Origin of the sequence: Billgrantia aerodenitrificans (assembly GCF_021404405.1) — a bacterium.
Taxonomy (GTDB): Bacteria; Pseudomonadota; Gammaproteobacteria; order Pseudomonadales; family Halomonadaceae; genus Halomonas; species Halomonas aerodenitrificans.
Window position 1 is genome coordinate 113,377 of the sequence record NZ_JABFTV010000009.1, and the last position, 57,105, is coordinate 170,481.

Consider the following 57,105-nt stretch of genomic DNA (forward strand, 5'->3'; position numbering starts at 1 on the left):
CGAGCAGCCAGGGGCCAAGGTAATCGCAAGTCAACCTGACCGGCACCGCCTCGACAGTAGGCTCAGGCTGCCACGACCAACGCCAGCCGCCGGCTGCTTCCGGATGCATGTGCAATACGCCACGTGCCTGCCCGCACCACAGCCACCAAGCCAGCGGCACCAGCCACCCCACGGCCGGCACTGTCAGCCAGCTCGGCCCGAAGTGGAGCACGACCCCCGTGACCAGTACGGCCAGCAGAAACTGACAGCACCACGCCAGCCTAGACGGGGCGATGAGGATCGTTGTCGGCGTTCTCGGCATGTTGCTGTATCAGCGTCACGATACGCTGAAACTCCGGGGCAGGCGGATCACGCCTCATCAGCCAGGCGAACAGATCCTGGTCTTCACCTTCGATCAGTGCTCGGTAGGCGGCTTGGTCGTCGTCGCCCAACTGATCGTAGCAGTGCTCGAGGAAGGGAATCAGTAGCAGGTCGAGCTCCCACATTCCGCGCCGTGAATGCCAATAGAGCCGCTTGCGCAAGGCTGCAGCATCGGGGGTGTTCGCTTCGCTCAACGTCGGCCTCGGTGGTCTGAAAGAATGGCCAACCAGTATACCGAACCCTCGAAAATACGGCAGCGCCTACCCTCACATTGTGCGATTTCCTTGACCATGGTCGTAGTGCGTTGTTTTATCACGATTTGAGCAGTATGCTGAGGGTAGAATAAGAATGCCGCCCAGTCCCACCGGACCGGGAATCGCCTGGAGAGATGACCCGATGACCAAATCCGAATTGATCGAGCAAATCGCCATGCGACAGCCCGAGCTTTCGATCAAGGAAGTCGAATCTGCGGTTCGCCTGATCCTCGATGACATCACCGACACCCTGGCCGAAGGCGGGCGTGTCGAAATAAGGGGTTTCGGCAGTTTTTCCTTGCACTATCGTGAGCCGCGGGTTGGTCGCAACCCCAAGACCGGGGATCCGGTCGCGCTGGAGGGCAAGTTCGTGCCACACTTCAAACCCGGCAAGGAGCTTCGCGAGCAGGTCAATGCCAGCCGCGCCCTCGGCTATTAATTTTTCGAACTAACAAGGGATAGACACATGCGTTGGCTCAAAGGCCTGATCGTTGCCATCATTCTGCTGGCGGTCCTGCTTGTCGGCATCCTCTTTGCCGTCAACAACCAGCAGACGGTACCGCTGAACCTGATCTGGCTGGAGCTGCCGGCAGTATCGCTCTCCGTCTGGCTCCTGGCCGCCCTGGTGAGTGGCGTCATGCTGGGAATGCTGGCGATGACGGGAGTCTGGCTGCGGCTGCGCACTGCACTCTCCCGCGCCCAGCGGCTGAACCGCCAGCAGCGCAAGGAACTCGACCGGCTTCGCGTTCAGGAGCTCAAGGAACTGCCCTAAATGCCCGATGCCCTGCTGCTTGCCCTGCTGGTGGCTGCCGTTGCCATTGGCTGGTGGCTAGGCCGACGCGAGCGCCAGGGTAATCGCAATCCCGCGCCGCCGAACACGCTGTCGCGGGATTACTTCGTCGGCTTGAACTATCTGCTAAACGAGCAGCCCGACCGCGCCATCGAGACTTTCGTCAGCGCACTCGAGGTCAACAGCGAAACCGTCGACACTCATATCACTCTGGGCAATCTCTTTCGTACCCGAGGCGAAGCCGACCGTGCCGTCAAGATTCACCAGAACCTGCTGGCCCGCCCCACCCTGACCGCACTGCAAAGCGACCAGGTGCAGCTCGAGCTCTCCCGCGACTTTCTGCATCTGGGGCTGTTCGACCGCAGCGAGCGTCTACTCCAGCAGTTGATCCGCGATACCAGCCATGACGACATCCGCCATGCCGCCAAGCGGCTGCTGGCCGATCTGTTCGATCGTGAAGGCGAGTGGCAGGCCGCTTTCGACGTCGCTTATCCCAATCTGGTCCGCCAGCATGACGACTTACGCCGCGCCGCGGCCCACTGGCTGTGCGAAATGGCCGATCAGGAGCGCCACTCGGCAAGCCCGGGCCTGGCCCGCAAGCATCTGCGCCGTGCGCTCTCCATCGACCCACGCTGCGTACGCGCCAACCTGCTGCTGTCAGCTCTGGCCCAGGATACCGGCCACTATCGCGAAGCCATTCGCATCCTCATGCGCATCCCCGATCAGGACCTGGACATGATGCCGATCGTGCTCGAGCCGCTGCATCATGCCTATCGCATGCTCGACGACGAGTCCGGTCTGGTGACCTGCCTCGAGGAACTGCTGGAGCGCGCCCACGTTACCAGTCTGATCATTCTGCTGGCCGAAACCCAGCGCAAGAGGCTCGGCCTGCAAGTGGCCATCGACCTGGTCAGCGAGCAACTCAGTCGCGCCCCCAGCCTGGGGGCGCTCGATTACCTGCTGGACCTCTATCAGCATCAACAGCAAGAGCGTGGCGCGCCCGACAACCGGTTGCAGTTGCTCAAGCAGCATACCCACGCCCTGTTGGCGGTTCGCCCACGCCACCGCTGCCAGCGCTGCGGCTTCGCCGGGCAACCGCTGCACTGGCAGTGCCCCAGCTGTCGCAGTTGGGGCACCACGCGTCCCATCACCGGCATCGAGGGAGAGTGATTTCCCGGTACCTTAGCTTGCCGGCACCTCAGCTTACCGCCAGCTCCTTCTCGATGGCCACCAGCGCCGCCATGGGATCCTGCGCCTGAGTGATCGGCCGGCCAATCACCAGATGGGTGCTTCCCGCCGCCATGGCCTCGGCCGGAGTCATCACGCGACGCTGATCTCCATGCTCGGCACTGCGCGGCCTGATACCCGGTGTCACCTTGAGAAAATCGGCGCCACACAGCTGCCGCAGCCTGGTCGATTCCTGAGCCGAGCAGACCACGCCATCCAGGCCGCACTCGCGGGTCAGCAGGGCCAGACGCTCGACATGCTCCGCCGCCGGCGCGGCCACGCCAACCTCGGCAAGATCTTCACCCGTCATGCTGGTCAGCACCGTCACTGCAATCAGATGCGTCTCGAGGCCGTACCGGTCCAGCCGCTCACGCGCCGCCTCCATCATTCGCCGCCCACCGCTGGCATGCACGTTGACCATCCACACCCCCTGCTCGGCTGCAGCCTGCACGGCCCCGGCAACGGTGTTGGGAATGTCGTGGAACTTCAGATCGAGAAAAAGCTGAAAGCCACGCCCGTGGAGCGCCTCGACGATCTCCGGACCACTGCGTGTGAACAGCTCCTTGCCTACCTTGAGGCGACAGCGCGCAGGGTCGAGCCGGTCGGCCAGACACAGGGCGGCATCGAGGGAAGAGTGATCGAGGGCGATGATCAGCGGTGAATCACAGGACACGTTACGGCACTCCGACGGCGAGTTGAGCGGCGATTATACCAGCCCGGGAGCGTTAACCCTTCTTCGTCGAGTGGGCTATCTTCTGAACTATGCTCTTGCCTAATGCAGTCCCTTGCGATTGCACGGCAAATCTTGCCATGTGGCGATTCAGGTGACGACAACGACCAAGCCCCGAACCGATGGACTGGGAGGACTCCATGACAATCGAACAACGCATTGGTCCTATCTCCCTGCCCGACAACCGTACCCAGCGACTGCTCACTGCACTGCTGGAGGGTTCGGGAGTGACCCTGAACGGCGATGCCCCGTGGGACCCCCAGGTCTATCATCCCGACTTCTGTTCACGCATCCTGCGCCAGGGCTCCCTGGGACTGGGAGAATCCTACATGGACGGCTGGTGGGAGTGCGAAAGCCTCGACGAACTGGCCTGTCGCTTGCTCCAGCACGGCCTCGGCGAACGCGCCCGCCCAACGTCCGATCGAATCATGTATCGGCTGCAGGCGGGGCTGCTCAATCTGCAGAGCAGGGCCCGCGCCTACATGGTCGGCGAAGCCCATTACGATCTCGGCAATGATCTCTTCGAGCGGATGCTCGATCCGACCATGTGCTACTCCTGTGGCTACTGGAGAGAGGCCACCACGCTTCACGAGGCGCAGCTCGCCAAGCTCGAGCTGGCCTGCCGCAAGCTGGAGCTTCGCCCCGGCATGCACGTGTTGGACATCGGCTGCGGCTGGGGCAGTTTCGCCGAATATGCGGCCCGCCACCATGAGGTTACCGTCACCGGTATCACCATCTCCCGCGAGCAGGCAGAGCTGGCCCGGCAGCGCTGCGCCGGGTTGCCCGTCGATATTCGCCTGATGGATTACCGCGAGCTCGACGGACGCTTCGACCGCATCGTCTCCATCGGCATGTTCGAGCATGTCGGCCATCGCAACTACGCTACCTATTTCCAGACCGTGGAGAAACTACTGGCTGACACGGGCCTCTTCCTGCTGCATACCATCGGCTCGAACAGCTCCGAGATCACCGTCGACCCCTGGATCGACCGCTATATCTTCCCCAATGGCGTGCTGCCCTCGGCACGATACATCGCCGACGCCAGCGAAGGCCTGCTGTTGCTCGAGGACTGGCACAACTTCGGCCCTGACTATGACAAGACGCTAATGGCCTGGCGCAACAACTTCGATGCCCGGTGGCACGAGATAGCCGACCGTTACTCCAAGCGCATCGAGCGGATGTTCCGCTACTACCTGTCGGTATGTGCCGGCGCCTTTCGCGCTCGCGACATACAGCTTTGGCAAGTGGTTTTTTCCCGCGGCCGCACCGTGCGATACGACGCGCCGCGCTGAGAGAACGGTATACGGTCAAGGATGGCTTACAAAATCTGTAGGCAATCTCTTACAGCCCTAGACAGGTGATTTACGCACTGTTACATCGTATATTAGGCCTTCGCTAAACGGCTCTACCCCGATGCAGATGCTCGTCGCGCTGCCATCCTACCTGAGGCACTATGCCGAGCCGTTATATAACAACAGCTTGTTTGCAATGATGCAGCAGGAAACCAAGGAACACCCGCATGCCACACGACAATGCCATGACGGGTGGGGGGCTGAATGAGCCAATCGGCATGCACGATTTCGCTGAACGCCTGCCTGGCGTCATCTTTCAGTTTCATCGTGACCCAACCGGCCACATGCACTTCCCCTACCTGGCCGGAAGCGGCACCAGCCTGCCTGGCATCGACCGCCACGCTCTGAGCCAGGATGCGCGTCACATGCTCGACCGCCTGGATGCGGAGGACCACCCGCGTGTCATGGCCGCCATCGAGCGCTCGGCGCGCTGGCGCATTCCCATTGCCACCAAGTTCCGCATCCGCCTCTCCGGTCGTCGCTATCGCTGGGTCGCGCTGCGCGCCCAGCCCGAAGATTCGGCGACCGGCGTGCTCTGGCATGGCCTGATGATCGACATCACCGAACAGATGGCCGAAGAGGCAAGACTGCGCAAACTCTCGGATACCGACGATCTGACCGGTCTGGCCAATCGTCGGCGCCTGATGTCGCGTCTGGACGAAGAGATCGCCAGGAGCAACCGTCACGGCAGCCCACTGTCGTTGATGCTCATCGATCTGGATCACTTCAAACGAGTCAACGACACCTGGGGGCATCTCCAGGGCGACCAGGTACTCGCCGAATTCGCTACCCTGTGCCATGACCTGCTGCGCGAAGAGGACGTCATCGGTCGCCTGGGCGGCGAGGAGTTCGCCGTGGTCCTACCGCTGACCCCGCTGGTCGCCAGCCGTCCCCTCGCCGAACGCCTGCGCAGCGAGATTGCCGATTATGACTTCGGTATCTCGTCCGGTCAGCTCACCGCCAGCATCGGTCTTGCCGAATACCGCCTGGGAGAGCCGAGAGACGCCTTGATCGAGAGGGCCGACCGCAGTCTCTATGCTGCCAAGCGCCAAGGGCGCAATCGTGTCGTCAGTTGAACGGCGTCAGCTGGTATTGCGTCGCTTTTGCCACCAGTGCATCACGACATGCAGCGGCAGGTAAAGCACGAGTGGCCAGACCAAGGCCAGCAGTAGCAGGTACAGCAGCGGATCGGCCCACTGCTGAGGGGTTCCAAAAGGCCCGTGCACCCAGTTGATGTTGCGCTCGGGCTCGGTGAAGAGATAAGTGAGCGGCAGCAGCAACCAGGTCAGCAGCGTCTGCCACCTCAGGGCTCGAGAGTCGTAGCCCAGCCTCAGCACGGCGTAGCCGGCTACCACCGGCAGAATGAGGTGATAGAGCGACAGCACCCTGGCCAGCCAGGGATGTCCGGGATCGAGCATGTACTCGGTGCCGCCGATCGGGTGTACCCCGGTCAACCAGGCCACGCCGACATCCAGCGTCCAGAAGGCCCCTACCAGCGCCACCGAGAGCCACTGCATCGACAGCAGCAGACGGCTTTCCAGCCACAGGCCAAGCAGGATCAGAAAGCTGGCGACATTGCACAACCAGAAGTAGTTCTGCACGCCTAGCATCACGGCAAAGGCAGGCGCCCAGAACAGGATCCAGCCGGTGAACAGCAACTTGAGCCAGAGCGGCAAGGCGCTATGCTGATGCATTGAAACTCGACTCCCTGACGAGCCCCGCATTGGCGGCCCGGCTTGATTTCAGGGCTTCCCTTCCCTACAGCGTAGCCATGCAAAGGCCAAATGCCTCAGGAGAAACCGGCATGACCCAGCTCTCGCGTCAACCCTGCGAGGCCTGCCGCCGCCAATCCCCCACCGTGTCGGAAGCGGAAATCAGGCTGTTCAAACCCGAGGTGCCCGAGTGGCAGATTGTCGAACGCAATGGCATCATGCAACTTGAGCGGGTCTTTACCTTCCCCAATTTTCGTCAAGCGCTGGCGTTCACCAATCGCGTGGGCGAGATTGCCGAGGCCGCTGGCCACCACCCGGCGCTCCTGACCGAATGGGGTAGGGTCACCGTGAACTGGTGGACCCATAAGATCAAGGGCCTGCATCGCAACGACTTCATACTTGCCGCCAGAACCGACGAGGTAGCGAAATAAATGTTCGAACATATTGAGCGGGTCCCCGGGGACGCCATCCTCGGCCTGATCGAGGCCTTCAAGAAGGACACCAATCCTCAGAAGGTCGATCTCGGCGTCGGTGTCTACAAGGACGCCCAGGGCAACACCCCGGTGATGCGCGCCGTCAAGGAAGCCGAGGCCCTGCTGCTCAAGAACGAAACCACCAAGACCTACATCGGCTCCCACGGCGCGCCCCAGTATGGCGAAGTGGTTCTGCCCATGGTGCTTGGCAAGGACTCACCGGTGCTGGCCGCCAAGCGCGCCAGTGCCACTCAGTCCCCGGGGGGCACCGGCGCCCTGCGGCTGGCTGCCGACTTCATCAGCGCCCAGCTTCCCGGCAAGGGTATCTGGGTGAGCGACCCCACCTGGCCGAACCATCACGGCATCTTCACGGCGGCAGGGATCGAGCTGCACAAGTACCCCTACGTCGACGCCGAAAACCGCCTCGATTTCGAGGGCATGCTGGCAGCCGTCAAGCAGATTCCCGCCGGCGACGTCATCGTGCTGCACGCCTGCTGCCACAACCCCACCGGTTTCGACCTGGACCGTGGACAGTGGCAGCAGATTCTCGAAGTGGTACGCGAACGCAACCTGCTACCGCTGATCGACTTCGCCTATCAGGGCTTCGGTGAAGGCCTCGACGAGGATGCCTATGGCGTGCGCCTGATGGCCGAAAACCTCGACGAGGTCATCATCACCAGCTCCTGCTCGAAGAATTTCGGCATCTACTGCGAGCGTACCGGCTGCCTGATCATGGTGGCGAAGAACAGCGAGCAGATGGAGAACGTGCGCTCCCAGGTAGCTATCGTGGCACGCGAGAACTACTCCAACCCGCCGGCTCACGGCGGCGCTATCGTCAGCGAGATCCTGCACTCTGCCGAACTGGCCGCCCTCTGGCGCGAGGAACTCACCGAAATGCGCGACCGCATCAATACCCTGCGGCGCGACTTCGTCGAGTCACTCAAGCCCTACGGACTCGATCAGAAATATGCCTGCGTGGCCGAGCAGCGCGGCATGTTCTCCTATACAGGGCTCAAGCCCGAGCAGGTCGACCGCCTGCGCGACGAGTTCGGTATCTACATGGTGCGCTCGGGTCGCGCCAACGTGGCCGGCTTCTCCCACGAGAACCTGCCCTACCTGGCCAAGGCCATCGCGGCCGTCAACTAGGCAACGCTCGCCCGAACGCAAAGCCCCGGCTCAGGCCGGGGCTTTGCGTTCGGGCGAGCGGTCAACGGTCCCGTCAGCCCTCCTTGCCATCGAACAACGGCCGCATGTTCTCGATCAGATAGCGGTCATCGAATCCCGCCTCCTGCTTCAACGCGTCCAGGTCGGGTATGTTCACCTGATATCGGTCGCGGAACACCAGACCATCGTCGTTCAGCGCGGTAAAGGTACGGCTGACATGCACCGGGCTGAGCCCCAGCAGATCCGCCAGGATCTCTTGGGATAGAGGCAAGCGCAGACTGTCACTGCCGTTGGCCTCGGTCTGGCGGAGGCGCTGAAACATCTCCAGAATGAAGTGGGCCACCTTCTGGCGGGCATTGCGGCGTGCCAGATTGACCAGACGCTCCGTGAGCAGCACTTGCTGACGACTGGCAATGGCGAAGAGGATGGAGGTCAGTGTCAAGGACTGCCGAAAGATATCGACCAGGTGGCGGTGCGGAAAGAAACACACCTCGCCATCCTCGACCATCTGCACGCCGGCCAGACGCTGGGAGAAGGCGAACTCGCGCAGACCGATGATATCCCCCGGCAGGTAGATCTCCAGGATCTGCCGAGTCCCGTTTTCCAATTCGCGGTAGGAGAATGCCCAGCCATGCTTGAGCGTGCAGAATTCATGAGCCTCGTCTCGCTCCTCCCACAGGACAGTGCCGGCCCGCACCGGCGTAGCGCTATCTTCCAGCCGGGCCAGTAGCATAACGTCCTCGTCTGACACCGGGTGGTAATGGCGAAAATGGCGAACGACACAGCTCTCCTCTGAGCTCATCGGTACTCTCCTCTCGATGCAGACGCAAGCCCACGCACGTGAACACTCAAAACCGTTACAGCATTATACGACAAAGGCAGTCTTGACCAATCAGTCAGGCTCAGGCCAGACTGGATGCGCCTTGTATACAAACCCAACTCATAAGAGGCTCACCATGGCGGCTTCCCCTGTGCACTACCCCTGGTACAAGAAGGAGGATACCGACGCCTTCTTCGCCCTTTTTCAGAACAATATCGCGAATTTCGTCATCATTGCGATCACCATGCTGGGCATGGGGTTCCCCGCCTCCATCGTCTTCGGCCAGGTGCTCCCGGGAGCCGCCGTCGCCGTGATGGTGGGTAATTTCTACTATGCCTGGAGTGCGGCCCGACTGGCACGCAAGGAAAATCGCAGCGACGTCACCGCGCTCTCCTACGGTATTTCCACTCCGGTGATGTTCGTGTTTCTGTTCGGCGTGCTGCTGCCCGCCAAACAGCTCACCGGCGATGCCACGCTGGCCTGGAAGGTTGCCGTGGCGGCCTGTTTCATCAGCGGCGCCATCGAGGCGGCCGTGAGCCTCATCGGCCGCTGGGTCCAGTATCACCTGCCCCGCGCAGCCATGCTCGGTGCCGTCGCGGGGGTGGCACTAACCTTCATCGCCGGCGAGATGCTGTTCAAGACGCTGGAAATGCCGATCATCGGCCTGTTGGTACTGGCGATCATCATCGTCGGCCTGGTGGCCCGCGTCGCCATGCCGTTCCGCCTGCCCACCTCGCTGTTCGCCATCGTCATCGGCACCGCCATGGCCTACCTGATCGGCGATGCTGGCGGCGAGCGCTTCAGCGATGCCTTCACCCATCTGGGCTTCTATCCGTTGCTGCCCAACATGGCCTGGTTCGAGGGGCTTGGGCTGCTGTTCACCGGCATGTTGGCGGTGCTCACGGTGGTACTGCCGATCACGCTGTACAACGCCATCGAGACCATGAACAACGTCGAGGCGATGGAAGCCGCAGGCGACAAGTATGACGTTCGCGAATGCCAGGCGGTAGATGGAGCCGGCACCATGATCGGCGCGCTGTTCGGCGGCGTCTTCCCGACCACCGTCTACATCGCCACCGTAGGTGCCAAGTGGATGGGAGCAGGACGCGGCTACAGCATCCTCAATGGTGCAGTCTACGCCTTGGCCACCATGTTCGGCCTGATTGCCGCCCTGGCGGCCATCATCCCGGTCTCGGTGGTTGCCCCGATTCTGGTCTTCGTCGGCATGTCGATGATCGCCACTGCCTTTCAGAGCAACGATACGCGTTACTATCCCGCCGTGGCACTGGCCATGCTGCCCTACTTCGCCAACTACGTGATGACCCGCTTCAACAATGCCGCCGGTGAGACGGTCGCAGGCATCTCGCCCGGTATCGTGCCGCTGGGCCAGGGCGCCATGTTCATGGCCATCTTGATCGGCGCCATGACCGTTTCGGTCATCGATCACCAGTTCCGCCGCGCCGCCGCTTTCGCCGGCGTCGCGGCCGCCTTCTCCTTCGTCGGCCTGATGCATGCGCCCAAGCTGGCCTTCAACGCCGCCTGGGACTTCACGTTGGGCTACCTGGTGATGGGCGTGCTTTTCCTCTATTTCGCCTGGCAGCAAGAGAAGCTGGTCACCCCATACTCAGCCAATTCCGCATCCAACCGGCAACCCTCTTCCGCCGATTGATGACGCCCCACTGGCCATGCAACCAAAAAGCCCTGTCGAGTGACAGGGCTTTTCGCAGCAAGAAGCGCCTTCATGAGCGAAGCCGCTGTCTCAACTCGTCATTGACGAGCCTGCCAGGTCAGACAGTTACTGGATGGGCTGGGCGGGCTGTTCACCACCCTGCTGCTGCATCTGATCCTGCAGGTCCTGCATCTGCTGCTGTTGCTGGGCAATCGCCTCGTCCAGGCGCTGACGCTGCTCATCGGTGAAGACAGCTTCGATGCGGGACTGCAGCAGTACCGTCTCGGCAGTAATTTCACCGGTCAGGTCGCCCAGCCGCGCAGCATCCTGGCGAATGGCATTCTCGTCGAAGTCGGGGCCAACGTACTCACCGAGGCGCGCTTGCAACGCCTGAGCCTCCTGCTCCTTGGGTGCCAGCTGTCGCTCCGCCTCGTCGAGCAAGCCACGGATTTCCTGCTGCTGATTCTCGTCCAGATCGAGCAACTGATCGAGCTGATCCACCTGGTCGCCCTGGGGCGGTGCCTGCATCTGCTGCGCTGCCGCAGCGCCAGCGATGCCCAGGGTGAGCGCGAGAGTTGCCACAAATTTGGTGAGCTTCATTGGTTACTCCATTCCATCAGAGTTGCTTTCATGGCTCGTGCCGGCCGAGCCACTACGTCCTTACCCTGACAGCACATAGCGCCTCAGGTTCGCTCACGAGCCAAAAGTTTCGACTCGGGCCCGCCATCGTGCCCCCTTCGGGCCAGCAAGCGGCGCATCAGTTGCCAAGCCATCAAGCCTGCCAACACGTTCCCCAACGCGGCCCCCATGGCCAGACCGGCAAGCCCACCGAGCCAGGCCCCCAGCCACAGGCAAGGGAGATAACAGACGAAGAGCCTTGCCGCCGACATAAGCATGGCCCTCAGCGGCCAGCCCAACGCGTTGCCGGCGGAAACCACCAGCATGCAGACGCCCAGCGCGGCGTAGCTTGGCAGCAGGAAGCGAATCAGCAGGGTCAGATCCCCGCGCACCTCTGGGCTTCCGGCCAGCAGCTGCGCCAGCCACGGAGCCAGGATTGCCAGTAGCAGGCCGAGCCCAAGCTGCCATGCCACCACGACCCGCAGCGCCAGGCCTATCAGTTCGCGAACCTGCTGCCAGTCGCCTGCACCGTAGCAACGACCCAACCAAGGGGGTAACGACATGGTCATGGCCAGGACCACGACCAGAGCCAGGGTCTCGAGCCGGCTTGCCAATCCCCAGGCCGCTACAGAAGCTTCTCCCAGGCCGGCCACTACCGAGATGGCGAGCATCGCCGCCAATGGCGGCATCAGCTGTCCGATCATCGCGGGCCCAGCGATACCAATGAAGGGGCGTGCCGAAACCGCCAACTCCTGTCTGAGCCCGCTTCGCGCCAGCCAGTCGCTGTGACGCAAACGCCCCACCACGACCAGCAATCCGCAGCCAAAGGCTATTGCCGTGGCCCAGGCCGCGCCTGGAAGTCCGAGCCCCGACCAGGGGCCAACGCCGAAGATCAGCAGTGGATCGAGCGCCAGGTTGGCCAGACTGGTGACGACCATCATCTTGCCGGGCAGGCGTGTATCGCCATGGGCGCGGAACAGGCTGTAGATGAAGTAGAGCACCGCCCCCAGCCAGGCCGCAAACAGCTGGGGCGCCCAGTAGGCGCGAATCAGCGGCAGCGTTGCCGTATCGGCCCCCAGGCGGGTGAAAATCGGCACCTGGGCCCACCATAACACGATGGCCAGCAGCGCTATGGTCACGCTGCCCACCGACACCACCAGCGTTCCCAGGCGCCGTGCCCGTGCGACCTCTCCGGCACCCAGTGCTCGCGAGATCAGAGCCGCAATGGCAATGCCAAGCCCCACCTGCACGCCGATGATGAGAAAGGTCAGCGGAAAAGTGAACGACTGGGCAGCCAATGGCGCCGTGCCCAGACGAGACACGAAGGCACTGTCCACCAGTTGGAAACCCAGCAGCGCCAGCACGCCAATGGTCATCGGCCAGGTCTGGCGCCATAGCGTCAAGCCCAGGGAAGAGGCGGCAGCGACAGGCATCAGACGGCTCCATCAATGAAGGGGGCTGCATTCTACGTGAAAGCGCGCCGCCACTCAGCCCTGCAAGCCACTAGGAGCGGCCACCAACCCCAGCAGGACGCGCTCGGTCATTGCCGCTGGCATGGGACGATAAAAATAGAAACCCTGCACGAGATCGCACTTCATCTCGCGGATCAGCTCGAGCTGCCTTTCATCCTCCACGCCCTCCGCCACCACTTCGAGCCCAAGCCGATGGCCGATGAATACCGCCGCTTCCATGATGGCCCTGTCCTTCGGCTCGCCGGGTGCATCTCGTACGAAGGAACGATCGATCTTCAGTGCCGTCACCGGGAAGCGTTTGAGATAGCTCAGAGATGAAAACCCGGTGCCAAAATCATCGATGGCTATGCGAAAACCGAGATGATAGAGCCCCCATAGCCCGTCCAGAATCCGTTCGTCAGCTTCGATCAATACGTTCTCGGTCAACTCGATACCAATTTCCCGTGGCCCAAGACCATGGCGCGACAGGCATTGACGCAAGCGTTCGAAGACATCCGGGCGCGAAAGCTGACGCCCTGAGACGTTGATGTCGATGCGCTCCAACGGCACGCCGGCGGCACGCCACTGAGCTCGCTGACGGCACGCCTCCTCGATGACCCAGTCCCCCAGGCGGTGTATCAGCCCGGAGCGCTCGGCAACGCGGATGAACTCGTGGGGGGGAACCGCAGTGCCACCAGGGAGTTCCCAGCGCAACAGCGCCTCGAGGTTTTCGATGCGCCCGCTTATCGCCGAAACCTGAGGCTGATAGTGTAGAGTCAGCTCCCCAGCGCTCAAGGCGCGCTCCAGATTCTCGGCCAAGCGATGTTCTCGGACCAACTCGTCGTGCAGGTGTTGATGAAAAAAGCGGATGCTGCCACGCCCCTCCAACTTGGCTCGATTCTTGGCCACGTCGGCATTGCGGATCAGTTCACGTGCGCTGGCACCGTTATCAGGGAAGAGACAAACGCCGATACTGGCCGAGACGCGCCGCTCGTGGCCATCCAGTCCAAAAGGCTGCTTGAACAAGTCATGGATCTTGTTGACCACCTGCAGCACGTCTTCCTCGCGATGCAGCCCCGGGAAGGCCAACACGAACTCATCGCTGGAAACCCGGGACAGCAGGTCGGTCGAGCGTAGCGCATTGCGCAGCCTGCGGCTCAGCTCCACCAGCAATTGGTCTCCCTGCTCATAGCCCAGGGCGTCGTTGATCTCGACGAAATAGTCGATGTCCAGGTAGATCAGCGCCAACCCCACCCCGCGACGACGCACGCCATCGAGCAGATACGCCAGGTCGGACTCGAAGGTCTGTCGGTTCGGCAACTGCGTCAACCGGTCGTATCGAGTGGCGAATTCGAGATCTCGATGCGCCTGTTTCTGGTCCGAGAGGTCGACATCGACACAGAACATGAGGGGATCGTCGGTATGCTCTTTGAGCATCACGTGATGTGAGAAGACCGGCACCAACTCGCCGCTCTTGTGCTTCAGCTCCAGCTCTTCGGCTGGGATTTCGATACCGTCCTGGATCCAGGCCCGATGCGCATGGATGACCCCTTCACGCATGAAGTCGGGAATGATCAGATCCTCGAGCAGCCCGCCCAGCGCCTCGTCGGCGGTGTAACCGTAGAGTCGCGTACTTGCCTCGTTCCAGTAGATGACACGACGGTCGCGATCGTACCCCTGCACAGCGACCTTGGGCAGGCTCTCCAGCAGCGCACGAAAGCGCTGCTCACTTTCGAGATATTGCTGGCGTACAAGCGCTACGGCTTCGTCGTTTTGCGTCGAGTCGACAGTCGCGTCAATCGAAGGCCGCCCCAGAAACCGGAGCAGCCACCGCCTGAAGCGCTCATTGGGGATCATAGGACTTCCTCGTAAGGGGGGACGACGGCGTCGCTGTTCTCTATGCGGAACGTTTGCACCGTTTTTGTTACATCCTACACAGCATCGTCAGAATTCTCCTACGTCCTTAGTCCAATGTCTCCCTCTAACTACCCAGTCATAACCCAGTCTTCTAGCTGACGACGACGCTCCATTTACAACTACAATACTTAACATTTAGTTTCTTTTCTTTTCACAGAGTTGAACGGGGCAACCCGACAACACCGGGCAATACCGCCCACCACCTGGAGATAGCGACATGAAACTCGACACCCTCAAGCATGGCTACGACTACACCGGCATGCCCGTCAACCCGCTGACCCATTACTGGGCACCGGGTGTCAGCGCTGACTTGGCAAGCCATCACTGGGCCTTGACCGAGGTCCGTTCGCGAATCGATCTGCCTGCCTGGCAGGCATTCACTGATGACCTGCCACGCGACTCCTACGTCAACCAGCGCTGGAAGCGCATGTCCTGGTTGGCGCTGGATGAGAACGGCGAGGTGCAGGACATGGGCCATTGCCCCATGGCCCAAGGCGGCGCTTTCAATGCCGCGGAAAGCATGGCGGATCGCCTGCGCTACTATGAGCCGCTCACCCCGGAATTTCTCGGTCGTGCCGACGTCAAGGACTTCGTACACGCCTGGGCCCAGCTGTGGAACCTCGGCCCCAATGAACCGATTCTGATGCAGATCACCGGTGTACGCGGCCAGGGCCTGGTCGATCCCCTACAGGGCCAGGGCATCCATGCCGACGGCTGCAAGGCACTGAGCATACTGGTGCTCAAGCGCGAGAACGTCACTGGTGGTACCAACCACCTGTATGCCGACAATGGCGGCTCGCTGCCCTTGCTCGATGCCACCCTGGAAGAGGGCGACATTCTCCACCTGCACGACGACCGGGTCTATCACAGCGTCGATGGCATTTCCCAGGAGGATCCCGAGGCACCTTTCGAACGCTTCATCATTATCATCAATAGTCGTTTCGTGGACGATTTCCAGAACCGTATCCTACGTCGGCACTTCCCTCACGCGGTGCTGAACGAAACCAAGTAAGCTTTCTCGCCCTGCCTCGTCCCTAAAAACACAACACCCTCGGCAAAAGCCGAGGGTGTTCTCATGCAAAGGCAAAGACGAATTACTGGCGCACGCCCTCGAAGGTAACGTAGAGCTCGAGCTCTTCCATCACCTCGGGGAAATCGCTCATGTCGATGCCGAAATCGGCCAGCGTGAGCATCGTCGAGCCTTCGAAGCCGGCGCGGTAGTTGCCCCAGGGATCCTCGCCCTCACCCATCAAGGTGACCGGCATCTCGATTTCGCGGGTTTCGCCCTTGAGGGTGAGCTCGCCGGTCAGCACGCCTTCATTGTCTCCAGTTGGTTCGAAGCCAGTGGAAACGAAGGTCGCCGTCGGGTAGTCACCGGCACTGAGGAAATCGTCGCTCAGAAAGTGGCGGTCGCGCTCGGCATGGTTGCTGTTGAGGCTGTTGACCTGCACTTCCATCTCGACGCTGGACGCTTCGAGATCATCCGCATCGTAGTAGAAGCGACCTTCGAACTCCTCGAAGTTACCGAGAATGTATGAGTAGCCGAGGTGATTGATCTTGAACTGAATGAAGGCGTGCTGGCCTTCGGTATCCACGACATACTCGGCCGCCATGGCCTGGCCAGCCGTGGCCAGGGCAGCGGTGCCTAGGGCAGTAGCGAGTGCGACTTTCTTGAACATGGGTCTCTCCTTGGTGATGGCGCCCGGAGGCGCAGGCGTTCAACGGCGACGCGTACGTGCCGGGTTCAGCATACGCAAGACGGTATCGTGTCGGTCGATGAAGTGATGCTTCAGGGCTGCCATCGCATGGCCTGCCGCCAGCAACATCAGGGCCAGAGCGCTGTACCAGTGTATCTCACCGGCAATGCTCGCCTGGTTGGGCAGGCGGCTGATCAACGCCGGCACCTCGAACCAGTCGAATACGCTGATACCACGCCCGCGGGCGGTGGAAATCAGATAGCCGCTGACCAGTACCGTTAGCATCAGAACGTAGAGTGCGATGTGACCGAAGTGAGCGGCGATACGCTCGAAACGACTGCCCTGCGCCTGAGGAGTCGGCTGAAACAGTCGCCACAGAATACGCAGCAGCGTGGCGAACAGCAGCAGCATGCCGATCGAGCGATGCCACCACGGCGCGCGATTGTACCAGGGGTCGAAGTAGCCCAGCCCGGTCATCCACCAACCGAGCACGAACAGGCCGACAATGGTCAAGGCACTGAGCCAGTGCAAGGCGATGCTGACCAGGCCCCAGCCTGTGCGGGTGTTGCGCCACATCTCGTCGCTCCCATTGAGCTTCGTTTTCGATGGAGGGCAGCATACCGCAGCGCACCATCAGTTTTTATTGAAAAAAGCCGAACAGATCATTCTAGAAATCGCATGCCAACTACCGTCCATGGTTGCTGTCCTCATGTTTGACCAGCAGTCCGTGGCCACCTTTACAACGAGGTCAGCTCGATAATGTTGTTCAGGCTAGTATCATCCATCGGCTGCCCCTGTCGCATGGAAAATTCGTATACGAGGCGAATGATGCGGGCTTCTGCTTCGGGCTTGAGGACCATTCCTTTGTGCTCGGAGATACGCCTCGTTCTGATGATGACATCTTCTAGGACATCCAGATCGATCAGTCGCTGCCCCACTGCCGGGCCTGCCTCCGGGGTACCTTCACCAGTAGCGAGCCACTCAACAGAGAGATCCGCGGCTCTTGCCATACTCACCAGGCTGCTCAGGGTTGGCTCAGATTGCCCTGCCCGCCATTTCCTGAGAACGGAAGTAGAAACCCCAGCCTTTTCCGACATGACCGTGGCGCCACCCGCTCGCCTAATCGCCACATTCATGCGCTTTCCAAACGCGTCAACCCGTTCCTCCTTGGAGAGAATTTTTGAAGCTTCAAGGTTATGACGCGCCATGGCCTTCCTTAATAGTTACAAAACAAAAGGTTACAAAAATGTCACATTTATATCGGAATTGAACACGAACGACTCACATGTGTTGACATGCGCTCCATTCGTGTCGTAGATTCACTGCAGCAAGCTAAAGAGCCAAACCTCGTCGCCGATATCCGGCAAATTGGGTATAAGAAGTAGGTTTTTCCAAACCCGACGCCCTCCACAGGGAGACAACTGAGATGGAATTCGATCCATTCGTAGCGGCCGGTCTATGCCGGGGCGCCGGGCATCCTTTTTCTCAGACACTTTGTCTTGAAGGATAGCATCGTGGGAGGCGCGAGACATTCAGTAGGGGCGGCTACAAAGGTCTGGGCTGGGGAATGATGATGCATATGGAACGCATGTTGATTTTCGAACACGACTCGCAGGCAGCCCGGTCTGCGGCCCGTATCGCAGAAGATGTCGCACTGAAGGTACGTGTCGCACAGAGCATCGAAGGCTTTCGTTCCGCCTTAATCGACGAACACCCGGACTGTGTGTTGATCGATCTCACCATGCCCGGCACGGATGGTCTTGACATCATCCGGTTGATGGCGAAGCGCGAGTGCAATGCCAATGTCATCCTGACGAGCGGCGCCGACCCACGACTGCTAGAAGCTGCAGCCCGAATAGCCACTGCACGCGGTCTACGCGTTATCGGCCACCTGACCAAGCCTTTCCCCTCGCGCGGACTAAGCCAGATGCTGAGGCAGAAAGGCGGCGCAGTGCCCACCACGTTCGGGCCTGTCACCCAGCATACGCTGGAGCTTTCTTTTTCCATTCTTCGCCAAGCCATCGAGAACTGTGAGTTCACTCTGGCTTATCAGCCTCAAGTACGCTGCCGCGACGGACAACTGGCAGGATTCGAGGCTTTGGCAAGGTGGCAGCATCCCGATGGACTCATCGCTCCCAGCCGCTTCATTCCGGCTGTCGAACGAGCTGGCCTGATGCCAGAATTCACCGCACGAATGACCGAGCAAGCACTGTCATGGTTCCGCAAAGCCATTTTATCTCCACCTACAGCCTATGCCGACGTCGTGGTACAGAGTCCACCGACCTTATCCATCAACATCTCTGCACTCAACCTAACTCGGCCGGACTTTCCCGACGTCATGGCTAAGTTATGCGAGAAACACTCCGTAGATTCCAGCCAAGTGGTCCTTGAACTGACCGAGACTGCTGCATTGGACGATCCTGTCCTTTCCCTTGAGCTATTGACACGTTTGAGAGCGCAAGGCTTTCAGCTCTCCATCGATGACTTCGGGGCTGGTTACTCCTCGATGCAGCAGCTGGTACGGCTACCGTTTTCCGAGATCAAGATAGATAAAGCCTTCGTAGCATCGGCCTTGCAATCCGATACGTCGCGCTCGGTTGTCAAGAGCATTGTCGAGCTTGGGCATTCCTTGGGGCTTCGCTCAACAGCGGAGGGGGTCGAGGATGAGGCGACGCTGCAGTTTCTCGATTTTGTCGGTTGCGACCTCGCTCAGGGATATTTTATCGCACGCCCCATGGCGGGCGAACAGCTATCCGATTGGCTGAGCAGTGTATCGGAGTGGCCGTTTCGCGCTATGGGAGTGCATCACCGCTAACCCACACAAGACGGCCTGTCTGCGGAACTTTTCTTTATGGAATGGAAAACAACACCGGCACTCTCCAATCAGGCTATCCGTACCGTCGGGCGAATCTTCGAGGGAAGCCACGACATCACAATATTTTCCGACACCTTGGCCCAACCACTGTCCGCGCAAGTGGCAAGCCTGAATCCCGCAAGTAAAATCCTCACCTTGCGCGTTTTTTGTCCTACAGGCAACATCGACGATTACATGCCCAACGGGCTAATATCCTTTGACTTGGAAAAAATGAACCGGGACGACTCGCCGCTACTGCTGTGCTTCGAAAAGGTCCAGGCGACTCATGAGCGAATCTACAGCAATTTGTTCGAGATCCGTTGCGTTCTCGCCGACTCGCTACTGATTACGGTCAAGCCCGGTGGCGTTAGAGTTCCGTTTCTGCTTGGGATGTCAGCCTCGGTAATGCTAGACGTGTTCTCAGGCAGCCTCGCTATCAGCGCCCGCCTTTGCAACCTTTCCCTTGGCGGCTGCAGGCTTGAGGTTCCGCTAGAAAAAAGCATGCCTCTGACAATTCATCAGCAGATACCCAATATTCATATTCAATTTCCCAATGGAGAGGGTTTTCGCGCCAAGGGTTCGATACGCAACATGCGACCCTTCGGTTGTGGACGATACATGGCGGTTGGAATACGCTTTATTGATCTTGATCGAGAGACACGGCAGCGGCTGCTCTACTTCATTACCGAGTCCGAAGTAGAATTGGCTAGACGCTTGGGAATGGAGAACAGGCGGGCGGGAATATCATCGCTTTTCCTCACTTCTACCCATGCCAGAAAGCCTATCAATGCTAGCAACAAGCGGAATAGACTACCTCCCATGGCCCATGCCGTCAAAGAGGTGGCTCGTCAACAGCACATCATTTTACATTACCTGAAAAATGAACGCCCCTTTCCCGAAAGCATACTTTACGAAGGCGCGGATTCTCTGCTGCACTTGGCTGAGAGTGATCGACATCAATTTCTGTATACCCTGCGCTATGTCGGCGATGAAGCAACGTGGGTACGTCACTCCGTGCGGGTGGCAGCCCTTTTGGGAGACATTCTACTAACGCAGCCTGGCATGGCTGGTGATGCTCGCGAAGCGATCGCCGGCATCCTGTTGCACGCAATGGGAAAGCCACTACTCGTCAGTGAACAGCTACCCTCCTTGGATATCAACCTTAGAACTTCTCAAAAAGACCTCTTGAAACATCATGTAAAGGCTCTACATCAGCAGTTGCATAAGGTGGGGTGGAGCCCGGGCCCTGTGCTCAGCAATATTATCAATGATATCAACGAGCGTCTCGATGGTAGTGGTTATCCGACAGGAAAGACAAAAGAAGCATTATCGAAACTAGTGCGCACTGCATCCGTAATCAAAATTATTGATACGCTGACCCATGCACGCAATGGTAGACCTGCACTATCCCCCTTGGATGCCTATCGCTGGGTATATGGTAATGGCGGTTATGACCGGCAGTGCTTGAATCGCTACGTTCGCCGCTACGGTTTGTATCCGGTGGGCAGTCTGGTCAAGTATTCGGGCGGGTTTCTCGCCTGGGTCATGAGACTCGGCCGAGAAGGCTCACCGAGTCAGGTGCGGGTCGTCAAGAACCTCGCCTTTGAGGACTCTAAACTCGATACCGTCCTGTCGGACAAGGATATACAGCAGCTTGGCAAGCTGGAAGCAGTGGTCGACCCGGCCGACTTCCAGCTTTGAGCGAGCAAACCGGTTATGCCAATGCGTCCAGGCCACGCGCCAGATCGAGGCGAATGTCCTCGATCGACTCGAGTCCTACCGCCACACGAATCAGCCCTTCACCAATACCGGCCGCATCCTTCTGCGCAGGAGAGAGCCGTCCATGGGTGGTGGTGGCAGGATGGGTGATGGTGCTCTTGACGTCACCCAGATTACCGGTGATCGACAGCATGCGCGTGGCATCGATGACCGACCAGGCCGCTTCGCGCCCCCCCTTCACCTCAAAGCCCAGCACCGCCCCGTAACCGGCCTGCTGCCGCCCAGCCAGCTCGTGCTGCGGATGCTCGGCGAGCCCACTGTAATGTACCCGCGCCACGGCCGGGTGCACCTGCAGCCATTCGGCCAGCGCCTGGGCGTTCTCGCAGTGCGCCCGCATGCGCAGGCTGAGCGTCTCCAGCCCTTTGGTAAAGATCCAGGCGTTGAACGGACTCAGGCACGGGCCGCAGGTACGCACCACGCCGAAGACCTCCTCGAGTTCCTTGTTACGCCCCACCACGGCGCCGCCCACCGCCCTGCCCTGGCCGTCCAGATACTTGGTGGCGGAATGGATCACCAGGTCGGCACCCAGCGCCAGCGGCTTCTGCAAGGCCGGCGTCAGGAAGCAGTTGTCGATGGCGAGCAACGCTGCGTGACGGCGGGCGATCTCGGCCAGCGCGGCGATGTCGACCACTTCGGAGAGCGGGTTGGAGGGCGTCTCGGCAAACAGCAGCCGGGTGTTGGGTGTGATCGCCGCCTCCCAGGCCGCCAGGTCCGAGAGCTCCACGTAGCGTGTGGTGATGCCCAGCTTGCCGAAGTACTTGTCGAACAGGCTGACGGTGGAACCGAACAGCGAGCGCGAAGCGACGATCTCGTCGCCGGCCTGCAGCAGGGCAAGCACCGTCGAAAGAATCGCTGCCATGCCGGAACTCGTCGCCACGCAGCGCTCACCGCCCTCGAGCGCTGCCAGGCGCCGCTCGAAGGTATGCACGGTGGGGTTGGTGAAGCGCGAATAGACGTTGCCTCGCTCCTCACCGCCAAACTTGCGCGCCGCTTCCGCGGCGCTGCCATAGACGAAGCTCGACGTGGGGAAGATCGGCTCGCCATGCTCCTGCTCATGGGTACGCTGGTGGCCGGCGCGAATCGCCAGCGTTTCCAGGGCCCAAGCCGGATCGGGTGTCATCTCGTCGTGCATGGTGAGCCTCAGTCGTCGATGTCGTCATCCTGATTGTGCATGCCCACCAGTGCGTGGGCGCCGACGCTCTGCTGCTGCTTGGCCGCGTCGTTGCGCGAAGCCTCGAGTGCCGACAGGTAGTTTGCGTCGATGTCTCCGGTGATGTACAGGCCATCGAAGACGGAGCAGTCGAACTGGTCGAGATTGGGATTGACCTCACGGCAGGCGGCCTTGAGGTCGTCGAGATCCTGATAGAAGATGCGGTCGGCACCGATCAGCTCCCCCACCTCGGTTTCGCTGCGACCGTGGGCGATCAGCTCGGAGGCCGCCGGCATGTCGATGCCATACACGTTAGGGTAGCGCACCGGCGGCGCCGCCGAGGCGAAATAGACCTTGTTGGCACCGGCCTCACGGGCCATCTGAATGATCTGCTTGCAGGTGGTGCCACGCACGATGGAGTCATCCACCAGCAGTACGTTCTTGCCTTTGAACTCGACGCCGATGGCGTTGAGCTTCTGACGCACCGACTTCTTGCGCTGGGTCTGACCCGGCATGATGAAGGTCCGCCCGATGTAGCGGTTCTTCATGAAGCCTTCGCGATAGGTCACTCCCAGATGCTGTGCCAGCTCCAGGGCCGAGGTGCGCGAGGTGTCGGGAATCGGGATCACCACGTCGATGTCGTGGTCGGGCCATTCGCTGCGAATGCGATCGCCCAGCTTGCGTCCCATCTGGATGCGGGTGCCGTAGACATAGGCGCCATCGAGAATCGAGTCCGGGCGTGCCAGGTAGACATGCTCGAAGATGCACGGCGCCAGCAGCGGCGCATCGGCGCACGACTGGGTATGGATGTTGCCGTTCATGTCGACGAAGATCGCCTCGCCCGGGGCCAGGTCGCGATGCAGCTCGAAGCCGCCCACGTCGAGCGCCACCGACTCGGAGGCGATCATCACCTCCTGGCCGTTACCCTCGTCGCGGGTGCCGAACACCACCGGGCGAATGCCATGGGGGTCACGGAAGGCCACCAGGCCGACGCCGTTGATGATCGCCACCGCGGCATAGCCGCCACGGCAGCGCCGGTGCACGCGGCGCACCGCATCGAAGATGTCGCCAGGCGAGAGATGCAGCCCCTGCTTGCCCAGCTCATGGGCAAAGACGTTGAGCAGCACTTCCGAGTCGGAGCTGGTATTGATGTGGCGCAGGTCGGAGGAGAACAGTTCCTGCTTGATCTGCTCCGAGTTGGTCAGGTTACCGTTGTGAGCCAGTGCGATGCCGTAGGGGGAGTTGACGTAGAACGGCTGCGATTCCGCCTCGCTCGAGGAACCCGCGGTCGGATAGCGCACATGGCCGATTCCCAGGTTGCCCTTCAGGCGTGCCATGTGACGGGTGTGGAACACGTCGCGCACCAGACCATTGCTCTTGCGCAGCAGAAAACGGCCTTCGTTCCAGGTCATCATGCCGGCGGCATCCTGACCACGATGCTGCAGCACTGTCAGGGCGTCGTAGATCGCCTGATTCACGGTCTGCTTGGCCAGAAGGCCGACGATACCGCACATTCCACCTTACCTCGCTTGCAGGGGTGCCGACCGCAGCCGGCTTGAAAAAAGCCTATTTCAAACAATCACAAGTTCAAGCAGTCACAGGTTCGAACAATAAGGTTCGAGCAATCACAGCGCGCCGGGTTCGGGCTCGCCGGCATCGCGACGCTCGGGCAGCGGCATGTTACGCCAGGCTTCGGGGGCCTCGGGCACGCGGCCTTCCCAGGCCTCGAGCTGACTCACCGCCCAGTCGCGCATCTGCTCGAAGGTGGGGCGAAGCTCGGCCTCCTGCCATGCCTGCAGCTGGGCCAGCGGCGTCAGGCTGATCAGGATGGTAGCCACCACCAGTACCGCGGCACCGCGGGCAACGCCGAAGCAGGCGCCGGCCACGCGATTGAAAAAGCCCATACCGACCCACTCCACCGCGGCATGCACCATGCGGATGACGATCCCGCACAGCAGCACCACGCAAAGGATGACCAGTACGAAGGCCAGCACCAGCCGCCCGTCGGCGTTGTCGATCACACCGGAAAGCAGGTCGGCCACCGGCTCGGCAAGCAAGCGCGCGGCCAGTAGCGCGATGATCCAGGCCGCCAGCCCCAGGCCCTCCCGCACCAGACCGCGCATGAAGCCGGCCAGCGTCGAAACGGCCAGCACGGCGAGAAAGCCCCAGTCGATCCAGGTCAGCGTCATCGTTTCAGTCTCTTACCCTGACCAGTAGACCCTGAAGGTTGGCGCGCTCCTTCACCGTATTCATGGCCCGCTCACCCGACTCCGAGGAGTCGAAGGGGCCCACGTAAACGGTCGTCATGTTATTGTCGCGCCGCCGGCTATAAACGGGGAAGCCCTCTTCCTCGAGCCGCGCCTGCAGGCGCTCGGCATTGCCCGCCTCACCGAAACTACCCACCTGCACGGCCCACTCGCCGCCCGGCGATGCGGTCGTGGCCGGGGGGGACTGAGGCTCGGGGCTCGATGTAGCCGGCGGGCTACTTGCCACTCGCTCGGATGCCGCCTGGGCCAGATCGGCAATCGGATCCTGCCGGGGCGCTTCTGCCGGTGGCGCACCGCTACTCGCCTCGCTCTGCTGAACCGCCACGGCCGGCTGCGGGTCGACTTGTGCTGCCGCCCCGGGCTCCGCGCCCTCCACAGGCAGCTCCGGCTCGGTCGGGGCCGGACTGGTGCCGGGGGAGCGAATCTGGCCAAGGCTCTCCGGCGGCTGCGGGTCGGGCACGTTACGCCGCTCCACCGGCACCGGCTGCTCGATGGTCAGAACCGGCTGGGGGCGCTCGTCGCGGGGAGCCGGTTCGTCGAACAGCATCGGCACAAAGATCACGGCCAAGGCGATCAGGATGACCGCCCCGCTGATTCGTTCGCGCATTCCGTATTTCATCATCCCCTCCTGCCCCGCTATGCCGCGTGTGCCTGCTTCCATGACAATATGGCGGCCACCATGAAGAAGGAGCCGCAGACCAGCACCCGATCGTCGGCGGCCAACCGTTCGGCCAGCCACTCGGCACCGGCCTCGGGCGATGCCGCCTGATAAGCGACCTTCCCCCCATGAGCCTCGATACGGCTCGCCAGCTCCGACGCTTCGCGTGCACGTTCGCCACCCAGGGTGGCGGCCACCCACTCATCCGCCACGCTGCCTAACGCCTCGATCACCCCATCGGCATCCTTGTCGCCGAGCATGCCCAGCAGCACCCAGGTGCGCCCACGGCATGGCTGCGCTGCGAGTCGGCCAGCCAGGTAGCCGGCAGCGTGCGGATTGTGACCTACGTCCAGGCACCATTGCCCTAGCCACTGCATGCGTCCGGGCACTCGCACATCGCGCATGGCCTCGCGACAGCGCTGCTCGTCGAGCGCAATGCCGGCCGCCACCAGGGCCTGCAGGGCCGTGGCGGCATTGTCCAGCGGCAACCCCGGATCGGGCAAGTCGTCGAGGCTTAGAATCGTCCCGTCGGAAGCGGTTCCCTGCCAGCTGAAACCGCCCTGTGCCGTACCAACCCGCCATTCGAAGTCCTGCCCCAAGGCGCTGACAGGCGCCTCTCGCTCCTGGGCCGACTGGCGCACACTTGCGGGAAGCTCGCCGCTGCCCAGCACGGCCGGGCAACCGGCGCGCATGATGCCGGCCTTCTCGCGCCCGATACCTTCGAGCTCATTGCCGAGAAAGGCCGCGTGATCGAGGGCAATGGTAGTGATGACGGCGACATCGGCGTCGATGACGTTGACCGCATCGAGCCGGCCGCCCAGCCCTACCTCGAGCACAGCGAGATCGGGGCGGCGCCGTGCGATGAGCCACAGTGCGGCCAGGGTGCCGGCTTCGAAGTAGGTCAGACTGACGGGATCGTCGGCTAGGCGCGCCGCCTCCACGGCCTCGAAGCCGGCGATCAGCGCGGCGTCGTCTGCCTCGCTGCCATCGAACCGCAGCCGCTCGTTGTAGCGCAGCAGATGCGGTGAGGTATAGGCAGCCACGGAGAGCCCATGAGCACGTGCCACTGTCTCGATCATGGCGACGGTGGAACCCTTGCCGTTGGTACCGGCCACGGTGATGATGCGCGACGCCAGAGGCTCATCGAGTAGCCCCATACGGCGGGCCACCTCGGCCACCCTGTCGAGGCCGAGGTCGATGCCCACCGGGTGCACCCGCTCCAGGTACTCAAGCCAGGCATCCAGCGTACGCGTCGTCGAAGACATCACGAGCCTTCAGCGCGCCGCATCGGGCCGACCATCCGCATCCTCGGATGAGGTCGAGGTATCGGCATCTTCCGACGTGTCCAGCTCTGCCGCCTCGATGATCTCACCCTCTTCCACCGCCGCACGCTCGGCCTCGTCGACCAGGTCCGGCTCGTGAAGCAGACTCTCTTCGAGACCGCTGGGCGGCTGGTGAGTCAGCTTGCGTAGTACGCCCCCCAGACGCGAGCGCATCTCGCCGCGCGGCACGATCATGTCCACCGTGCCATGCTCGAGCAGGAACTCACTGCGCTGGAAGCCTTCCGGTAGCTTCTCGCGCACCGTCTGTTCGATCACGCGCGGGCCGGCGAAGCCGATCAGCGCGTTGGGCTCGGCCACGTTGAGATCGCCGAGCATGGCCAGTGAAGCGGACACACCGCCGAATACCGGGTCGGTGAGTACCGAGATGTAAGGCACGCCCGCCACGCGCAGACGCTCCAGCGCCGCCGAGGTCTTGGCCATTTGCATCAGCGAGAACAGTGCTTCCTGCATCCGTGCCCCGCCCGAGGCGGAGAAGCAGATGAAGGGAATGCGCTCCTCCAGGGCCAGGGTGGCGGCGCGCACGAACTTCTCGCCCACCACGGCCCCCATCGAGCCGCCCATGAAGGTGAACTCGAAGGCCACCACGACGACGGGCAAGCCATCGAGCTTGCCGCGCATGGCCACCAGGGCGTCCTTCTCACCGGTCTCCTTCTGGGCCGCATTGAGGCGGTCCTTGTACTTCTTGGAGTCGCGGAACTTGAGGCGATCCACCGGCTCCAGCTCGGCCGAGATCTCTTCCCGTCCCTCCTTGTCGAGGAACCAGTCGAGACGCTTGCGCGCGGTCAGGCGCAGGTGATGATCGCACTTGGGACAGACGTTGTGATGCTTCTCCAGTTCGGGCAGATAGAGCACCGCCTCGCACTTCGGGCACTTGCGCCACAGGCCGTCGGGCACGCTGGCCCGTCGGTCCTTGCGCTGAATCCGCCCCATGGAGGGCACAATCTTGTCGAGCCAGCTCATGTCAGAAAGGCTTCCGTATGCTGTTGCGCCCGGTCGTGCCGGGCGTCATGAGTCGAATCTTTAGCAGGGCAAGGGCGCGCTCAGCGGGCAGGCAACGCATCCAGGGCCTGACGCATCTCGCTCAGCACCGCCTTGAGCTCATCGGCAATCGCTTCCGGCCGCTCGGCGTTGTCGGCAATCCGGCTGACCAGCGCGCTGCCGACGATCACGCCATCGGCGACCTTGCCAACCTCGGCGGCCGAGGCACCGTCACGGATACCGAAACCGACGCACAGCGGCAACTCGGTCAGACCGCGCAGCGGCGCCAGATGCTCGGCCACGTCGGCGGCATTGAGCGTGGCGGCCCCGGTCACGCCCTTGAGCGCAACATAGTAGAGATAGCCCTCGCCATGGGCGCATATTGTAGCGGCCCGCTCACGCGAAGTGGTAGGGGCGACGAGAAAGATCGACGCCAGACCGCGCTGCTTGAGGATGGGGCCGAACTCGTCGGCCTCCTCCGGCGGCATGTCCACGGTCAGCACGCCATCGACACCGGCCGCGGCGGCCTGGTCGGCAAAAGCCTCGAGGCCGATGCGCTCGACCGGGTTGAGGTAGCCCATCAGCACCACGGGCGTATCGCCGTCGGTCTGACGGAACTCGCGCACCATCTCGAACAGGTGGGTCAGGCGCACCTTGTGCTGGAGCGCCCGCTCGCAGGCCTTCTGGATCACCGGGCCATCGGCCATGGGGTCGGAAAACGGCACGCCCAGCTCGATCACGTCGGCGCCCGCCTCCACCAGCGCGTGCATGAAGCCAACCGTGTACTGCGGGGCCGGGTCGCCGGCGGTGATATAGGGAATCAGCGCGCGGCGGCCCTGGGTCTTGAGTTCGGCGAAGCGTTTGTCGATTCGATTCATCGTCAGAACTCCAGGCCGTCGATCTTGGCGACCGTCATGATGTCCTTGTCGCCGCGGCCGGAAAGGTTGACCACGATGTTCTGGTCGGGCCGCATGGTCGGCGCCAACACCTTGGCGTGGGCCAGCGCATGGGCCGACTCCAGCGCCGGCATGATGCCCTCGATACGGGTCAGCTCGCGGAACGCCTCGAGCACGGCATCGTCGTTGGCGACCACGTACTGCACGCGTCCCACGTCCTTCCACAGGGCGTGCTCGGGACCGACTCCCGGATAGTCCAGACCGGCCGAAATCGAGTGGGTGTCGGACACCTGGCCGCCCTCGTCGGACATCAGGTAGGTGCGGTTGCCATGCAGTACGCCGCGCGGCGCGTTGGAGGCCAGCGGGGCCGCATGGCGTCCAGTGTCGACGCCGTCGCCGCCGGCTTCGACACCGTACATGGCGACCTCGTCGTCCTCGACGAAGGGGTAGAACAGGCCCATGGCGTTGGAGCCGCCGCCGACACAGGCGATCAGCGCATCGGGCAGCTTGCCGAATTCCTCCAGCGACTGACGACGCGCCTCGCGGCCGACCACGGCATTGAAGTCACGCACCAGCATGGGGTACGGGTGCGGGCCGGCCACGGTGCCGATGATGTAGAAGGTGTCGTCGACGTTGGTCACCCAGTCGCGCAGCGCTTCGTTCATGGCGTCCTTGAGGGTGCGGGTACCCGACTCCACCGGAATCACGGTGGCCCCCAGCAGGCGCATGCGGTAGACGTTGAGCTTCTGGCGCTGCACGTCCTCGGCGCCCATGTAGACTTCGCACTTGAGCCCCAGGCGAGCCGCCACGGTGGCCGTCGCTACGCCATGCTGGCCGGCACCAGTCTCGGCGATGACCCGCGGCTTGCCACTCATCTTGGCCAGCAGCGCCTGACCGATGGTGTTGTTCACCTTGTGCGCGCCGGTGTGGTTGAGGTCTTCGCGCTTGAGCCAGATCCGTGCACCACCCAGCTTCTTCGACCATCGCTCCGCATGGTAGAGCGGAGAGGGACGGCCCACGTAATGGGCCAGGTCATAGTCGAATTCGGCCTGGAAATCCGGATCGTCGCGAAGACGCATGTAGGTCTTCTCCAGATCGTCCAGGGCGAAGCTCAGGGTCTCCGAAACGAACCGGCCGCCGTAGGGGCCAAAGTGGCCGCGGGCGTCCGGCAGTCGGGTCAGGTCACTGAACTTGCTCACTAAAGACACCTCATAGGGTCGCCATAAGGGAATGGGGGTGGTGTTGGGCCAGGCCCGGAAAAATGGATACGGGTCACGCCTGGTGGGTGCGGTCGACCTGAGCCACTGCCGCGGCGAAGGCCGCCAGCAAACCGCTATCCTTGCGCCCAGGCGCGGCTTCCACGCCACCGGAAACGTCCACCGCAAAAGGGCGAACAAGCTCGATGGCTTGCGCCACGTTGTCCGGACCGAGCCCCCCCGCGAGAATAACAGGTTTTGCCAGGTTTGCGGGGATTCGCGACCAGTCGAACGTCTCGCCGGTGCCGCCCGGCACGCCGGGGCGATAGGCATCCAGCAACAAGGCCTGGGCGCCGGCGTAGGCTTCTGCGGCAGCGTGCAGGTCGAGGTCGTCGCGCATGCGCAGAGCCTTGATCCAGGGCCGGCCGAAGCCGGCGCAGAACGCCGGCGTCTCGTCGCCGTGGAACTGCAGCAGGTCGAGATGCTCGGCGCAACGCGCGATCAGCTCGGGCTGCTGATCGACGAACAGCCCCACTCGGGTGACGAAGGCCGGCACCCGTGCCGACAGTGCGGCAAGGCGCGCCTCGTCGACGCAACGCTTGCTGCCGGGCCAGAGCACGAAGCCCAGCGCATCGGCGCCGACGGCCACGGCATCGGCCACGTCCTGTTCGCGACTCAGGCCACAGAACTTGATCCGGGTGCGTGCGGGCAGCACAAGATTAGTGGTCATGCGTCGTCCTCTTCGTCCATGGCGCCGTTACCCACAGCCAGTGGGCGACCTCGACGAAATTCGACCATGGGGCAGTCCGGCAGTTCGCGCTCACCCGTCCACTCACCGAGAAAGGCCAGCAGATTAGGGCCCAGCGGCTCCTGTGGCAGCCCCCAGGCGCCGTCGTAGAGCGAGTCGACGAAATGCAGACCGCAGGCCGGTGCCGTCACGTCGGACAGCGTACGGTCCTTCAGCGCCAGCAGTTCGGCCAGATAGCCTTCCCCCTGCTCACCGCGCCCCACGCTGACCAGCGCGCCTACGATGTTGCGGACCATATGGTGGAGAAAGGCATTGCCCTGCACGTCGACGACCACCAGCGGGCCATGACGGCGAACCTCGATGAAATGCAGATGCCGCCAAGGCGTCTTGGATTGACAGCCCGCGGCGCGGAAACTGGAGAAGTCATGCTCGCCAACCAACGCCTGAGCCGCGCGATGCATGGCATCGGCATCGAGCGGGTCGCGACACCAGGTGACGTTGGCGCGCTCCAGCACCGGCCGGCTCATCTGGTTGAGAATGAGGTAGCGATAGCGGCGCGCCAGCGCCTTGAAGCGGGCATGGAAGTCGTCGGGTACCTCACGCACCCAACGCACTGCGACATCCCGCGCCAGATTGGCGTTGACACCGAACACCCAGGCCTTCTCGGAACGCGGCGCAGGGGCGTCGAAGTGCACGACCTGGCGGGTGGCGTGCACGCCGGAGTCGGTACGCCCGCTGGCATGCACCGTGACCGGTTGGCTCGCCACCCTGCACAGCGCTCGCTCCAGCTCACCCTGAACCGAAGCGGCATGCTTGAGCCGCTGCCAACCGCAATAGGCACTGCCGTCGTACTCCACCCCCATGGCCAAGCGGCCGCGCAGGGGGTGACGATCATCGAGAAGTCGAAAAAGGCTCATGCCACCGTCAGAGTCGATAATGAGTGATCAGCGCCTCGACCTCTTCACGCAGGCGAGACGACTCGGCCCCTTGGGACAACCTCTGCAACAGAGGACGAGCACGTTCGACCTCGCCGCTTTCCAATAAACGGCGAGCTTCGCTCAGCTCCTCCCACTGGACAGACTCGTCCGGGGTGGCGCCATTATCCCGCTCCAGCGGCGGGAAGGCCACCTCCTCCACCTCCCACCGCTCCTCCTCATCAAGAGAAGACTCCTCGCGTGGGGACGGCTCGCTTTCAGAGACTGACAGCGAGTCGTCAATCGCATCCATCCGAGGAAACTCTATGCTCGGTTGCATCGGCGTCTCTACCCTGGGAGCCGGTTCCGGGTCGAGACGAGGGGGGCGATAGTCGATGACGTCCCACTCGATGGGCACCGCCTGCTGCGCTGGACGCGCCTGTAGCTCCTCGGCCGGCCCATCGCCGCCCGGCTCATATGCAGCGGCAGCTCCTGCGGTCGCTTCCCGATCCCGGGCAAGCGGCGGGAAAGCGACTTCGTCAGCCGTACCGTCGCCATCAGTCGGCGCTTCACCACCGTCTCGAGAGGGCTCGGCCGCAGGCTCGTCCCCAGCCGTTACCTCTCCAGGCATGCCTTCAATGGGCGTGGCCGCGTGACGGCGCTCGTACGGCTCATCCACCGTCGACTCATCAGTCTCTCGGTCCATACCGGCGCGGTCGCTCTCGGCATGGCGTCTGGCCATCAATCTGGCCGCTTCGGCCAGCAGAGCGGAGTCGCCGGTTTCGGCGAGCACCTGCATCTCTTCCTCGGCAGCCTGCCAGTTCCCCTGCTCCACATGGACGTTGAGCAGTTTGAGGCGCTGGTCGTGGCGCTCGGGATCACGGGCAAGACTGGCCTCGAGCATTTCCCGGGCCTGATCGTAGCGGCCATATGCCATGAAGATGTCGGCTTCGCTGATGGCCTCAGCCTGCGGCATCGCCGGACGCGGCGCCTCCTGCTCTTGCACCTCGGTGTCGCCTACGCTCATGGCTGTCGCCAGCGGCGGCATCATGGTGGCAGCCGGACTCGGCGACGGCATCGCGTCGACAGGCGGCACGCCATGTACCATGTTGGGTACGGAGACACTCCCCGTCCCAGCCGCGGTGTGACGTTGACGCCGACGTACCCAGAGCCACAGGCCCAACAGCGCGGCTAGCCCGGCTCCGCCCAGCAGCAGATGACGGTCGATGTCAGCGGGATGAACGGCTCCCCACCAGGGCGTCTCTTCGATCTGACCCTCTGGCTGCACGACGACACTGCCGATTCCCGTGCCCGTGTCTGCCCTGCCATCGGCGAGCAGGGCCGCCAGCTGTTCGCGCATCGTCTCGACTTCATCACGCAGCTCTCCGAGCTCCTGCTGCAGGGTGTCGCGCTCGGCCTGCACCTCTTCCAGCGCGGCATGGCTCTCCTGCCAGCGCTGTTCGAGCAGTGCAAGACGCGGCTCGCCCTGCCCCAGCGCTAACTCCCCGCCCCCCAGGGCCGACAGCACGTCGGCATCGAGGGCATGGCCGGCCGCATCCGCGCCCTGCAGTGCAGCCTCCGCCGCAAGCTCTTCGTCACTGAGCAGCGTAAGTCGCGGAGTGGCATCGCCAGTATCGCCAGCCGCCGTCGTAGGCATGGCAGTATCGACCAAAGCCGCTGGTGTCGGCTCGGGTTCGGCCGCAGCGACCCGCTCAACTGCCTCGGTCGCAGCGGCGGCCACCTGTACGCTTTCAGCCACAGGAGCCGACGGCCCAAGGGGAACGCGTGCGGGAGTGCCGCTGCCGCGATTGGCCCAGGCCTGGTTCATCGCCTGAACGATGTGATCGGCCTGGGTACCGGTGCGAGAAGCGATGGCTTCACGTGACGGCACGACGAGGCCATGGCCGGCACGCATGGCATTAATATTACCCGAGGGGAAGACATCCGGATTGGCCTCGACCAGCGCAACCATCATCTGGTTCATGCTGACTCCGCTGTCGGGCCGCAGGCGCCCGGCTACCGACCACAGCGTATCGCCGCTGCCCACCCAGGCGGTGCCTGCCGTCATGGGTTGGTTTGCGAGCGTGGCGGCAAGCTGGGAAACCGACTCGCCAGCCGGCTGAGCAACTCGCTCCGAGACCTGAGCGACAGGTTGGGAGCGACGGCTCGAACCGCTGACCAGTACCGGCATGCTGTCGTAGTCCGGCGGATCCAGCAGCAGGGTAACCTCACGCAGCTGCGTCCCGCTGGGCCAGTCGAAACGCAGCAGCAGGTCCATCCAGGGTTCGCGTACCACCCGCTCACTGGCCAGCGTCACCACCCACCGCCCCTGACGCACCTCGACATCGGCGCTCACGCTGGCCGCAAGCGGGGTACGCAACAAGCCTGCTGATTCGAATTCACGCGAGCCTGCCACGCTGACCCGCAGCCGCTCGGGGTCGAGTCCTGCCGTATCGGTGAGCGGAATCACAGCGCGCAGCGGTGCGTTCAAGGTGGAGCGAACATCGACTTCACCGACACCCAGTGCCAGCGCCGGTGGGCTGACGGCCGAAAGCGACAGCAGCATGGCCAGTGACAACTTACGTCTCATCGAATTCCCTTGCGTTGCCCGCTTGCTTACGAAACGCCCGGTTCTTGTAATGCCAACGTTTAGAACATGACGGAATATGTACCATATTTGCGCACTGTCTGCGCCACCCCGGCGGATACGCATGGGAGCCAACTCATCATCGCAGCCTCCCCTCATATACAAACGGGGCATCTCCCTAGGAGATGCCCCGTCCTTGGCACTGCGAAAAGATCACTGCTCGCGCAGGATCTTCAGCATCCGCTTGAGCGGCTCGGCCGCGCCCCACAGCAGCTGATCACCGGCGGTGAAGGCCGAGAGGTACTCGCCGCCCATGTTCATCTTGCGCAGACGGCCAACCGGGACACTCAAGGTACCGGTAACGACCGAGGGCGTCAGCCCGGCGATGGTGGCTTCCTTGTCATTGGGGATCACCTTGACCCACTCGTTGTGCTTGGCGATGCGCTCCTCGATTTCATCTATCGGCACATCTTTCTTCAACTTGATGGTGAAGGCCTGACTGTGAGAACGCATGGCGCCGATGCGCACGCAGATGCCGTCGATGGGCACCGGATTGTCCTGGATACCCAGAATCTTGTTGGTCTCGACGCTGCCTTTCCACTCTTCGCGGCTCTGGCCGTTGTCGAGCTTGGTGTCGATCCAGGGCAGCAGGCTGCCGGCCAGCGGCGCAGTGAAATTATCGATCGGGAAGTCGCCGCCACGCATGGCCTGGGTGACCTTGCGATCGATCTCGAGAATGGCACTGGCGGGATCGTTCAGCTCATCGGCCACGCAATCGCGTAATGCACCCATCTGCAGCAGCAACTCGCGCATGTGCTTGGCGCCGGAGCCTGAGGCGGCCTGATAGGTCATGGAGGTCATCCACTCGATCAGATCGGCCTCGAACAGGCCGCCCAGCCCCATCAGCATCAGGCTGACGGTACAGTTGCCACCAACGAAGGTCTTCGCGCCACGCGCCAACTGGTCGTCGATGACACGACGGTTGACCGGGTCGAGCACGATGGTCGCCTCGTCCTCCATGCGCAGGGTGCTAGCCGCATCGATCCAGTAGCCCTTCCAGCCACTGCCGCGCAGGTCGCCGTAAACCTGTTTGGTGTAGTCGCCGCCCTGGCAGGTGATCACGACATCCAACGCCTTGAGCTCGTCGATGTCGGTGGCATCCTTGAGCGGAGGAACGTCGACGCCGATATCCGGGCCGGGCTTGCCGACCTGGGAGGTGGTGAAGAAGATCGGCTCGATGCCGTCGAAATCACCATCCTCCTGCATGCGCTGCATGAGCACGGAGCCCACCATGCCGCGCCACCCGACGAAACCGACTTTCAACATGTGAAGTCCTCCTGAAGAGAATGAGGCCAATAGTATACATGACCCGGCCCCACCTCGCAGGCGGGCCCGGGCGCAAGAGCTAGAGACGAAGAATGCTCAACGGCCGTCAGGCCGACTCGAAAGCCGCCAGCACCGCATCGCCCATCTCGCAGGTGGAGACGGTACGCGTTCCTTCCGAAGCGATATCCGCGGTACGCAGGCCGTCGTCCAGCACCTTGCCTACGGCAGCCTCGATGCGGCTGGCGAACTCGGGCTCGCCGAGGGAGTAGCGCAGCATCATCGCCACCGAGAGAATGGTCGCCAGCGGGTTGGCGATGCCTTTGCCGGCGATGTCCGGCGCGCTGCCGTGGCACGGCTCGTACATGCCCTGCCCGCTCTCGTTGAGCGAGGCCGAGGGCAGCATGCCGATGGAGCCGGTGAGCATGGCGGCGGCGTCGGAGAGGATGTCGCCGAACATGTTGCCGGTGACCATCACGTCGAACTGCTTGGGTGCCCGCACCAGTTGCATGGCGGCGTTGTCGACGTACATGTGCGAGAGCTCGACGTCGGGGTACTCGGGTGCCAGCCGCTCCATCACCTCACGCCACAGGATGGTGACCTCGAGCACGTTGGCCTTGTCGACGCTGCACAGGCGCTTGCCGCGCTTCTGCGCCAGCTCGAAGGCGACCCGGCCGATACGCTCGATCTCACTCTCGGAGTAGACGTAGGTGTTGAAACCGACGCGCTGGCCGTCGCGCACCTCGATGCCGCGGGGCTGGCCGAAGTAGATGCCGCCGGTGAGCTCGCGCACGATCATGATGTCGAGGCCGGCCACCAGCTCGGGCTTGAGGCTGGAGGCGCTGGCCAGCTGCGGGTAGGTGATGGCCGGGCGCAGGTTGGCGAACAGGCCGAGGTTCTTGCGCAGGCCGAGCAGGCCCTTCTCCGGGCGCTTGGAGAGGTCCTCGAGCTTGTCCCACTTGGGTCCGCCCACGGCGCCGAGCAGGATGGCATCGGCGGCCTTGGCCTTGTCCAGGGTCACGGCGGGCAGCGGCTCGCCGTGCTCGTCATAGGCGCTACCACCGACCAGCCCTTCCTCGATCTCGATGTCGAGGCCGTGGGCCTGGCAGGCGGCGAGGATGCGGCTGGCCTCGGCAGTGATCTCGGGGCCGATGCCGTCACCCGGCAGTACCAGAATCTTGCGTGTCATCATTGCTTCCTTGTTCAAGCGGTATCGCGGAACAGCCACGGCCGGGCCTGGCGATGCTTCACCTCGAAGGCGCGAATGGCGTCCTCGTCCTGCAGCGTGATGCCGATGTCGTCCAGGCCCTCGAGCAGACAGTGCTTGCGGAAGGCGTCGACTTCGAACTCGAGGATCTCCCCCGAGGGGGTGATCACCCGCTGATTCTTCAGATCCACGTCGAGGCGGTAGCCTTCGTTCGCCTCCACTTCGCGGAACAGTCGGTCGACGACGTCCTCCGGCAAGGTGATCAGCAGCAGGCCGTTCTTGAAGGCATTGTTGTAGAAGATGTCGGCAAAGCTCGGCGCGATCACCACGCGGAAGCCGAAATCTTCCAGCGCCCAGGGGGCGTGCTCGCGGGAGCTGCCGCAGCCGAAGTTACGCCGTGCCAGCAGCACGCTGGCGCCCTGATAGCGCGACTGGTTGAGCACGAAATCCGGGGTGAGCGGACGCTGGGTGCAGTCCTGCCCGGGCTGCCCCTCGTCGAGGTAGCGCAGCTCATCGAACAGATTGACGCCGAAGCCGGTGCGCTTGATCGACTTCAGGAACTGCTTGGGGATGATCAGGTCGGTGTCGACGTTGGCCCGGTCGAGCGGTGCGACGAGCCCTTCGGTGCGTACGAACTTTCTCATGGCTCAAGCCTCCTCTGCGACAGGCTGTGCGTCGAGACGACGCACGTCGACGAAATGGCCGGCGATGGCGGCGGCGGCGGCCATGGCCGGGCTGACCAGATGGGTGCGCCCGCCGTAGCCCTGGCGGCCCTCGAAGTTGCGGTTCGAGGTGGAGGCACAGTGCTCGCCGGCACCGAGCTTGTCGGCATTCATCGCCAGACACATGGAGCAGCCCGGCTCACGCCACTCGAAGCCTGCCTCGATGAAGATCTTGTCGAGCCCCTCGGCCTCGGCCTGGCGCTTCACCAGGCCGGAGCCCGGCACCACCATGGCGAGCTTGATGGAGTCGGCCACCTTCTTGCCGCGTGCCACCTTGGCCGCCTCGCGCAGGTCCTCAATGCGTGAGTTGGTGCAGGAGCCGATGAAGACCTTGTCGAGCTTGATGTCGATGATCTTCTGCTTGGGCGCGAGGCCCATGTACTCCAGTGCACGGGTATAGCCGCGCTTGACCGTGTCGTCACCCTGCTCGGCCGGGTCGGGCACTTCGCCGGAAATACCGGTGACCATTTCGGGGCTGGTGCCCCAGCTCACCTGGGGTTCGATCTCGGCGGCGTCCAGCGCCACCACCTTGTCGAACTCGGCGTCCGCATCGGAAACCAGATTGCGCCAGTCGGCCACGGCGGCCTGCCACTGCTCGCCCCGGGGAGCGAAGGGACGCTCGGCGAGATACTCGATGGTGGTGTCGTCCACCGCGATCAGGCCGACCCGGGCGCCGGCCTCGATGGCCATGTTGCACACCGTCATGCGGCCTTCCATGGAGAGGTCGCGGATGGCGCTGCCGGCGAACTCAATGGCATAGCCGGTACCGCCGGCGGTGCCGATCTTGCCGATGATGGCCAGCACCACGTCCTTGGCGGTGACGCCAGTGCCGAGCTTGCCCTCGACACGCACCTGCATGTTCTTCATCTTCTGCGCCAGCAGGCATTGGGTAGCGAGCACGTGCTCCACCTCGGAGGTGCCGATGCCGTGGGCCAGCGCGGCGAAGGCGCCATGGGTAGCGGTGTGGGAGTCGCCGCAGACCACGGTCATGCCCGGCAGGGTGGCGCCCTGCTCCGGCCCTACCACATGGACGATGCCCTGGCGCGGGTCGTTGATCTTGAACTCTTCGATGCCGAACTCGACGCAATTGTCGTCCAGCGTCTGCACCTGGATCAGCGACACCGGGTCCTTGATGCCGGCGTTACCCTCGGCGCGTTCCTTCACCGTGGTCGGCACGTTGTGGTCCGGCGTGGCCAGGTTGGCGTCGAGACGCCACGGCTTGCGCCCGGCCAGACGCAGCCCCTCGAAGGCCTGCGGCGAGGTCACTTCGTGCAGCAGCTGGCGGTCGATGTAGATCAGTGCGGTGCCGTCGTCGCGCTCCTTCACCAGGTGCTGCGACCACAGCTTGTCGTAAAGCGTCTGGCCTGCCATATCGTTCTCCCGGGCTCTATGGCCCTTTGCCTGTCCGGTCTGGGGAAACACTGCACAAATGCCTACGCGAGCGAATCGCTACGTTGCGCGGTGCTCGGAATCCTCACATATACCCCATATGCTCCGGTTCCTGTGCTCCGTGCGCCTTGCGCTTCATTTCGCTCGGCGATTTGTTCAGCGCTTCCCAAGGTTCGCCGATCTCGTACGTTTTGCCTCACGAGCCATTGCAGCAGGACTCGCCGAGGGGCGCCGGGGACAGGTCGGAGAGGAGGTCATTTGCCATGGATGGCAAATGTAGCGTCCAGGGATGGATTCACAGCGCCTCCTCGAAGACCTTGTCGCCGGCAAAGCCCCGACATGCCAAGGCTACTCCTTTCCTGCATCGCCATGGCCGAGTGATTGCAGTCTTGCGCGGCTCGCCCATAAAAGCAATTCATGTTATTTATTCATTGGATTCCATAAAGGAATACAAAAGAGAAATGGATACCCAAAGCCTGCAAGCCTTCCTCGCCGTGGCCGACAGCGGCAGCTTCTCCCGCGCCGCCGAGCAGCTGCACCTGACCCAGCCGGCGGTCTCCAAGCGCATCGCCACTCTGGAAGACCAGATCGGCGCGCGGCTGTTCGATCGCATCGGCCGCCGCGTCACCCTCACCGAGGCGGGCCGGGTACTGCTGCCCCGAGCCCGGCAAATCCTCGTCATGGTGGACGACAGCCGGCGTGCCCTGACCAATCTCGAAGGTCAGGTGGCAGGCAGCCTGACGCTTGCCACCAGTCACCATATCGGCCTGCACCGCCTGCCGCCGCTGCTCAAGGCCTATACAGAGGCCCATCCTGAGGTACGCATGGACCTGCGCTTCCTCGACTCGGAGCTGGCCTATCAGGGGGTGTTGGACGGCGAGCTGGAGATCGCCGTGGTGACCCTGGCGCCGCACCCGGACCCGCAGCTCGTCGTGGTACCCGTGTGGCAGGATCGCATGTGCTTCGTCTGTGCCCACGACCACCCGCTGGCCGGTCATGGGCGGCTTACGCTGCATGAACTGTGCGCCTTCGATGCCGTGCTCCCCGGCCCGCTGACCTTCACCCGCACGCTGATCGAGTCGCGCTTCGCCGCTGCCGGCCTCACCCTGCCCGTGGCGCTGGCCACCAACTATCTCGAAACGCTCAAGATGATGACAGCCATCGGCCTGGGCTGGAGCCTGCTGCCGGAAAGAATGGTGATAGGTGAACTGCACGAACTCGACGTGGAGCATCCGACCATCTACCGCTCCCTGGGCTATCTAGTGCACCGCAGCCGCACGCTCTCCAACGCCGCGCGGGCAATGCTCTCCCTGCTGGAGGAGGCGCGCGACACGGCGAGTCGCGGGGGATAGGAAGATATTGTTAGACTGCTCATAAATCAGAAGATAAGAATCCCGACTCGCCGGAGCCCACGCCATCGTGTCCCCACCCGACTCGTCACCGATGCCCTTGCGCCATGCCCTGGCAGGCGTGCTGATCCTGCTTGGGCTGATGCAGCAGATTCTTGCCTTTACCGGGGTCGTGCTGTTGCCGCATGGAGTCGGCTATGCCCTGTGGCTGGCCACGCTGCTGCTGTGGCGCGACATTCCCCGGCGTACCCGCTGGCAGGCCGGGGCGCTGGCCATCATCGGGCTGGGCTTGCTGATCGTCTCACGCTGGCACTATGGTGCGCAGGTCGCCTGGCCGGCGGTCACCAGCGGCAACACCTACGTGGTGGCGATGCTGGTCGGCGTAAGCTTCATCGGCCTGATCGGAAACCGCAGCGGCTCGTCGCGGCCCCTGGGCCGCCCGATTACCGGCCGCCGAGGTACCCTGGGCACCTGGCTCGGCGTTCACCTGCTCGGCACCATCCTCAATCTGTCGACGGTGTTCATGATCGGCGACCGTCTGGCCCGGCGCGCTGCGCTGACCACACCTCAGCTGCTGGCGCTCAATCGCGGCCTCTCCAGTGCCGCACTATGGTCGCCCTTCTTCGCCTCCATGGGCGTGGTGATGACCCTGGCACCGGGCATGGAGTATTCAAGGGTACTGGCCATCGGCCTGCCTCTGGCGCTGATCAGCGGGGCACTCACCACGATCGAGCTGTCGCGCCGTTTCGATCTGGCCGAAGTGGCAGGCTTCTCGCTCTCCCCGCGCAGCCTGTTGATGCCGGTGGCCATGGCCGCTCTAGTGATGCTGTTCCATTTCCAGCTGACGCCTGCGCTCGGCATCGTCAGCATCATCACCTTCCTGCTGCCGGCGGTGGCGCTGGCCAGCAATCTGCCCGCCGGGCCGCGCTGGACCTGGCACCGGGTGCGTCAGCACACCCTCACACGGCTGCCGGCGATGCGCGGCGAGATCGCCCTGTTCCTCTCGGCGGGCTTGCTGACGCTGGGGCTCTCTACCTTGGTGGCCGCCGCCACCGGCAGCGAGTGGCGGCTGTTCGCCCATTTTGGCGCGCTTCAGGCCGTGATCAGCTTTCTGGCCATCGTGCTCAGCGCCGTGGCCGGCCTGCACCCGATCATCGGTGTCTCGGTGCTGGCCTCGATGCTGGATCTGCGCGGCAGCGAACCGACCCTGTTCGCCTTCACGGCGCTGGCCTCCTGGGCCGTGGGCACCTCGGTGGGGCCGCTGTCGGGTATCAACCTGTCGCTGCAGGGGCGCTACGGCGTCAGCGGCTATCGCATGATGCGCCTCAACCTGGGCTACGCCCTGGTGCTCAGCGCGCTGGTGGTGGGGGCCATCATGCTGCTCGATGCCTGGCTCTGACGTCTCACTGCGATACGCGATAGAAGTAGCGATGGCCGCACTGGTGACAGGGCTCGATGCGGGTCACGCCTTCCAGATCGACCACCGCATCGCAGTGCACGCAGGCCATGCGCCCGGGGGCTGCCACCTCGCCCTCGCAGTAATCGGCCCGGGCGGCTTCCAGATCCTCCTTGAGCCGCTCGTTGTCGACGATGCTGCGGTCGGCGATGGAGAACAGCGAATCCACCACCTTGCGCGAGAGCTGGTCGAGATCGATACCCAGCCAGGCGGCTACGCCACGCCCGCCAGCCCGCAGGTAGCGGCGCATGTCGATAAGGTCGCGCTCGACCCAGGCGCGCAGCAGGGCCAGCTCGTCCTTGGTGAACTCCTCGAGTTCGGCCTCGAACTCCACGGCCTCGTCCAGCTCTTGCTGCAGGTTCTCCCAGGTCAGGTCGTCGGCGCCCTCACGCAGCCGTGACAGCATACGCTCGTAGCCTTCGCGCAGCCGATGTTCGCGATGGGAGTCGGGACGTTCGCTCATGGTCATCTCCTCGAACCGGTTTCGGCATGGGCCGGGCATGGCCGGGCATGCCCTACTGGGGTATCCTTGGTTACCATTTAGACGCCATCCCGCCGTCAGTTCAACGTTTTATCGTACGGCTGCCGAGCGGGAATGACGCCGGACAATTTCTGCGCACCCGCACGGCGCGGCCGTGCCCGTACACTCTAAGGTCATTTCGAAAGCCGATGGACGCACAGTACAAGCCCTTTGAAATCGAACGCGACGCCCAGCAGTTCTGGGACCGGAACCAGTGCTTCAAGGCGGTGGAAGACGCCAACCGCGAGAAGTTCTACTGCCTGTCGATGTTCCCCTACCCCAGCGGCAAGCTGCACATGGGGCACGTGCGCAACTACACCATCGGCGACGTGGTCTCGCGCTTCCAGCGTATGCAGGGCAAGAACGTGATGCAGCCCATGGGCTGGGACGCCTTCGGCATGCCGGCCGAGAACGCCGCCATCCAGAACCGGGTGCCGCCGGCCAAGTGGACCTACGACAACATCGATTACATGCGTAACCAGCTCAAGGCGCTGGGTTTCGCCTACGACTGGAGCCGCGAGTTCGCCACCTGCGACACCAGCTACTACCGCTGGGAGCAGTGGTTCTTCGCCAAGCTGGTGGAGAAGGGGCTGGTCTACAAGAAGATGTCCACCGTCAACTGGGATCCGGTGGACCAGACCGTGCTGGCCAACGAGCAGGTCATCGAGGGCCGCGGCTGGCGCTCCGGCGCGCTGGTGGAGCGCAAGGAGATCCCGCTGTGGTTCCTGCGCATCACCGACTACGCCGATGAACTGCTCGCCGACCTCGACAAGATCGAGTGGCCGGAGCAGGTCAAGACCATGCAGCGCAACTGGATCGGCAAGTCGCGCGGCGTGGAGCTCAGCTTTGATATCAAAGCTGCCGACGGTAGCGCGGCCGAGCCGCTGTCGGTCTATACCACTCGTCCCGATACGCTGCTGGGGGTGACCTACGTGGCGGTGGCGGCCGCTCATCCGCTGGCCAAGGCCGCGGCGGAAGGCAACGCCGAGCTGGCCGCTTTCTGCGAGGAGTGCGCCCAGGGCGGTACTTCCGAGGCGGAGCTGGCCACCAAGGAGAAGCGCGGCATGGCCACCGGCCATGTGGCCGTGCACCCGCTCACCGGCCGCGAGGTGCCCGTCTATGTGGCCAACTTCGTGCTGATGGAGTTCGGCACCGGGGCGGTGATGGCCGTTCCCGGCCACGACCAGCGCGACTGGGAGTTCGCCACCAAGTACGGCCTGCCCATCGAGGCGGTCATTGCCGACGAGAGCGGCCAGGCGCCGGATCTCTCGCAAGGCGCCTACGTGGAATATGGCCGGCTGATCAACTCCGGCGAGTTCGACGGCCTCGACTTCGACGCCGCCTTCGAGACCATCGCCGGCAGGCTCGCCGAGCTGGGTCGCGGCGAGGTGAAGACCAACTACCGTCTGCGCGACTGGGGCGTGGCCCGTCAGCGCTACTGGGGCGCGCCGATTCCGGTCAAGTACGGCCCCGAAGGCCAGACCGTGCCGCTCTCCGACGAGGAGCTGCCCGTCGCCCTGCCCATGGAGGTCACCGTCGACGCTTCCGGCTCGCCGCTCAAGCGCATGCCCGAGTTCTATGAGCTGGGCGACGGCTGGGTGCGCGAGACCGATACCTTCGACACCTTCATGGAGTCGTCCTGGTACTTCGCCCGCTTCTGCTGTGCCGACAACCAGGAGGCGATGCTCGACGAGCGTGCCGACTACTGGCTGCCGGTGGATCTCTACATCGGCGGCATCGAGCACGCCATCCTGCACCTGTTATACGCGCGCTTCTTCACCAAGCTGATGCGCGACCTGGGCCTGGTGAAGGTCGACGAGCCGTTCCAGCGTCTGCTCACCCAGGGCATGGTGATCGCCGAGACCTTCTACCGCACGACGCCGAACGGCGGCAAGGAGTGGTTCAACCCCGCCGACGTGGAGGTCAAGCGCGACGACAAGGGTCGCCCGGTCAGTGCGGTGCTGATCAAGGACGGTGAGCCGGTGGAGATGGGCGGCATCGAGAAGATGTCGAAGTCCAAGAACAACGGTGTCGACCCGCAGTCGATGATCGACCGCTTCGGCGCCGACACCGTGCGCCTGTTCATGATGTTCGCCGCACCGCCCGAGCAGTCGCTGGAGTGGTCCGACTCCGGGGTCGAAGGCGCCAGCCGCTTCCTCAAGCGCCTGTGGCGCCTGGTCGTCGAACACCTCGAGGCCGGCGAGCCGGGCAAGCTGGATATCAATGCCCTCAGCGACGCTCAGCGTGAACTGCGGCGCAAGACCCACGAGACGATCAAGAAGGCCAGCGACGACATCGGCCGACGCACCACCTTCAACACCGCCATCGCGGCGGTGATGGAGCTGAGCAACGCGCTCTCGAAGTTCGACGATACGTCCCCCTTGGGTCTGGCCGTGGCTCGTGAAGCCATCGAGGCTTGTGTGCTGCTGCTCGCCCCGATCACGCCCCACGCCTGCCATGCGCTGTGGCGCGAGCTGGGCCATGCGGAACCCGCCATCGACGCTGCCTGGCCGCAGTTGGATGAGTCGGCCCTCGAGCGCGACACCATCGAGCTGGTAGTACAGGTCAACGGCAAGCTGCGCGCCCGTATCGAAGTGGCCGCCGACGCGCCCAAGGATGCCATCGAGACCGAAGCCTTCGCCGCAGAGAACGTCCAGCGCCATACCGAGGGCAAGACGGTACGCAAGGTGATCGTGGTACCGGGCAAGCTGGTCAACATCGTGGTCAGCTGACACGGATCGAATGGGAGCGCTCATGCAGCGACGTGGATTTCTCAACCTGGTCGTGACCGCTGGTGCCAGCCTGGCCCTGGCGGGCTGCGGCTTTCGCCTGCGCGGTTTCGATTCACCGGAGCTGACCATAGACGAGCTTGCCGTCGCCGGCAGCGACAGCGAACTGGCCCGGCTCACGACAGAACGCCTCTCGTCGCTCGGCACACGTGTGCGCGCCAATGCCCCCCTAGTGCTCAATCTGGGGCCAGAGAACTTTGGCGAGCGCCAGCTGAGCGTGCTGGACAGCGGCCCCCAGGAGCGGGAAATGACGCTTGCGGTGCCGTTTTCCGTTCAGCGGCGCAGTGACGGTGCCTATCGCCTTCCCCAGCAGCGCCTGGAGGTATCGACCCGTTTCACCGTCAGTGACGACAACCTGCTGGCCCAGGACGATATACGCGAGGAGGCGCGTCAGGAGCTGCGTCACGAGGCCCTGCGCCGCCTGTTCGATCGCCTGCGCGCGCTGGAAACCCGCTGACATGGCCTCACGCGTATGAAGGTCTTTGCCGACAAGCTGCCGGAGGCGCTGGGCAAGAAACTGCCCCCGGTGGTGATCGTTGCCGGCGAGGAGCCGCTGCAACACATGGAAGCCTGCGACGCCGTACGCAATGCGGCGCGCGCGCACGGCATCGAGGAGCGCGAGGTGCTGCACGTGGAGGGCAACTTCGCCTGGGGCCGGCTGCACGAAGCCGCCGCCAGCCTGTCGCTGTTCGCCTCGAGCAAGCTGATCGAACTGCGCCTGGGCAGCCAAAGCCTAGGCCAGGAAGGCAGCAAGGCGCTGAAGGAGTACGCCGATGCGCCGGGTACCCGCGACAACGTATTGCTCGTGAGCATGGGCAAGCTCGACTTCCGTCAGCAGAAGAGTGCCTGGTTCCAGGCGCTCGACAAGCTGGGGCTGTTCGTGCCGGTGTGGCCGGTCGACGCCTCCCGCCTTGGCTTCTGGCTACGCGACCGCGCCGAGCGTCATGGCCTCTCCCTCGACCTGGATGCCGCGCGTCTGCTCGGTGACCGCACCGAAGGCAATCTGCTCGCGGCGGATCAGGAGCTGCAGAAGCTCGCCCTGCTACTGCCACCCGGCACTCGTGTCGGCCCACCCCAGATCGCCGGCGGCGTGGAGGACAGCGCCCGCTACGATGTCTTCACCCTGGCCGATGCCTGCCTCAAGGGCGAACGCGAGCGCGTCTCGCGTATCGTTCGCGGCCTGCGCGGCGAGGGGATCGAGGCGCCCATCGTGCTGTGGGCCCTGACCCGCGAGCTGCGTACCCTGCTCTCGCTGCACCAACACCTCGATCAGGGCCAGAGCTTCGAGCACGCCTGCAAGGCGCAGAAGCCGGCCATCTTCGATAAACGCCGCCCCGCCTATCAGCAGGCCATTGCGCGCCTACCCAGAAAGCGGCTGCACAAGCTGCTGCTCTTCGCCCAGCGCCTCGACCTCTCGATCAAGGGCGCCGCTCAGCTACCGCTGTGGGAAAGCCTGCACGACCTGGCGCTGACCCTGGCCGGCGGTCGCGGCCTACTGGCCGAAATGCCCTCCTCCTATCGCGTGGGCTGACGGCAATCGTTGGCCGTCGATGCCACCATGGACGGGATTCTTGGGCGCCTCGTGCCCCGCTGCGGCCACATTCTTCAGGTAGTCGCGAAATGTAATGCAAGGGCATGAAATTGCATGCGCTTTTTGCTTATACTTATTAAGCATCGCTGGAGCACAACAACACGACTGCGCCCGATTAGCGTGGATCATTCAAGAGCCGGAAGCCCAAGAAGAAGGAACACTGAACATGAAAACACTCCGCCGCTTTCTCAGCCCGCTGTTGATTCTGGCCCTGGTGCTCGGCAGCGTCTCCGTCTCGGCCGCCCCGCTGCCCACCAGCGAACTCATCTCGACTCAGGCCGCCCTTTCCGCCGAGCGTGCCGATGCCGACCGCGAGCGTATCAATGAGATCCTGTCCCGCGCCGAGGTGCAGGAGCAGCTCATCGCCCAGGGCGTGGACCTGGCCGAAGTCGACGCTCGTGTGGCCGCGCTCTCCGACGAAGAAGCGCATCAAATGGCAGAACAGCTCGAGCAGCTGCCGGCAGGCGCCGGTGTCGTCGGCGCCCTTCTGGTCGTCTTCATCGTACTGCTGGTTACCGACATCCTGGGTCTGACCAACGTCTTCCCCTTCACCCGCTGAGGACGAACGTCACCATGCAAGGCCGTATCGATCGGCCCCTCCGGAACGCCCGCCTTGCGGGCGTTCTGCTGTTGGGGCTACTGCTGTTGACCGGCTGTGCCGCCACGCCGCGCCTGGCCGAGAGCACTGCCCAGACCCTGCCTCGCCAGGCCTGGGTGGAAGACGTGCCCTTCCACGCCCAGCGCGAGTACCAGTGCGGCCCCGCCGCGCTGGCCATGGTGCTAAATCACGATGGCGTGGACGTGCCCATGGAGACGCTCATTCCGCAGGTATTCATTCCGGGACGTGAAGGCAGCGTACAGCCCGAGATGCTGGCCACGGTCAGGCGTCATGGACGCATTCCCTTCGTGCTCAACGACTCGTTCGACACCCTGCTGACCGAGATCGCCGCCGGTCATCCGGTGATCGTGCTGCAGAATCTCTCACTTCCTGCCTGGCCGATGTGGCATTACGCCGTGGCCATCGGCTACGATCTGGATGCCAGGGAGCTGACTCTGCACAGTGGCGAAGAGGCAGAGCGTATCGAGTCGTTTCGCCGCTTCGATGCCACCTGGGCCCGAAGCGATCGCTGGGCTTTCGTGGCCCTGAAGCCCGGCGAACTGCCAAGCGGTATCGGCGAGCAGCGTGCCCTGCAGGCCATCGCGGCGTTCGAACAGGTGCAGGATGCCGACGCCACGCTGCCCGCCTGGTCGGCCTTCGTCGAGCGCTTCCCTCACTCCGGCATGGGCTACTTCGCTCTGGGCAACGCCCGTCATGCCACAGGGGATCGCGAAGGGGCCATCGAAGCCTTTCGTTCCGCGGTGGCGCAGCGAGACGACCTGGGCGTGGCATGGCTCAATCTGGGCCTGACACTTCAGGCCCAGGGCGACACCGGTGGGGCTCGCCAGGCACTGGAGCGCGCCGCCGCTCTGCCTGGCCATTGGCAGGCCCACGCCACGGCTGCTCTGGAAAGGTTGTCATCGGGTGACTAGGTGAGAAACCAACAGCACAAAGGGAGACGGTGTGAGCTACGAGATCGTACTCAAGCGAATCTACAGTCCGAGCGAACCCACCGACGGTGCCCGGGTCCTGGTTGACCGCCTCTGGCCTCGCGGCAAGCGCCGCGAGAGTCTCAACCTGACGGACTGGTATCGCGGCGCCTCGCCGTCGACATTGTTGCGGCGCCAGCTACATGAGGGCGAGATCTCCACGGCTGTCTTCACGGTACGCTATCGCGGCGAGCTGCGAGACCATCCCGAGTGCCTCGTCCCACTCATGCGCTATGCGCGCCAGGGTAAATTGACCCTGCTTTCGGCGGCTCGCAACCTGGAGGACTCCTACCTGCCCCTCTTGCAGCAGGCCGTGCTGGAAGCGCTGCAGCACGAGGATATTGAGGACCTTGAGCTCTCTTCACCTCCTTGTTTGGCGAGGCATCATGAGGGACCGGGTTCTTCCGGCTCATGATGCGATGTCTTCGATTTCTATCGGACTCACGTTGGCTAGGAACTCAAGGTGCCTCCCATTGCGCTGCCACCCAACCCAACCATTCATACAATGCTCTCTCACTCTTACGTAAGTGGCGTGACGCGGGTATCCAGTATCCCAGGGTGGCTCGGCTGTCATGGCCAGCTAGATAGTGGGTTGGAGCTGCCAGCGGGTTGAGGCCGGCTAGGCGGAAGTGATGCATTGATCGTGGCATGTGAGAGGCCGAAGTGACAATCACTACTCTCGCGCCTTCTCCCAGAGCCTCGCGTACCGCCTGCGCTTCTTGTCGGGTGTCACTCGGACGATCAAGTAGCAGCAATTGATCGGTTGGAACACCAAAACCCTTGGCGACACGTGCATAGCCCTCTGCGATAGGGGCGATGCTTTCGCGGCGGCTGGTGCCTGAAACGATCAGCAACAAGTCGGGGTGCTGTTGCCAAATGCGCATGCCTTCCATCAAGCGTATGGCAGAACTGTCGTTGAGTCGGCCAACGTCAGATGCATTGAGCCATGGACTCCACCCACCACCTAATACGACTACACCGTGAATTTCCGAATCCACCGACAAAGCATCCAAAGGAGCAAACTGTTCCTCAAGGGGCGCTAGCAGCCTATCCGCCACAGGCCCCCAGCTCAGTAGTAACAAACCTATCATTGCCAGTAAACTAAGAAAATTACCAAGTCCAATTTTCCCCCAGCGAATCAATATTGCGCCACAAACAAAAACCGCCACCATGATTGGTAGCGGCATGAATAAATGACCTATCAATGCTTTTATAAAATCATACATAGCCCACACCTATTTAAATGTTACAAAACATCTACGATCAACCTTTAGCATAGCCGAAAGAGAGGCATTGACCACTTCCTCTATTTCATGCTGCTTGCATGTATCGCCTAATGCGACAGTCTCATTTTAGGGGGCACCATACCCCGCCGGGTGTCGCTGCTGCCAACGCCAGGTATCCCTTAGCATATCAGTGAGGCTTCGCCTTGCACGCCAGCCCAATTCTCTATTCGCTTTATCAGCATCGGCCCAGAAAGCTGCGAGATCACCACTTCGGCGGGCGGCAAAGTGGTACGGCACTCGCTTTCCAGTTAATGACTCAAAAGCTGCAACCATCTCCAGCACCGAAACCCCTCGGCCTGTACCAAGATTATAAATATATAAACCGGGGGAAGACAGGCACTTCAGAGCGCTGACATGACCGATAGCCAAGTCGACGACATGAATATAATCGCGCACACAGGTACCATCTTCAGTCGGATAGTCATTACCGAAAATTGAAAGCTCTGATAGGTGGCCCGCTGCCACCTGAGAAATGAAAGGCATGAGGTTATTAGGTATGCCGCGTGGATCCTCCCCAATCTCACCCGAAGGGTGCGCACCTATCGGGTTGAAGTAGCGAAGGAAAACCACCGACCAACTGGGATCGGCCTGGCAAAGATCTTCAAGCATATGTTCAACGATAGCCTTCGTCGTGCCATAAGGGTTGGAAGGAAGGCCTCGCGGCATGCTTTCACGGTAGGGAACCGGTGCTTCAACTCCGTACACGGTAGCTGAAGAGCTAAACACTAGCTCACGCACCCCTGCATCCTGCATGGCCTGACATAGCACCAAACTTCCCTGTACATTAACACTATAATAATCTAGTGGCTGCCTTACGCTCTCGCCCACTGCTTTCAAACCGGCCAAGTGAATCACTGTTGAAATGGAATGATCTGCAAAAAGGCGGTTCAACAATTGCCGGTCACGAACATCTCCTTCAATTAAGCGAACCTCTCCACCGATCATAGTTACGGCACGACGCACGGCCTCACGAGAACCATTCACGAAGTTATCTAGAACTACGACGTCGTAGTTTTCTTGCAACAGCTCTACCAATGTATGCGAACCAATGTAACCCGCCCCCCCCGTGATCAGCACAGCCATAGTCCTCTCCTACTCAAGGTTTTATTTATCCTGATTTTTGAACACATATCGAAGATGACCAGGGCGCTGACCCCACATAGATCAAACAGGATGAAAAATGACTGCCAAATAATTAAAATATAATTCTATTTACAGTTGGCGCTATAAGAAAACGCAACGCCAAGCAATGCAAATATCGGATACACCACATAACTATATACGATAGGATTATCAGTAATCATTGCGAGCGAAAGACCAATCAAAGAAAAATAAGCAGCTTTGGACAGCAGCCTGCCTTCTGGCACCGGAGAGAATTTTGCTGCAAACCGAGAATGCTTCAGCCCTTGCCAAATAAACACAGACCAAATTATTAAACCAAGAACACCAAATTGATGAAATATACGCAAATAGTCATTATGGGGATGCGACCAACGCGGCGTCTCTAACATTATTGCGGGCCCAGGCGTGCCATGCCCTAGCCAAGGAGACGCTAAAGCCGAATCAAGCACCACTCCCCACATGTACATCCTTCCAGAAGTATTGAATTGCACACCACCAATTACGAGAGCTTGGTCGCCACCCGCTATACTCTTATCCAAAAAACCCGTATGCATTATTACAAAAACACCCACGAGAACTGCCATTATCGATAAAACTTTACTGCTAGACTTTCTCATAAAATCATATGGCCTTTCTTTCAATCCATACAACAAAATATTCCCAAAGAAAAAAATAAACACTTCGGCGATAATAACTATGCGAGCACCCATCAAAATCTGGACTACAAGAATACATACAATCAAAAAAATCGACCCTTGCTTTCCGTGATATAACTCAGAGAGCGCAAAGCAGAAAAAAAAGATACCGGCCAAAGCACCTGCTGGGTCCACTCCCTCATGGAAATACATAAACAATAGAGTGATACAATACAGCCAGCCGCACAACCTTATCAGCAATTTTGAAACACTTGCCACCGAATTATGGGAAAAATAAGAATTAGAAAAAGAAAGTAATAAAAACAGCATGCCGCCCCACACTATGGGATAATTCTGAATACCTTTCTGAACTTCCGGATAGAAACCAAAATAACTACCCAAGCTCAATATCCAAAAAGCCAGAACGGCCAAGATGGCCTTTATTGAATTTTTATACAGCATAGGCTTAAGCAAGAAAACTATTAATGCAGACAATGCTACGCCAGCAGTAATCACACCGCTCAAGCTCACCCCACCGAATTTCGACAGAGTAGGCATAGATCCTAAGGCGGAGGTCGCCAAAACGACCAGCCAGAGCATACTTTTTAAGGTCATCGAGGATACACCTGTCGACATAAAATGCCGTGTATTTCGCTCTGACTGTATCAACCAATGCGACTCACACGAGCCCGGATAAGATCCCAGAGAAAAATTGGAGCTGACACTAACATGCGTTTCCAAAGCCTCCGAGGTTGCTGAATCAAGCGTGGTAGCCATTCCAGGCCACAGCGTTGAAATATTCGAGAGGATCGATGGACCTTTCCCGCATAGAAGTCAAAGACGGCTCCGATAGCCCCTGCAAACGTGACATCCCATCTGTCTCGACATGCCTGGATGAGCTTTTCTTGCTTAGGGGCCGTCAGCCCAACCCAGAGCACATCCGGCCTGGCTGCATTGACAGTCGCCACGATTTCATCGATTTCATGAGAGGAGTAAAAATCCTTATAAGGTGGTGAATAGGTTCCTACCACCTCGATATTGGGGTATTCTCGGTTCATCCTGTTTTTGATGAGCTGTAGGGTATCCTCGGCAGAGCCTAAAAAGAACACCCTCGCTCCACCTGAGTTAGCCAATCTCTCGGTCAAACCGTAAAAAATATCAGATCCCGTTACTCTCACACGAAGCCGACCGCCCAGTACCCAGGATGCTATTACGATGCCTACACCATCACCGACCAGCCAATCAGCGTTTGAAAGGGCCATTTCAAAATGCGTGTCATTTTTGGCCACTGCGTAAGAGTGCGGATTTAGGCAGGCCAACCATCGGCATTGGTAGGTTTTCGACCCGTGACGCCCGCCTACATCGAAGCGCTGAGCGTGACGTAGAAAATAATAAATTTCATCGATACTCTCCTCAACGGAAAGAGCATCGACAGCATACCCCATGGTAACTTCTTTCATTGTTCTCGCCTCGCAATTAACGATTCATCATACATCGTTATAGCTCGCTGGTAGATTTCCATCAGCGAGCGATAGTTGACTTCTTCCGTATATTTAAATTCAAACGTTCTTAACGAGATTTTCGACATTTTCTCAAGACGCGACTTGTCCACCCATAAAGACTTGATATTTTTAAGCAAATCCTGTGGATTTCCCGCTTGGAACACTAGCCCGCCACCCTCCTTCACTAACTCAGGCATTGGGCCTAGGTGAGACACCAATACCGGTGTCCCGAGTGCGATTGCTTCTCGCAATACCATAGGGAACCCTTCAAACCAACGCGACGGTATAATTACGAGCTGGCTCTCCCTGATATATTGTTGAGCAGCTCGCGAACTAACTTGCCCTACAAAACGAATATGATTTGCTCCCAGATCCATGACCGACGCCTGCAAGACCTGACGTAGTTCTCCATCACCGACAATAACTAACTCAGGTGCATCTTTACCCCAAGCCAACCATGCTTGTATAAGATCGGCAACTCCCTTTTCCTCACTGATCCGCCCAACGAATACAGCTCGAGCGATGCGCTTCTCCCATGGCATGACCATAGGGACTCCAGGATAAAAATTTGGCTTTACATGAACTCTTTCACTAGGTAACCCTGCATCCACCATGCACCGGCTCTGGAAGTCGGTAAGAGCAATAAAGGCCTCAACGTTTCGCTGCCAAGTTCCTAACAATCTATGCAGTGCCACTCCGGTTGCCAGGGGCAAAGTAGCCGACCTACTGTTTCGATAGCAGCCGTAGCGTAAGGCTGGCAGCACGCTTTTCTTGTCCAGACAAGCCGTACAAACATTTCCCTGGCGCATTGGAATAGCAGCTGGACAAAAAAGACGGTAGTTATGTAGAGTTAGAACTCGCGCCGTACCGGAAGCAGCCGAGAATATGGAAGGAGAAATAAGAGGAAACGTGTTGTGGACATGCATTACATTGGGATTAAATTCACTGATGATACTTTTTATTCGCTGCTGCATAAAGGGGTTCCAAGGGGTTGCCAACCCACCTTGAAGCATCCCTAGTCGGCCCCTTGAGCGTATTTCATCGCTGAATCGCTCAAACACCTTGACCTCATGACCAGCCGATTCAAGCATCTGTCTTTCCAATTTATAGACAAGGTTTTCCCCGCTTGGGGCCTCTTCCCCATAATGATTATGGACCAACAGAATCTTCATTTTTCATCCCTTCTTAACGAGGGCACACGACTTGCAATTACCCGACAAAGGGCTAGCGGGCACCGAATCCAGTTACTAGGATTTTAATCGTACGGAGGACTATCAACACATCGAGCCAGAAAGAGAAGTGCTTAATATAATAAAAATCATATTCTAATTTTCGAATCATACCATCTCTTTCAACGGCATACCCCTGCTCCACTTGGGCCCAACCGGAAATGCCGGGACGAACAAGATGCCTGTAATGAAAAAAAGGGACATCACGTTCATAAACATCGGTAAGCATCATTGATTCTGGTCGTGGCCCTATCAGGCTCATCTCTCCTCTAAGCACATTAAATAGCTGAGGCAATTCGTCGAGGCGATACTTTCGAATCACTCGGCCGACTCGGGTGATACGTGGATCGCAATCTAGCTCGGTGAATCCCTTTCCCTCGCTATCTACATACATGCTACGAAACTTATAAACAATAAATGGTCGACAGTGATAGCCCATCCGAAGCTGTGTGAAGATCGCAGAGCCTGGACTATCTAGGCGAATTACCAATGCAATCAGAACCATCGCCGGCAGTAAAAGCGGCGACAGCGCTATTACAGCAATTGTGTCGAGGCCACGCTTTATCAGTGCATAGTCTTCCTGCGGGGTGAGGCTCCCGTATTCATTCTCGTAGAGATAATCAAGTGGTACACGCCCGGTGATCATTTCATGGGCGCTGGTAGCGTGATATACCGGCACTCCGTGGATGGTGCAGTTGGCAAGGAAGCGCTTCCACTCAGCGGGGAAGTCCGCGCGAAGGTCAGCAACCACTCCATCAACCCTGGCTTGACCTAAGTCTGGGCATTGCAGCAATTGCCAGTCGACTCCGCTGTGCTGACAAAGTGCTGGAGCCCGGCCATGGGGCAAAACGGCTAGGCGAAGTCGCCTCAGACGCACATCGATAGCATACTCTACTAGGCAGTAAGTCACAATTGTCATGTAGCTAAGAGCCAACGAGGAGCGCGTCAGCTCTAATCCAATCATCTTTAATATGAGCAAGGCAATGGCAAAGCTCAAGGTTATTGCCGGAAGAATGAATAAGTATGCCTTGGTACCGGGAAACCGGGATAGCCGATAAACTGTGGTAATAGACAACCAATAGACCAAAACAGAAGCGACAATAAGACCAATGCTTTCACGGGTCATATTCGACCAAAAACCATCTAACCCTGTCCCCATCATCAGTTGCAACCAGAAACCGAGACTGACCCCAATAAGTATTTGACTTCTCACACTAAAAAGCAGACGTTCGTATAGTCGCGTATTGCGACGATGTCGCTCCAGATCGGTTACGGTAATATCCATGATTTCCCTGCCTTTTTCGTTAGTTTGTTTCTTTAGGTGGGCGGCGTTTCTCGTCCCAAACTCCGATCAGCATGATTGGCGACCGTAGCGGTCCTCGAGCCGCACGATATCGTCCTCACCAAGATAACTACCCGACTGAACTTCAATGATTTCAAGTGGAATTACACCGGGATTTTCCAGTGCATGGACACGGCCGATAGGTATGTAGGTAGATTCGTTTTCAGAGACTAAATAGCTTGATTCTCCATTAGTGACTTTCGCTGTACCGGATACCACCACCCAATGTTCAGCACGGTGATGGTGCATCTGTACCGACAGCTTGGCGCCAGGCTTCACAGTAATATGTTTTACCTGATAGCGTTGCCCTCGGTCGATACAGTCGTAGACGCCCCAAGGACGATAAACCTCACGATGCCAACGGTACTCAGGTCTCCCTTCTTCCTTTAGACGTTCTGCTACCTGCTTGACTTCCTGAACACGATCTCGATGAACTACAAGAACCGCGTCCTTGGTTTCTACTACAATCAGATCCTTTACCCCGACTGTGGCAACTAGGCGATGCTCGGCGTGCACCATTAGGTCATAACTTTGGTGTATGAGCACGTCACCTCGTACGGCATTGCCCTGCGCATCCTGCGGGCATGCCTCCCACAGTGATGACCAGGAACCTATGTCGCTCCAGCCAGCGGCTAGTGGCACGACGCTGGCACTGGCAGTACGCTCTAAAATGGCGTAATCGATAGAGTCAGCGGGGCAGTGGAGAAACTCCGCCTCGTCGAGACGAATGAAGTTCAAGTCGTGAATGGCACCAGCCATGGCTCGCCGGCAGGCATCGTGTATATCTGGCCGGAAGCGCTGGAGCTCCTCGAGGTATCGGCTCGCTTGGAACAGGAACATCCCGCTGTTCCAGTAGTAATCACCGGTGGCTAGATAATCTTCGGCGGTGGTTCGATCCGGTTTCTCGACGAACCGCTTGACGCAAAAGCCATGGTCACCCTGGGGGTCACCACGCTGAATATAGCCGTAACCGGTTTCGGCATGAGTCGGCACAACACCAAAGGTTACAAGGCATCCCTGTTGAGCTAGCGTCTGGGCCGGCAACAGGCTCTCATGAAAAGCCGTCTCGTCAATAATGCGATGATCAGCAGCCAGTACCAAAAGAAGTGCTAACGGGTCGTGCTCTAACTGCTGAAGCGCCGCTAAAGCAATGGCCGGAGCGGTGTTTCGTCCTTCCGGTTCGAGCAGGATACAGGCTGGCACAATGTCCAGTTGGCGCAACTGCTCGGCGACAAGAAAGCGGTGCTCGTCGTTGCAGATCACCACAGGTGGATGTTGCTCGAGCGGTATCAAGCGGGTCAGAGTTTCCTGCAACATGCTTAAACTTCCCGTTAGGGGCAGGAACTGTTTTGGGCGCAGTTGACGCGACAGCGGCCAGAGCCGCGAGCCGTTGCCCCCAGCAAGAATGACGGGTGTGATCATGATCATGCTCCTCGGATGGCACATGCGCCGCTGTTGTAGACGCCTCGGTCAGCGTTGAGCTGAGAAAGATACCAACGGTAGGTATCGTGCAGGCCTTCTGAGAGCGAAATACGAGGCTGCCAGCCCAGGGCCTGGAGCCGCGAGACATCAAGCATTTTGCGCGGTGTACCATCGGGCTTACTGGCATCGAAATGCATTTCACCCGCGAAACCCGTAATCTGTGCGATCAGCTCAGCGAGCTCTCGTATGCTACAGTCACGGCCCGTGCCGACGTTGAGGTGCGACCGCCTCGGCGTGGTCTGAGTGGCATAACGCTCTCGTTGCAGGTTCATGACGTGTACGCTGGCTATAGCCAGATCGTCCACATGCAAAAACTCGCGGCGTGGCGTACCACTCCCCCAAACGGTAACCGTCGAGGCGCCAAGCTGTTGGGCTTCGTGAAACCGCCGCAACAACCCTGGTATGACGTGAGAGTCCTCGTGGTGGAAGTTATCGCCGGGGCCGTATAAATTTGTAGGCATGACACTACGGAAGTCGCAACCGTACTGACGTTGATAGCTCTCGCATAGTTTGATGCCGGCAATCTTGGCAATAGCGTAGGCTTCATTAGTGGGTTCAAGCGGTCCATTGAGTAGCACTTCCTCTCGCATTGGTTGTTCCGCCATTCTCGGATAGATGCAAGAGGAACCAAGAAATAGAAGACGATCGATTCCTGCATTATAGGCCGCGTTGATGACGTTCGCTTCGATCATCAAGTTGCGATAGAGGAAATCAGCCGGATAACGGTCATTGGCCTGGATGCCTCCCACCTTGGCGGCAGCCAAATAGACCTGATTGATATCGTGATCTCGGAAGTACTCCTCCACCTGCGCCTGGCAGCACAGATCCAATTCGCTACGATCAGCCGTAAGTAGCTGGTACTGCCCGAGTACCCGCAGGTGGCGTATTATCGCAGAGCCCACCATGCCGCGATGGCCGGCTACAAAGATTCGAGAGATTCTATTCTGACCCATGCTCAGCCCTCCATGGC

Annotated in this window: 55 protein-coding genes (2 of these 55 cut by a window edge); 19 read left to right on the plus strand and 36 right to left on the minus strand. The window is 61.1% G+C overall.

All coding sequences use genetic code 11. The annotated features are described in order from the left end of the window. Positions 1-301 carry the 5' portion of a hypothetical protein gene (locus HOP59_RS17080; RefSeq protein ID WP_158409657.1) on the minus strand. 95 nt of this gene lie to the left of the window's left edge, so only the first 301 of its 396 coding nucleotides appear in the window; the start codon lies at positions 299-301; its stop codon lies off the left edge, out of view. Continuing rightward, positions 261-554, minus strand: coding sequence for an FAD assembly factor SdhE (locus HOP59_RS17085; protein ID WP_010629002.1), 294 nt, complete (start codon positions 552-554; stop codon positions 261-263). The genes HOP59_RS17080 and HOP59_RS17085 overlap by 41 nt, the downstream gene beginning before the upstream one ends. Before the next feature lie 202 nt (positions 555-756). Here HOP59_RS17085 and HOP59_RS17090 point away from each other — a divergent pair, with 202 nt between their 5' ends. Genes HOP59_RS17090 through lapB form a run of 3 tightly spaced genes read left to right on the plus strand, consistent with a single transcriptional unit; the run spans position 757 to position 2,574 of the window. Continuing rightward, positions 757-1,053 carry an integration host factor subunit beta gene (locus HOP59_RS17090; RefSeq protein WP_010629003.1) on the plus strand — a complete coding sequence of 99 codons (297 nt, stop codon included), beginning with the start codon at positions 757-759 and terminating at the stop codon, positions 1,051-1,053. Positions 1,054-1,080: 27 nt separating this feature from the next. Beyond that, positions 1,081-1,386, plus strand: a complete 306-nt coding sequence (locus HOP59_RS17095; RefSeq protein WP_010629004.1) for a LapA family protein — start codon at positions 1,081-1,083, stop codon at positions 1,384-1,386. Further along, positions 1,387-2,574: a lipopolysaccharide assembly protein LapB gene (gene lapB / locus HOP59_RS17100; protein WP_010629005.1), complete on the plus strand. Its 1,188-nt coding sequence runs from the start codon at positions 1,387-1,389 to the stop codon at positions 2,572-2,574. Between the two features lie 28 nt (positions 2,575-2,602). Here the strand turns inward: lapB and pyrF are convergent, their stop codons facing one another. After that, positions 2,603-3,304, minus strand: a complete 702-nt coding sequence (gene pyrF, locus HOP59_RS17105) for an orotidine-5'-phosphate decarboxylase (RefSeq protein ID WP_234254767.1) — start codon at positions 3,302-3,304, stop codon at positions 2,603-2,605. A gap of 197 nt (positions 3,305-3,501) precedes the next feature. On the opposite strand from pyrF, the gene cfa reads away from it, so the two are divergent. Beyond that, positions 3,502-4,653 (plus strand): cyclopropane fatty acyl phospholipid synthase, encoded by a 1,152-nt coding sequence (cfa, locus tag HOP59_RS17110; RefSeq protein ID WP_234254768.1) that lies wholly within the window; start codon positions 3,502-3,504, stop codon positions 4,651-4,653. 227 nt (positions 4,654-4,880) lie between these two features. Continuing rightward, positions 4,881-5,789, plus strand: a complete 909-nt coding sequence (locus tag HOP59_RS17115; RefSeq protein ID WP_010629008.1) for a GGDEF domain-containing protein — start codon at positions 4,881-4,883, stop codon at positions 5,787-5,789. A gap of 6 nt (positions 5,790-5,795) precedes the next feature. Here HOP59_RS17115 and HOP59_RS17120 read toward each other — a convergent pair whose 3' ends face one another. Further along, positions 5,796-6,407 (minus strand): hypothetical protein, encoded by a 612-nt coding sequence (locus HOP59_RS17120; RefSeq protein WP_010629009.1) that lies wholly within the window; start codon positions 6,405-6,407, stop codon positions 5,796-5,798. A gap of 110 nt (positions 6,408-6,517) precedes the next feature. On the opposite strand from HOP59_RS17120, the gene HOP59_RS17125 reads away from it, so the two are divergent. Both HOP59_RS17125 and HOP59_RS17130 read left to right on the plus strand, forming a co-directional pair. Beyond that, a complete protein-coding gene (locus HOP59_RS17125) occupies positions 6,518-6,856 on the plus strand; it encodes a 4a-hydroxytetrahydrobiopterin dehydratase (protein WP_010629010.1) in 339 nt (112 codons plus the stop codon). Continuing rightward, complete coding sequence (locus tag HOP59_RS17130; RefSeq protein ID WP_234254769.1) at positions 6,857-8,044, plus strand: amino acid aminotransferase; 1,188 nt, start codon at positions 6,857-6,859, stop codon at positions 8,042-8,044. Between the two features lie 73 nt (positions 8,045-8,117). Here HOP59_RS17130 and HOP59_RS17135 read toward each other — a convergent pair whose 3' ends face one another. Next, positions 8,118-8,864: a Crp/Fnr family transcriptional regulator gene (locus HOP59_RS17135; protein ID WP_026038191.1), complete on the minus strand. Its 747-nt coding sequence runs from the start codon at positions 8,862-8,864 to the stop codon at positions 8,118-8,120. Between the two features lie 154 nt (positions 8,865-9,018). Between HOP59_RS17135 and HOP59_RS17140 the strand changes: the two genes are divergently transcribed. After that, positions 9,019-10,551 carry an NCS2 family permease gene (locus tag HOP59_RS17140; RefSeq protein ID WP_234254770.1) on the plus strand — a complete coding sequence of 511 codons (1,533 nt, stop codon included), beginning with the start codon at positions 9,019-9,021 and terminating at the stop codon, positions 10,549-10,551. Positions 10,552-10,677: 126 nt separating this feature from the next. Here the strand turns inward: HOP59_RS17140 and HOP59_RS17145 are convergent, their stop codons facing one another. The 3 genes from HOP59_RS17145 to HOP59_RS17155 form a co-directional block, all read right to left on the minus strand. Continuing rightward, the gene (locus HOP59_RS17145) at positions 10,678-11,151 is read right to left on the minus strand and encodes a Spy/CpxP family protein refolding chaperone (RefSeq protein ID WP_086508792.1); all 474 of its coding nucleotides are present in this window, start codon (positions 11,149-11,151) and stop codon (positions 10,678-10,680) included. Positions 11,152-11,234: 83 nt separating this feature from the next. Continuing rightward, positions 11,235-12,602: an MATE family efflux transporter gene (locus HOP59_RS17150; protein ID WP_234254771.1), complete on the minus strand. Its 1,368-nt coding sequence runs from the start codon at positions 12,600-12,602 to the stop codon at positions 11,235-11,237. A 54-nt stretch (positions 12,603-12,656) separates the two neighbouring features. Further along, positions 12,657-14,477, minus strand: coding sequence for a putative bifunctional diguanylate cyclase/phosphodiesterase (locus HOP59_RS17155; protein WP_010629016.1), 1,821 nt, complete (start codon positions 14,475-14,477; stop codon positions 12,657-12,659). 277 nt (positions 14,478-14,754) lie between these two features. Here HOP59_RS17155 and HOP59_RS17160 point away from each other — a divergent pair, with 277 nt between their 5' ends. Further along, complete coding sequence (locus HOP59_RS17160; protein WP_234254772.1) at positions 14,755-15,549, plus strand: 2OG-Fe dioxygenase family protein; 795 nt, start codon at positions 14,755-14,757, stop codon at positions 15,547-15,549. A gap of 82 nt (positions 15,550-15,631) precedes the next feature. On the opposite strand, the gene HOP59_RS17165 is transcribed toward HOP59_RS17160, so the two are convergent. The 3 genes from HOP59_RS17165 to HOP59_RS17175 all read right to left on the minus strand — a co-directional run bounded on the left by HOP59_RS17165 (position 15,632) and on the right by HOP59_RS17175 (position 17,442). Next, positions 15,632-16,216 carry a YceI family protein gene (locus tag HOP59_RS17165; protein ID WP_010629018.1) on the minus strand — a complete coding sequence of 195 codons (585 nt, stop codon included), beginning with the start codon at positions 16,214-16,216 and terminating at the stop codon, positions 15,632-15,634. Between the two features lie 39 nt (positions 16,217-16,255). Then, on the minus strand, positions 16,256-16,810 hold the full coding sequence (locus HOP59_RS17170; RefSeq protein WP_010629019.1) for a cytochrome b: 555 nt from the start codon (positions 16,808-16,810) through the stop codon (positions 16,256-16,258). Between the two features lie 161 nt (positions 16,811-16,971). Continuing rightward, complete coding sequence (locus HOP59_RS17175; RefSeq protein ID WP_010629020.1) at positions 16,972-17,442, minus strand: helix-turn-helix domain-containing protein; 471 nt, start codon at positions 17,440-17,442, stop codon at positions 16,972-16,974. 365 nt (positions 17,443-17,807) lie between these two features. On the opposite strand from HOP59_RS17175, the gene HOP59_RS17180 reads away from it, so the two are divergent. Then, on the plus strand, positions 17,808-19,049 hold the full coding sequence (locus HOP59_RS17180; RefSeq protein WP_158409658.1) for an EAL domain-containing response regulator: 1,242 nt from the start codon (positions 17,808-17,810) through the stop codon (positions 19,047-19,049). A gap of 36 nt (positions 19,050-19,085) precedes the next feature. After that, a complete protein-coding gene (locus HOP59_RS17185; protein ID WP_234254773.1) occupies positions 19,086-20,789 on the plus strand; it encodes a PilZ domain-containing protein in 1,704 nt (567 codons plus the stop codon). A gap of 13 nt (positions 20,790-20,802) precedes the next feature. Here the strand turns inward: HOP59_RS17185 and HOP59_RS17190 are convergent, their stop codons facing one another. From HOP59_RS17190 to leuC, 15 genes are all read right to left on the minus strand, one after another. Beyond that, positions 20,803-21,999: an O-succinylhomoserine sulfhydrylase gene (locus HOP59_RS17190; RefSeq protein WP_234254774.1), complete on the minus strand. Its 1,197-nt coding sequence runs from the start codon at positions 21,997-21,999 to the stop codon at positions 20,803-20,805. An 8-nt stretch (positions 22,000-22,007) separates the two neighbouring features. After that, entirely contained in the window at positions 22,008-23,531 is a 1,524-nt protein-coding gene (purF, locus tag HOP59_RS17195; protein WP_010629024.1) for an amidophosphoribosyltransferase, read from the minus strand. A 111-nt stretch (positions 23,532-23,642) separates the two neighbouring features. Next, a complete protein-coding gene (locus tag HOP59_RS17200) occupies positions 23,643-24,206 on the minus strand; it encodes a CvpA family protein (RefSeq protein WP_234254775.1) in 564 nt (187 codons plus the stop codon). 4 nt (positions 24,207-24,210) lie between these two features. Then, a complete protein-coding gene (locus HOP59_RS17205; protein WP_234254776.1) occupies positions 24,211-24,903 on the minus strand; it encodes an SPOR domain-containing protein in 693 nt (230 codons plus the stop codon). 17 nt (positions 24,904-24,920) lie between these two features. Then, a complete protein-coding gene (folC, locus tag HOP59_RS17210) occupies positions 24,921-26,207 on the minus strand; it encodes a bifunctional tetrahydrofolate synthase/dihydrofolate synthase (RefSeq protein ID WP_234254777.1) in 1,287 nt (428 codons plus the stop codon). A 9-nt stretch (positions 26,208-26,216) separates the two neighbouring features. Then, positions 26,217-27,245: an acetyl-CoA carboxylase, carboxyltransferase subunit beta gene (gene accD, locus HOP59_RS17215; protein WP_234254778.1), complete on the minus strand. Its 1,029-nt coding sequence runs from the start codon at positions 27,243-27,245 to the stop codon at positions 26,217-26,219. A gap of 80 nt (positions 27,246-27,325) precedes the next feature. Next, positions 27,326-28,141, minus strand: coding sequence for a tryptophan synthase subunit alpha (trpA, locus tag HOP59_RS17220; protein WP_010629029.1), 816 nt, complete (start codon positions 28,139-28,141; stop codon positions 27,326-27,328). Between the two features lie 2 nt (positions 28,142-28,143). Further along, positions 28,144-29,358: a tryptophan synthase subunit beta gene (gene trpB, locus HOP59_RS17225; RefSeq protein WP_010629030.1), complete on the minus strand. Its 1,215-nt coding sequence runs from the start codon at positions 29,356-29,358 to the stop codon at positions 28,144-28,146. Between the two features lie 73 nt (positions 29,359-29,431). Beyond that, the gene (locus HOP59_RS17230; RefSeq protein WP_010629031.1) at positions 29,432-30,085 is read right to left on the minus strand and encodes a phosphoribosylanthranilate isomerase; all 654 of its coding nucleotides are present in this window, start codon (positions 30,083-30,085) and stop codon (positions 29,432-29,434) included. Beyond that, on the minus strand, positions 30,082-31,020 hold the full coding sequence (gene truA, locus HOP59_RS17235; RefSeq protein ID WP_010629032.1) for a tRNA pseudouridine(38-40) synthase TruA: 939 nt from the start codon (positions 31,018-31,020) through the stop codon (positions 30,082-30,084). Before truA ends, HOP59_RS17230 begins: the two co-directional genes overlap by 4 nt. 7 nt (positions 31,021-31,027) lie before the next feature. Beyond that, complete coding sequence (locus HOP59_RS17240) at positions 31,028-33,607, minus strand: FimV/HubP family polar landmark protein (protein WP_234254779.1); 2,580 nt, start codon at positions 33,605-33,607, stop codon at positions 31,028-31,030. Positions 33,608-33,817: 210 nt separating this feature from the next. Then, positions 33,818-34,930 carry an aspartate-semialdehyde dehydrogenase gene (gene asd / locus HOP59_RS17245; protein WP_234254780.1) on the minus strand — a complete coding sequence of 371 codons (1,113 nt, stop codon included), beginning with the start codon at positions 34,928-34,930 and terminating at the stop codon, positions 33,818-33,820. A 106-nt stretch (positions 34,931-35,036) separates the two neighbouring features. After that, the gene (gene leuB, locus HOP59_RS17250) at positions 35,037-36,116 is read right to left on the minus strand and encodes a 3-isopropylmalate dehydrogenase (RefSeq protein ID WP_010629035.1); all 1,080 of its coding nucleotides are present in this window, start codon (positions 36,114-36,116) and stop codon (positions 35,037-35,039) included. 14 nt (positions 36,117-36,130) lie between these two features. Beyond that, complete coding sequence (gene leuD / locus HOP59_RS17255; protein ID WP_234254781.1) at positions 36,131-36,778, minus strand: 3-isopropylmalate dehydratase small subunit; 648 nt, start codon at positions 36,776-36,778, stop codon at positions 36,131-36,133. Positions 36,779-36,781: 3 nt separating this feature from the next. Further along, on the minus strand, positions 36,782-38,227 hold the full coding sequence (gene leuC, locus HOP59_RS17260) for a 3-isopropylmalate dehydratase large subunit (RefSeq protein WP_234254782.1): 1,446 nt from the start codon (positions 38,225-38,227) through the stop codon (positions 36,782-36,784). 479 nt (positions 38,228-38,706) lie between these two features. Here leuC and HOP59_RS17265 point away from each other — a divergent pair, with 479 nt between their 5' ends. Together HOP59_RS17265 and HOP59_RS17270 are read left to right on the plus strand one after the other, a co-directional pair. Next, complete coding sequence (locus HOP59_RS17265; protein WP_234254783.1) at positions 38,707-39,597, plus strand: LysR family transcriptional regulator; 891 nt, start codon at positions 38,707-38,709, stop codon at positions 39,595-39,597. 91 nt (positions 39,598-39,688) lie between these two features. Further along, positions 39,689-40,993, plus strand: a complete 1,305-nt coding sequence (locus HOP59_RS17270; protein WP_010629040.1) for a hypothetical protein — start codon at positions 39,689-39,691, stop codon at positions 40,991-40,993. Between the two features lie 4 nt (positions 40,994-40,997). Here the strand turns inward: HOP59_RS17270 and HOP59_RS17275 are convergent, their stop codons facing one another. Continuing rightward, the gene (locus tag HOP59_RS17275) at positions 40,998-41,513 is read right to left on the minus strand and encodes a zinc ribbon-containing protein (RefSeq protein ID WP_010629041.1); all 516 of its coding nucleotides are present in this window, start codon (positions 41,511-41,513) and stop codon (positions 40,998-41,000) included. 206 nt (positions 41,514-41,719) lie between these two features. Here HOP59_RS17275 and leuS point away from each other — a divergent pair, with 206 nt between their 5' ends. The 6 genes from leuS (at position 41,720) to HOP59_RS17305 (ending at position 47,952) form a co-directional block, all read left to right on the plus strand. Then, entirely contained in the window at positions 41,720-44,302 is a 2,583-nt protein-coding gene (gene leuS / locus HOP59_RS17280; RefSeq protein ID WP_234254784.1) for a leucine--tRNA ligase, read from the plus strand. A gap of 22 nt (positions 44,303-44,324) precedes the next feature. Beyond that, a complete protein-coding gene (locus HOP59_RS17285) occupies positions 44,325-44,816 on the plus strand; it encodes an LPS-assembly lipoprotein LptE (RefSeq protein ID WP_234254785.1) in 492 nt (163 codons plus the stop codon). Positions 44,817-44,831: 15 nt separating this feature from the next. Continuing rightward, the gene (holA, locus tag HOP59_RS17290) at positions 44,832-45,890 is read left to right on the plus strand and encodes a DNA polymerase III subunit delta (RefSeq protein ID WP_010629044.1); all 1,059 of its coding nucleotides are present in this window, start codon (positions 44,832-44,834) and stop codon (positions 45,888-45,890) included. Positions 45,891-46,116: 226 nt separating this feature from the next. Next, entirely contained in the window at positions 46,117-46,509 is a 393-nt protein-coding gene (locus tag HOP59_RS17295; protein ID WP_010629045.1) for a PA2779 family protein, read from the plus strand. Positions 46,510-46,523: 14 nt separating this feature from the next. Next, positions 46,524-47,480: a PA2778 family cysteine peptidase gene (locus HOP59_RS17300; RefSeq protein ID WP_234254786.1), complete on the plus strand. Its 957-nt coding sequence runs from the start codon at positions 46,524-46,526 to the stop codon at positions 47,478-47,480. Between the two features lie 31 nt (positions 47,481-47,511). Further along, positions 47,512-47,952 carry a DUF488 domain-containing protein gene (locus tag HOP59_RS17305; protein WP_234254787.1) on the plus strand — a complete coding sequence of 147 codons (441 nt, stop codon included), beginning with the start codon at positions 47,512-47,514 and terminating at the stop codon, positions 47,950-47,952. 43 nt (positions 47,953-47,995) lie between these two features. Here HOP59_RS17305 and HOP59_RS17310 read toward each other — a convergent pair whose 3' ends face one another. From HOP59_RS17310 to gmd, 9 genes are all read right to left on the minus strand, one after another. Next, positions 47,996-48,763 (minus strand): ElyC/SanA/YdcF family protein, encoded by a 768-nt coding sequence (locus HOP59_RS17310; RefSeq protein ID WP_234254788.1) that lies wholly within the window; start codon positions 48,761-48,763, stop codon positions 47,996-47,998. A 126-nt stretch (positions 48,764-48,889) separates the two neighbouring features. After that, positions 48,890-49,906, minus strand: a complete 1,017-nt coding sequence (galE, locus tag HOP59_RS17315; protein WP_010629049.1) for a UDP-glucose 4-epimerase GalE — start codon at positions 49,904-49,906, stop codon at positions 48,890-48,892. A 125-nt stretch (positions 49,907-50,031) separates the two neighbouring features. Beyond that, complete coding sequence (locus HOP59_RS17320; RefSeq protein WP_234254789.1) at positions 50,032-51,195, minus strand: O-antigen ligase family protein; 1,164 nt, start codon at positions 51,193-51,195, stop codon at positions 50,032-50,034. Positions 51,196-51,245: 50 nt separating this feature from the next. Further along, on the minus strand, positions 51,246-52,040 hold the full coding sequence (locus HOP59_RS17325) for a WecB/TagA/CpsF family glycosyltransferase (protein ID WP_234254790.1): 795 nt from the start codon (positions 52,038-52,040) through the stop codon (positions 51,246-51,248). Then, entirely contained in the window at positions 52,037-53,254 is a 1,218-nt protein-coding gene (locus HOP59_RS17330) for a glycosyltransferase family 4 protein (protein WP_234254791.1), read from the minus strand. Before HOP59_RS17330 ends, HOP59_RS17325 begins: the two co-directional genes overlap by 4 nt. 52 nt (positions 53,255-53,306) lie before the next feature. Further along, on the minus strand, positions 53,307-54,596 hold the full coding sequence (locus HOP59_RS17335) for a sugar transferase (protein WP_010629052.1): 1,290 nt from the start codon (positions 54,594-54,596) through the stop codon (positions 53,307-53,309). Between the two features lie 66 nt (positions 54,597-54,662). Continuing rightward, on the minus strand, positions 54,663-56,075 hold the full coding sequence (locus HOP59_RS17340) for a mannose-1-phosphate guanylyltransferase/mannose-6-phosphate isomerase (protein WP_010629053.1): 1,413 nt from the start codon (positions 56,073-56,075) through the stop codon (positions 54,663-54,665). Between the two features lie 2 nt (positions 56,076-56,077). Continuing rightward, complete coding sequence (gene fcl / locus HOP59_RS17345; protein WP_010629054.1) at positions 56,078-57,088, minus strand: GDP-L-fucose synthase; 1,011 nt, start codon at positions 57,086-57,088, stop codon at positions 56,078-56,080. A 2-nt stretch (positions 57,089-57,090) separates the two neighbouring features. Then, positions 57,091-57,105, minus strand: the end of a protein-coding gene (gene gmd / locus HOP59_RS17350) for a GDP-mannose 4,6-dehydratase (RefSeq protein WP_010629055.1). 1,110 nt of this gene lie beyond the right edge of the window; the window shows 15 of its 1,125 coding nt (coding positions 1,111-1,125); its start codon lies off the right edge, out of view — the gene reads right to left on this strand; its stop codon occupies positions 57,091-57,093.

Coding starts and splice junctions, on each gene's coding strand:
- HOP59_RS17090 (WP_010629003.1), top strand. CDS start 757: ATGACCAAATCCGAATTGATCGAGCAAATCGCCATGCGACAGCCCGAG.
- HOP59_RS17095 (WP_010629004.1), top strand. CDS start 1,081: ATGCGTTGGCTCAAAGGCCTGATCGTTGCCATCATTCTGCTGGCGGTC.
- lapB (WP_010629005.1), top strand. CDS start 1,387: ATGCCCGATGCCCTGCTGCTTGCCCTGCTGGTGGCTGCCGTTGCCATT.
- cfa (WP_234254768.1), top strand. CDS start 3,502: ATGACAATCGAACAACGCATTGGTCCTATCTCCCTGCCCGACAACCGT.
- HOP59_RS17115 (WP_010629008.1), top strand. CDS start 4,881: ATGCCACACGACAATGCCATGACGGGTGGGGGGCTGAATGAGCCAATC.
- HOP59_RS17120 (WP_010629009.1), bottom strand. CDS start 6,407: ATGCATCAGCATAGCGCCTTGCCGCTCTGGCTCAAGTTGCTGTTCACC.
- HOP59_RS17125 (WP_010629010.1), top strand. CDS start 6,518: ATGACCCAGCTCTCGCGTCAACCCTGCGAGGCCTGCCGCCGCCAATCC.
- HOP59_RS17130 (WP_234254769.1), top strand. CDS start 6,857: ATGTTCGAACATATTGAGCGGGTCCCCGGGGACGCCATCCTCGGCCTG.
- HOP59_RS17135 (WP_026038191.1), bottom strand. CDS start 8,864: ATGAGCTCAGAGGAGAGCTGTGTCGTTCGCCATTTTCGCCATTACCAC.
- HOP59_RS17140 (WP_234254770.1), top strand. CDS start 9,019: ATGGCGGCTTCCCCTGTGCACTACCCCTGGTACAAGAAGGAGGATACC.
- HOP59_RS17145 (WP_086508792.1), bottom strand. CDS start 11,151: ATGAAGCTCACCAAATTTGTGGCAACTCTCGCGCTCACCCTGGGCATC.
- HOP59_RS17150 (WP_234254771.1), bottom strand. CDS start 12,602: ATGCCTGTCGCTGCCGCCTCTTCCCTGGGCTTGACGCTATGGCGCCAG.
- HOP59_RS17155 (WP_010629016.1), bottom strand. CDS start 14,477: ATGATCCCCAATGAGCGCTTCAGGCGGTGGCTGCTCCGGTTTCTGGGG.
- HOP59_RS17160 (WP_234254772.1), top strand. CDS start 14,755: ATGAAACTCGACACCCTCAAGCATGGCTACGACTACACCGGCATGCCC.
- HOP59_RS17165 (WP_010629018.1), bottom strand. CDS start 16,216: ATGTTCAAGAAAGTCGCACTCGCTACTGCCCTAGGCACCGCTGCCCTG.
- HOP59_RS17170 (WP_010629019.1), bottom strand. CDS start 16,810: ATGTGGCGCAACACCCGCACAGGCTGGGGCCTGGTCAGCATCGCCTTG.
- HOP59_RS17175 (WP_010629020.1), bottom strand. CDS start 17,442: ATGGCGCGTCATAACCTTGAAGCTTCAAAAATTCTCTCCAAGGAGGAA.
- HOP59_RS17180 (WP_158409658.1), top strand. CDS start 17,808: ATGCATATGGAACGCATGTTGATTTTCGAACACGACTCGCAGGCAGCC.
- HOP59_RS17185 (WP_234254773.1), top strand. CDS start 19,086: ATGGAATGGAAAACAACACCGGCACTCTCCAATCAGGCTATCCGTACC.
- HOP59_RS17190 (WP_234254774.1), bottom strand. CDS start 21,999: ATGCACGACGAGATGACACCCGATCCGGCTTGGGCCCTGGAAACGCTG.
- purF (WP_010629024.1), bottom strand. CDS start 23,531: ATGTGCGGTATCGTCGGCCTTCTGGCCAAGCAGACCGTGAATCAGGCG.
- HOP59_RS17200 (WP_234254775.1), bottom strand. CDS start 24,206: ATGACGCTGACCTGGATCGACTGGGGCTTTCTCGCCGTGCTGGCCGTT.
- HOP59_RS17205 (WP_234254776.1), bottom strand. CDS start 24,903: ATGAAATACGGAATGCGCGAACGAATCAGCGGGGCGGTCATCCTGATC.
- folC (WP_234254777.1), bottom strand. CDS start 26,207: ATGTCTTCGACGACGCGTACGCTGGATGCCTGGCTTGAGTACCTGGAG.
- accD (WP_234254778.1), bottom strand. CDS start 27,245: ATGAGCTGGCTCGACAAGATTGTGCCCTCCATGGGGCGGATTCAGCGC.
- trpA (WP_010629029.1), bottom strand. CDS start 28,141: ATGAATCGAATCGACAAACGCTTCGCCGAACTCAAGACCCAGGGCCGC.
- HOP59_RS17230 (WP_010629031.1), bottom strand. CDS start 30,085: ATGACCACTAATCTTGTGCTGCCCGCACGCACCCGGATCAAGTTCTGT.
- truA (WP_010629032.1), bottom strand. CDS start 31,020: ATGAGCCTTTTTCGACTTCTCGATGATCGTCACCCCCTGCGCGGCCGC.
- HOP59_RS17240 (WP_234254779.1), bottom strand. CDS start 33,607: ATGAGACGTAAGTTGTCACTGGCCATGCTGCTGTCGCTTTCGGCCGTC.
- asd (WP_234254780.1), bottom strand. CDS start 34,930: ATGTTGAAAGTCGGTTTCGTCGGGTGGCGCGGCATGGTGGGCTCCGTG.
- leuB (WP_010629035.1), bottom strand. CDS start 36,116: ATGACACGCAAGATTCTGGTACTGCCGGGTGACGGCATCGGCCCCGAG.
- leuD (WP_234254781.1), bottom strand. CDS start 36,778: ATGAGAAAGTTCGTACGCACCGAAGGGCTCGTCGCACCGCTCGACCGG.
- leuC (WP_234254782.1), bottom strand. CDS start 38,227: ATGGCAGGCCAGACGCTTTACGACAAGCTGTGGTCGCAGCACCTGGTG.
- HOP59_RS17265 (WP_234254783.1), top strand. CDS start 38,707: ATGGATACCCAAAGCCTGCAAGCCTTCCTCGCCGTGGCCGACAGCGGC.
- HOP59_RS17270 (WP_010629040.1), top strand. CDS start 39,689: ATGCCCTTGCGCCATGCCCTGGCAGGCGTGCTGATCCTGCTTGGGCTG.
- HOP59_RS17275 (WP_010629041.1), bottom strand. CDS start 41,513: ATGAGCGAACGTCCCGACTCCCATCGCGAACATCGGCTGCGCGAAGGC.
- leuS (WP_234254784.1), top strand. CDS start 41,720: ATGGACGCACAGTACAAGCCCTTTGAAATCGAACGCGACGCCCAGCAG.
- HOP59_RS17285 (WP_234254785.1), top strand. CDS start 44,325: ATGCAGCGACGTGGATTTCTCAACCTGGTCGTGACCGCTGGTGCCAGC.
- holA (WP_010629044.1), top strand. CDS start 44,832: ATGAAGGTCTTTGCCGACAAGCTGCCGGAGGCGCTGGGCAAGAAACTG.
- HOP59_RS17295 (WP_010629045.1), top strand. CDS start 46,117: ATGAAAACACTCCGCCGCTTTCTCAGCCCGCTGTTGATTCTGGCCCTG.
- HOP59_RS17300 (WP_234254786.1), top strand. CDS start 46,524: ATGCAAGGCCGTATCGATCGGCCCCTCCGGAACGCCCGCCTTGCGGGC.
- HOP59_RS17310 (WP_234254788.1), bottom strand. CDS start 48,763: ATGTATGATTTTATAAAAGCATTGATAGGTCATTTATTCATGCCGCTA.
- galE (WP_010629049.1), bottom strand. CDS start 49,906: ATGGCTGTGCTGATCACGGGGGGGGCGGGTTACATTGGTTCGCATACA.
- HOP59_RS17320 (WP_234254789.1), bottom strand. CDS start 51,195: ATGACCTTAAAAAGTATGCTCTGGCTGGTCGTTTTGGCGACCTCCGCC.
- HOP59_RS17325 (WP_234254790.1), bottom strand. CDS start 52,040: ATGAAAGAAGTTACCATGGGGTATGCTGTCGATGCTCTTTCCGTTGAG.
- HOP59_RS17330 (WP_234254791.1), bottom strand. CDS start 53,254: ATGAAGATTCTGTTGGTCCATAATCATTATGGGGAAGAGGCCCCAAGC.
- HOP59_RS17335 (WP_010629052.1), bottom strand. CDS start 54,596: ATGGATATTACCGTAACCGATCTGGAGCGACATCGTCGCAATACGCGA.
- HOP59_RS17340 (WP_010629053.1), bottom strand. CDS start 56,075: ATGATCACACCCGTCATTCTTGCTGGGGGCAACGGCTCGCGGCTCTGG.
- fcl (WP_010629054.1), bottom strand. CDS start 57,088: ATGGGTCAGAATAGAATCTCTCGAATCTTTGTAGCCGGCCATCGCGGC.